This window comes from Parendozoicomonas haliclonae, from assembly GCF_900174585.1.
GTDB classification, from domain to species: Bacteria; Pseudomonadota; Gammaproteobacteria; order Pseudomonadales; family Endozoicomonadaceae; genus Sansalvadorimonas; species Sansalvadorimonas haliclonae.
The window spans coordinates 172287-229957 of record NZ_FWPT01000004.1; the positions used below are offsets into that span (position 1 = coordinate 172287).

General features: G+C 51.3%; 47 protein-coding genes (2 of these 47 cut by a window edge). 32 read left to right on the top strand and 15 right to left on the bottom strand.

Annotated elements, in window-relative coordinates; translation table 11 throughout:
- Positions 1-2446, top strand: partial view of a hypothetical protein gene (locus EHSB41UT_RS09950; RefSeq protein WP_133060462.1) — the 3' portion only. Its footprint begins 182 nt before the window's first position; only the last 2446 of its 2628 coding nucleotides appear in the window; its start codon lies beyond the left edge, outside the window; it ends in the stop codon at positions 2444-2446.
- A 65-nt stretch (positions 2447-2511) separates the two neighbouring features.
- Here the strand turns inward: EHSB41UT_RS09950 and cysQ are convergent, their stop codons facing one another.
- Positions 2512-3330, bottom strand: coding sequence for a 3'(2'),5'-bisphosphate nucleotidase CysQ (gene cysQ, locus EHSB41UT_RS09955; protein ID WP_087109312.1), 819 nt, complete (start codon positions 3328-3330; stop codon positions 2512-2514).
- A 46-nt stretch (positions 3331-3376) separates the two neighbouring features.
- Positions 3377-3955, bottom strand: a complete 579-nt coding sequence (gene nudE / locus EHSB41UT_RS09960) for an ADP compounds hydrolase NudE (RefSeq protein WP_087109314.1) — start codon at positions 3953-3955, stop codon at positions 3377-3379.
- 169 nt (positions 3956-4124) lie between these two features.
- On the opposite strand from nudE, the gene yrfG reads away from it, so the two are divergent.
- From yrfG to EHSB41UT_RS09975, 3 genes are all read left to right on the top strand, one after another.
- Positions 4125-4781: a GMP/IMP nucleotidase gene (yrfG, locus tag EHSB41UT_RS09965; RefSeq protein ID WP_087109316.1), complete on the top strand. Its 657-nt coding sequence runs from the start codon at positions 4125-4127 to the stop codon at positions 4779-4781.
- Between the two features lie 19 nt (positions 4782-4800).
- On the top strand, positions 4801-5223 hold the full coding sequence (hslR, locus tag EHSB41UT_RS09970) for a ribosome-associated heat shock protein Hsp15 (protein WP_087109318.1): 423 nt from the start codon (positions 4801-4803) through the stop codon (positions 5221-5223).
- A gap of 69 nt (positions 5224-5292) precedes the next feature.
- On the top strand, positions 5293-5733 hold the full coding sequence (locus EHSB41UT_RS09975; protein WP_087109320.1) for a potassium channel family protein: 441 nt from the start codon (positions 5293-5295) through the stop codon (positions 5731-5733).
- Here the strand turns inward: EHSB41UT_RS09975 and EHSB41UT_RS09980 are convergent.
- A complete protein-coding gene (locus tag EHSB41UT_RS09980) occupies positions 5718-6713 on the bottom strand; it encodes an alpha/beta fold hydrolase (RefSeq protein ID WP_087109322.1) in 996 nt (331 codons plus the stop codon). The genes EHSB41UT_RS09975 and EHSB41UT_RS09980 overlap by 16 nt on opposite strands.
- Before the next feature lie 77 nt (positions 6714-6790).
- On the bottom strand, positions 6791-7729 hold the full coding sequence (locus tag EHSB41UT_RS09985; RefSeq protein ID WP_087109324.1) for an alpha/beta fold hydrolase: 939 nt from the start codon (positions 7727-7729) through the stop codon (positions 6791-6793).
- A gap of 200 nt (positions 7730-7929) precedes the next feature.
- Here EHSB41UT_RS09985 and EHSB41UT_RS09990 point away from each other — a divergent pair, with 200 nt between their 5' ends.
- The 8 genes from EHSB41UT_RS09990 to EHSB41UT_RS10025 all read left to right on the top strand — a co-directional run bounded on the left by EHSB41UT_RS09990 (position 7930) and on the right by EHSB41UT_RS10025 (position 18615).
- A complete protein-coding gene (locus EHSB41UT_RS09990; protein WP_087109326.1) occupies positions 7930-9969 on the top strand; it encodes an LTA synthase family protein in 2040 nt (679 codons plus the stop codon).
- A 171-nt stretch (positions 9970-10140) separates the two neighbouring features.
- A complete protein-coding gene (hslO, locus tag EHSB41UT_RS09995) occupies positions 10141-11019 on the top strand; it encodes an Hsp33 family molecular chaperone HslO (RefSeq protein WP_087109328.1) in 879 nt (292 codons plus the stop codon).
- A gap of 161 nt (positions 11020-11180) precedes the next feature.
- On the top strand, positions 11181-12545 hold the full coding sequence (locus EHSB41UT_RS10000) for a hypothetical protein (protein ID WP_087109330.1): 1365 nt from the start codon (positions 11181-11183) through the stop codon (positions 12543-12545).
- A gap of 111 nt (positions 12546-12656) precedes the next feature.
- The gene (locus EHSB41UT_RS10005; protein WP_087109332.1) at positions 12657-15035 is read left to right on the top strand and encodes a Tex family protein; all 2379 of its coding nucleotides are present in this window, start codon (positions 12657-12659) and stop codon (positions 15033-15035) included.
- Positions 15036-15254: 219 nt separating this feature from the next.
- The gene (gene gshA / locus EHSB41UT_RS10010; protein ID WP_242667275.1) at positions 15255-16847 is read left to right on the top strand and encodes a glutamate--cysteine ligase; all 1593 of its coding nucleotides are present in this window, start codon (positions 15255-15257) and stop codon (positions 16845-16847) included.
- A gap of 108 nt (positions 16848-16955) precedes the next feature.
- The gene (locus EHSB41UT_RS10015; RefSeq protein WP_087109336.1) at positions 16956-17459 is read left to right on the top strand and encodes a disulfide bond formation protein B; all 504 of its coding nucleotides are present in this window, start codon (positions 16956-16958) and stop codon (positions 17457-17459) included.
- A gap of 78 nt (positions 17460-17537) precedes the next feature.
- Positions 17538-17885 (top strand): CidA/LrgA family protein, encoded by a 348-nt coding sequence (locus EHSB41UT_RS10020; RefSeq protein WP_087109338.1) that lies wholly within the window; start codon positions 17538-17540, stop codon positions 17883-17885.
- Positions 17878-18615: an LrgB family protein gene (locus EHSB41UT_RS10025; RefSeq protein ID WP_087109340.1), complete on the top strand. Its 738-nt coding sequence runs from the start codon at positions 17878-17880 to the stop codon at positions 18613-18615. The genes EHSB41UT_RS10020 and EHSB41UT_RS10025 overlap by 8 nt, the downstream gene beginning before the upstream one ends.
- On the opposite strand, the gene EHSB41UT_RS10030 is transcribed toward EHSB41UT_RS10025, so the two are convergent.
- The gene (locus EHSB41UT_RS10030) at positions 18586-18876 is read right to left on the bottom strand and encodes a hypothetical protein (RefSeq protein WP_133060463.1); all 291 of its coding nucleotides are present in this window, start codon (positions 18874-18876) and stop codon (positions 18586-18588) included. The genes EHSB41UT_RS10025 and EHSB41UT_RS10030 overlap by 30 nt on opposite strands.
- Positions 18877-19105: 229 nt before the next feature.
- On the opposite strand from EHSB41UT_RS10030, the gene zapB reads away from it, so the two are divergent.
- Positions 19106-19318 carry a cell division protein ZapB gene (gene zapB, locus EHSB41UT_RS10035; RefSeq protein ID WP_087109344.1) on the top strand — a complete coding sequence of 71 codons (213 nt, stop codon included), beginning with the start codon at positions 19106-19108 and terminating at the stop codon, positions 19316-19318.
- 70 nt (positions 19319-19388) lie between these two features.
- Here the strand turns inward: zapB and brnQ are convergent, their stop codons facing one another.
- Complete coding sequence (gene brnQ / locus EHSB41UT_RS10040; protein WP_087109346.1) at positions 19389-20705, bottom strand: branched-chain amino acid transport system II carrier protein; 1317 nt, start codon at positions 20703-20705, stop codon at positions 19389-19391.
- A gap of 235 nt (positions 20706-20940) precedes the next feature.
- On the opposite strand from brnQ, the gene EHSB41UT_RS10045 reads away from it, so the two are divergent.
- Positions 20941-21411, top strand: coding sequence for an Lrp/AsnC family transcriptional regulator (locus EHSB41UT_RS10045; RefSeq protein WP_087109348.1), 471 nt, complete (start codon positions 20941-20943; stop codon positions 21409-21411).
- A gap of 31 nt (positions 21412-21442) precedes the next feature.
- Here EHSB41UT_RS10045 and EHSB41UT_RS10050 read toward each other — a convergent pair whose 3' ends face one another.
- Positions 21443-23374 (bottom strand): ATP-binding cassette domain-containing protein, encoded by a 1932-nt coding sequence (locus EHSB41UT_RS10050; protein WP_087109350.1) that lies wholly within the window; start codon positions 23372-23374, stop codon positions 21443-21445.
- A 114-nt stretch (positions 23375-23488) separates the two neighbouring features.
- The gene (locus EHSB41UT_RS10055) at positions 23489-24466 is read right to left on the bottom strand and encodes a histone H1-like repetitive region-containing protein (RefSeq protein WP_087109352.1); all 978 of its coding nucleotides are present in this window, start codon (positions 24464-24466) and stop codon (positions 23489-23491) included.
- A gap of 742 nt (positions 24467-25208) precedes the next feature.
- Here EHSB41UT_RS10055 and bamJ point away from each other — a divergent pair.
- Positions 25209-25958 carry a BamJ family beta-barrel-assembly machinery protein gene (bamJ, locus tag EHSB41UT_RS10060; RefSeq protein WP_087109354.1) on the top strand — a complete coding sequence of 250 codons (750 nt, stop codon included), beginning with the start codon at positions 25209-25211 and terminating at the stop codon, positions 25956-25958.
- A 78-nt stretch (positions 25959-26036) separates the two neighbouring features.
- On the opposite strand, the gene rsd is transcribed toward bamJ, so the two are convergent.
- The 3 genes from rsd to aceE all read right to left on the bottom strand — a co-directional run bounded on the left by rsd (position 26037) and on the right by aceE (position 31236).
- Positions 26037-26522 (bottom strand): sigma D regulator, encoded by a 486-nt coding sequence (gene rsd, locus EHSB41UT_RS10065; RefSeq protein WP_341350348.1) that lies wholly within the window; start codon positions 26520-26522, stop codon positions 26037-26039.
- A gap of 361 nt (positions 26523-26883) precedes the next feature.
- Entirely contained in the window at positions 26884-28518 is a 1635-nt protein-coding gene (aceF, locus tag EHSB41UT_RS10070) for a dihydrolipoyllysine-residue acetyltransferase (protein WP_087109357.1), read from the bottom strand.
- 57 nt (positions 28519-28575) lie between these two features.
- Positions 28576-31236 carry a pyruvate dehydrogenase (acetyl-transferring), homodimeric type gene (gene aceE, locus EHSB41UT_RS10075; RefSeq protein WP_087109359.1) on the bottom strand — a complete coding sequence of 887 codons (2661 nt, stop codon included), beginning with the start codon at positions 31234-31236 and terminating at the stop codon, positions 28576-28578.
- Positions 31237-31554: 318 nt separating this feature from the next.
- Here aceE and glnE point away from each other — a divergent pair, with 318 nt between their 5' ends.
- The 9 genes from glnE to EHSB41UT_RS10120 all read left to right on the top strand — a co-directional run bounded on the left by glnE (position 31555) and on the right by EHSB41UT_RS10120 (position 43965).
- Positions 31555-34494, top strand: coding sequence for a bifunctional [glutamate--ammonia ligase]-adenylyl-L-tyrosine phosphorylase/[glutamate--ammonia-ligase] adenylyltransferase (glnE, locus tag EHSB41UT_RS10080; protein WP_087109361.1), 2940 nt, complete (start codon positions 31555-31557; stop codon positions 34492-34494).
- A 279-nt stretch (positions 34495-34773) separates the two neighbouring features.
- Positions 34774-35700 (top strand): branched-chain amino acid transaminase, encoded by a 927-nt coding sequence (locus EHSB41UT_RS10085; protein ID WP_087109363.1) that lies wholly within the window; start codon positions 34774-34776, stop codon positions 35698-35700.
- A 200-nt stretch (positions 35701-35900) separates the two neighbouring features.
- Positions 35901-36962 carry a lipopolysaccharide heptosyltransferase II gene (gene waaF, locus EHSB41UT_RS10090; protein WP_087109365.1) on the top strand — a complete coding sequence of 354 codons (1062 nt, stop codon included), beginning with the start codon at positions 35901-35903 and terminating at the stop codon, positions 36960-36962.
- Positions 36959-38020: a lipopolysaccharide heptosyltransferase I gene (waaC, locus tag EHSB41UT_RS10095; RefSeq protein WP_087109367.1), complete on the top strand. Its 1062-nt coding sequence runs from the start codon at positions 36959-36961 to the stop codon at positions 38018-38020. Before waaF ends, waaC begins: the two co-directional genes overlap by 4 nt.
- Entirely contained in the window at positions 38017-39162 is a 1146-nt protein-coding gene (locus EHSB41UT_RS10100; RefSeq protein WP_087109369.1) for a glycosyltransferase family 4 protein, read from the top strand. Before waaC ends, EHSB41UT_RS10100 begins: the two co-directional genes overlap by 4 nt.
- Positions 39159-39995, top strand: a complete 837-nt coding sequence (gene rfaP / locus EHSB41UT_RS10105) for a lipopolysaccharide core heptose(I) kinase RfaP (RefSeq protein WP_207626615.1) — start codon at positions 39159-39161, stop codon at positions 39993-39995. Before EHSB41UT_RS10100 ends, rfaP begins: the two co-directional genes overlap by 4 nt.
- A complete protein-coding gene (locus tag EHSB41UT_RS10110; protein WP_087109371.1) occupies positions 39995-40765 on the top strand; it encodes a lipopolysaccharide kinase InaA family protein in 771 nt (256 codons plus the stop codon). Before rfaP ends, EHSB41UT_RS10110 begins: the two co-directional genes overlap by 1 nt.
- Positions 40762-42213 (top strand): lipopolysaccharide kinase InaA family protein, encoded by a 1452-nt coding sequence (locus EHSB41UT_RS10115; RefSeq protein ID WP_087109373.1) that lies wholly within the window; start codon positions 40762-40764, stop codon positions 42211-42213. Before EHSB41UT_RS10110 ends, EHSB41UT_RS10115 begins: the two co-directional genes overlap by 4 nt.
- 9 nt (positions 42214-42222) lie before the next feature.
- Positions 42223-43965, top strand: a complete 1743-nt coding sequence (locus tag EHSB41UT_RS10120) for a carbamoyltransferase family protein (RefSeq protein ID WP_087109375.1) — start codon at positions 42223-42225, stop codon at positions 43963-43965.
- 70 nt (positions 43966-44035) lie between these two features.
- Here the strand turns inward: EHSB41UT_RS10120 and argH are convergent, their stop codons facing one another.
- A complete protein-coding gene (gene argH, locus EHSB41UT_RS10125) occupies positions 44036-45388 on the bottom strand; it encodes an argininosuccinate lyase (RefSeq protein WP_087109377.1) in 1353 nt (450 codons plus the stop codon).
- A 189-nt stretch (positions 45389-45577) separates the two neighbouring features.
- On the opposite strand from argH, the gene EHSB41UT_RS10130 reads away from it, so the two are divergent.
- Positions 45578-46582 (top strand): sensor histidine kinase, encoded by a 1005-nt coding sequence (locus EHSB41UT_RS10130; RefSeq protein WP_207626616.1) that lies wholly within the window; start codon positions 45578-45580, stop codon positions 46580-46582.
- Positions 46583-46625: 43 nt separating this feature from the next.
- Complete coding sequence (locus tag EHSB41UT_RS10135; protein WP_087109381.1) at positions 46626-47363, top strand: LytR/AlgR family response regulator transcription factor; 738 nt, start codon at positions 46626-46628, stop codon at positions 47361-47363.
- A gap of 55 nt (positions 47364-47418) precedes the next feature.
- Here the strand turns inward: EHSB41UT_RS10135 and EHSB41UT_RS10140 are convergent, their stop codons facing one another.
- The 3 genes from EHSB41UT_RS10140 to EHSB41UT_RS10150 form a co-directional block, all read right to left on the bottom strand.
- A complete protein-coding gene (locus tag EHSB41UT_RS10140) occupies positions 47419-48933 on the bottom strand; it encodes a SpoVR family protein (protein ID WP_087109383.1) in 1515 nt (504 codons plus the stop codon).
- The gene (locus tag EHSB41UT_RS10145; protein ID WP_087109385.1) at positions 48930-50216 is read right to left on the bottom strand and encodes a YeaH/YhbH family protein; all 1287 of its coding nucleotides are present in this window, start codon (positions 50214-50216) and stop codon (positions 48930-48932) included. Before EHSB41UT_RS10145 ends, EHSB41UT_RS10140 begins: the two co-directional genes overlap by 4 nt.
- 93 nt (positions 50217-50309) lie before the next feature.
- Positions 50310-52232, bottom strand: a complete 1923-nt coding sequence (locus tag EHSB41UT_RS10150) for a PrkA family serine protein kinase (RefSeq protein ID WP_087109386.1) — start codon at positions 52230-52232, stop codon at positions 50310-50312.
- A gap of 526 nt (positions 52233-52758) precedes the next feature.
- Here EHSB41UT_RS10150 and hemC point away from each other — a divergent pair.
- The 6 genes from hemC to trmB form a co-directional block, all read left to right on the top strand.
- A complete protein-coding gene (hemC, locus tag EHSB41UT_RS10155; RefSeq protein WP_087109388.1) occupies positions 52759-53745 on the top strand; it encodes a hydroxymethylbilane synthase in 987 nt (328 codons plus the stop codon).
- Positions 53742-54482 (top strand): uroporphyrinogen-III synthase, encoded by a 741-nt coding sequence (locus tag EHSB41UT_RS10160; protein WP_087109390.1) that lies wholly within the window; start codon positions 53742-53744, stop codon positions 54480-54482. The genes hemC and EHSB41UT_RS10160 overlap by 4 nt, the downstream gene beginning before the upstream one ends.
- A 43-nt stretch (positions 54483-54525) precedes the next feature.
- Entirely contained in the window at positions 54526-55800 is a 1275-nt protein-coding gene (locus EHSB41UT_RS10165; RefSeq protein ID WP_087109392.1) for a uroporphyrinogen-III C-methyltransferase, read from the top strand.
- Positions 55800-57020 carry a heme biosynthesis HemY N-terminal domain-containing protein gene (locus EHSB41UT_RS10170; protein ID WP_087109394.1) on the top strand — a complete coding sequence of 407 codons (1221 nt, stop codon included), beginning with the start codon at positions 55800-55802 and terminating at the stop codon, positions 57018-57020. Before EHSB41UT_RS10165 ends, EHSB41UT_RS10170 begins: the two co-directional genes overlap by 1 nt.
- A 21-nt stretch (positions 57021-57041) precedes the next feature.
- Positions 57042-57425 (top strand): DUF423 domain-containing protein, encoded by a 384-nt coding sequence (locus EHSB41UT_RS10175; protein ID WP_087109396.1) that lies wholly within the window; start codon positions 57042-57044, stop codon positions 57423-57425.
- Between the two features lie 86 nt (positions 57426-57511).
- On the top strand, positions 57512-57671 hold the 5' end (the start) of the coding sequence (gene trmB / locus EHSB41UT_RS10180) for a tRNA (guanosine(46)-N7)-methyltransferase TrmB (RefSeq protein ID WP_087109398.1). It continues 581 nt past the right edge of the window; only the first 160 of its 741 coding nucleotides appear in the window; the start codon lies at positions 57512-57514; its stop codon lies off the right edge, out of view.

A 57671-nucleotide genomic window follows, 5' to 3' on the forward strand; every position in this document is an offset into this window, starting at 1 on the left:
GTTTGCGATAACCGAGAGCGAAGACGATCAAGCCAGACAAGTTTCAATGCAGCTTTACGATGTCACCACATCAGGTAAAAGCACGCCTCTTGAGACTATGGTTCATTTAACGACTCCTGTCGAAAAAGATCATCGCTTGGTTCATGTTCGCAATAAGAAGACAAGTGCTCTGGTTCCCAATGTACAAAGCCTGAGAAAAGCGCTGGATCTATTAAATGGCAGCTCTTCAGAGGAGATTGAGAAGCTGACCTCAGACGAGGATTTTCAAACCGCTGTAGACGAAGCCTTTGTTTCTGTCCCCTCAGGTAGCCCCTTTGCCATTCTGCCAGAAGGATATCAGGCATCATCCAAGGATAAATCCAGCCGTAAAAAACTGCCGGCACTGGTTTATCCAACCTATGACGCTTCACAGACTGTCACTTCTGATAACAGAGCAAAGACGGTAGCTGCTGCGCCTCCAAAAGCAGAGAAAGGCGGCTCGGTACTGGTAAATACGACGACTTACAAAGAAGCGGGTAAGGACGCTGATGAGCACGCGTTTCACTTCTTCCACAATAAAAACAGCCCTGATTTGGGCTATGTCTCTAACCGGTTCACTCTTACCGCTTACCCATCCAAGCAGTTTGTGCTCCAGATTCGTTCACCTTCGCCGGAGCAAAGAGTTTTAAGTCTGCATACCATCAATCCTGGGAGAAACGTATGGGAAACCATTCGTAAGGGAGGAGATCCTGAGGATCATGAGGATATTTCCAGCTTCCCAGGTGAAGCCTCCTCTCCCGAGCAAAAGCTGGCATCACCTCTACATCTGCAGATAAAGCGTGATGGTTCAATGGCTCTCTATGATGATGACAACGAGAGTATTGCCACCAAGAAGGGTAAACGTCTGGAGCTGCCTGATACCAGTCAGCCATCGGATATTTTGGCCGGTATTGATACCCTTTCTGCAATCAACACCATGGTTCAACTCAAGTTGGATCACCTGACCAACGAGAAGACAGTACTTCTCTCTACCCAGACTGCAAATCTCTCTGCCACGACGGCAGAAAATCTCTTTAAAGATTCAGCAACTATTCATGACGCTGCCGAGTTTATTCAGCCTTATGAGATGCCATTTACCATTGGCTTCAAGGGAATTCTGGGTACTGACAACATAAATACCAAAGCACTGGTTACCTCAGGCCGTGCTGAAAACGGCTTCTACATTGGCCCCATCAAACTGAAAAACAATTTGGGTGTTTCGGATCAGTACATTTCATACATTCAACCACTTGGCAATGATGGCTATGCCTTTTCCTTGCTGCCCTATGAAGACAGTTTGTCTGACAGTGCCGCAAACTATGAGCAGGATCTCGTCTCACCGATTGTCAGCGCTCATGTATCTCGCTTTGAAAACAGTATTTCTCTGATAGTGCACAATAACGCCGGACAGGTTGTACACAGAGGGAACAAGGATCTCGATACCAAATGGGTTCCTGCAGAACATCGTGTCGTCCTTTACCCTCAACGCGGAAAGCAGAATTATCTCCCGGGCATCGGGACTTTACTGAATATCCTGCCGCAGTTCCTGACTGCGAATAGCCAGACACCGGTCACTATTGATGACCGTCATATGCAAGCGCTGCTTGAACCTGTGAAGCGTTCAGGTACCAGTGATGGTTACCTTTACTCCGGAGCCTATCGAAGCAGCGTGCCACGTAATTTGAAATACGTGCCTCATATACAGGAAGGTTTTGTTAAGCGTCAGGCCAACTGGGTAGCCAGAAAAGCAGGGCGCGCTGCTTATAAACCTGTTGATTACACAAGAAAGCATCCCTACAAAGTAGCCGGTGGTCTGGTTCTTCTGACCATTGCCGGGATAACTGGTTACTACTATTGGGATACACTAACAGGGACTTATGTGCTGGTTCAGGACTATGCCTCTGAAAGTGCAGCGTTTGCATCCAGACAGTTTAATCGTCTGTCCTTTGGTGCAGTCACCACAACTCCTACGACAGAAATAGTACCTCCATCTTCTGGACTGCCTTCTTCTGGTTTACCTTCCTCAGGTCTGCCATCAACAACTTCTGACTTACCTTCTTCAGGTCTACCATCAACTTCTGCATCCCCTGTTTCTGGGCTGCCATCATCTACAACTTCTGCATCCCCTCTCTCTGGGCTGCCATCATCCACAACTTCCGCATCCCCTCTCTCTGGGCTGCCATCATCCACAACTTCCGCATCCCCTCTTTCCGGGCTGACTTCATCCACAACTTCCGCATCCCCTCTTTCTGGGCTGCCTTCATCCACAACTTCCGCATCCCCTCTTTCCGGGCTGCCTTCATCGTCTTCGGTGACATCCGCTTCAGTGTCGTCATCTGCTGTGCAATCAAGCGGTTCTGCGTCACTCAGCGCAAGTCCCCTGTCAGCATCACCTCTGGTTACACCTCTCAACAGCATGAAACCCTAACGGGAGCGATTGCTGCCCATAAAAAAGGCTGGTTCAAAACCAGCCTTTTTTACTTTCCAACCCCTTCAGGTCAGTAGAGATTCCCACTCGGCATTCGGATCGCCCACCACATAAAAGTCCGGGTTAATCAGAGATTCCTTCTGGTTATAGGTAAGAGGCAACATCTGACCGTTCAGCACCTTGCCACCTGCACCTTCCACAATGGCTTGTCCGGCCGCAGTATCCCACTCACAGGTTGGGCCCCTGCGCGGATAAATATCCAGCGAGCCTTCGGCAACAAGACAGGTTTTCAGCGAGCTGCCTGCAACCGTCAGATGAACTTCTGAGAAGCGTTGTTCAAAACGTTCGATAAGATCAACCAGCTGATCTCTGCCATGGTTGCGGGTTACGGCCACGTTCAAAAGGCCTTCCGGTGCGCAGGGGCGAGTATTGATAACAACCGGCTCTTCCCCCACCTTTTGCCGCCATGATCCATGCAGAACCTTACCGCCATAGTAAAAAGCCTTGGCCACTGGGGCATAGATCACCCCCAGAATCGGCTGATTTTTATCCATCAGAGCGATATTGATGGTGAACTCATCCGTGCGGGCAATAAATTCCCGGGTGCCATCCAGTGGGTCCACTAGCCAGTACTGCGTCCAGGTTTCTCGCTCGGAGAGCGGAGGCAGTGTGCCTTCTTCTGAGAGCACGGGAATATCAAGCAGTGCTACAAGCCCCGCCTGAATAATAGCGTGCGCTTTATGATCAGCCTCTGTGACAGGTGAGTCATCTGATTTTTGTATAACCCCAAAGTCATCCTGAGAATACACAGTCAGGATGGCATCCCCCGCTGTGCGACAGAGATCTTTAAGACTGTCTACAAGAGTGCTGTAATCTGTCGTCATTCAGAGTCCCCCCTGATACCTGTTGCTTACTCTGGACACTATTTAATCAGCAATCTTGGCGATGCTGTCTTTTTTTACGGGCTGCCAGGATATCGCGCACCATATACAGTGCAGCCATTGCCCGGGCCTCGGAGAAATCTGGTCGGCCTATCAGTGTAGGCAAATCATCGAAAGAGAAAATATGAACACCCAATGGCTCAGGCTCATCTCCTTCCAGCCGTTCTTCGTACAGATCTTCTGCCAGAACAACCTGCATCTTATGCGTCATATAGTTTGGTGACAGGGTAAATTCGGCAATATGCTGCAGTTTACGGCCACCATAACCGGCTTCTTCTTTGAGCTCCCGGTTAGCGCCTTCCAGCAGCTCTTCACCCGCTTCAACCAGCCCCTTCGGGAGTGATAGCTGATAGTCTTCCGTGCCGGAGGCGTACTCTTCAATCATAACGAAACGATGGTCATCCAGCATAGGCACAACCATAACCGCCTGATGCCCGCCACCAAAACCGGCCAGGCGCTCGTATGTTCTTTCTACGCCATTGGAGAAACGTATTTTCTGCTGCTCTACCCGGAATAATGCGCTGCGGGCAACTTCCGTAGTTTCAAGAATTTCTGGCAGCTTTTTCATAATTTATTGGTTTCATCGCGTCTGTAACTGGAATTCATTATACGCCTCCAGCAATTTTCCGACATTGACTCTGGCACTCCTGTCCGGAAAAAGCATGCCCAAGGTCTGTTTAAGCATCTGAACATTTCGGTATGATCAGAACATCAATCTCTTTTCCCGGCGGAACACTATGCTTCCATGGTCTGATATCGATACCGTTATTTTTGATATGGACGGTACCCTGCTCGATCTGCATTTTGATTCTTACTTCTGGAAGCAGCTGGTGCCTGAGCGTTATGGCGCCAAGGTTGGCATTTCACCGGAACAGGCCTGGGAGGCTTTCCGCCCTAAGCTGGAGAAAGTCGCCGGCACTCTGGAATGGTACTGCTTTGATTACTGGGCCAAAGAGCTTGATCTCGACATCATGGCCATGAAGAGAGATATTACCCATAAGATTCGTTTTCGCCCGGCTGCTGAAGAGTTGCTGAAATCGCTTCGTGCCTCATCGAAGGATGTTGTTCTCGCGACCAACTCCAACCGTGATGGCCTGGAACTCAAGATGGAGTTCATTCCTTTCGCCCAATATTTTGATGCCCTCTACAGCGCCCATGATTTTGGCCTCCCCAAGGAAGAGCAGGCGTTCTGGCACAAGCTGGCCAGCGTGCACCCCTTCGACCCTGAGCGTACGCTGTTCGTCGATGACAACCTTGATGTGCTGCGTTCAGCCCAGACTTACGGTATAAAACATCTGCTTGCCATCGCTCAGCCAGACCTGAGCCGCCCGGTTATTGAGACCGGGGAATTTGCAGCGGCTGATGACTTCAACAAACTTCTCCCTGTGGAATAAATAAGTAATCCAGTACGGCATGAGTAAACGTAACGCCTCCGATTCTGACAACCAGAAAGTTCGTCTCGATAAATGGCTGTGGGCCGCCCGCTTTTATAAAACCCGCTCCCTTTGCAGAGATGCGATTGAAGGGGGAAAGGTGCACGTTAACGGTCAGCGTGCCAAACCCAGTAAAGATGCCCGGGTAGGGGATATTCTGGTGCTCCGACAGGGCTTTGATGAGAAGACCGTGGTTATCGAAGAGTTATCGGATGATCGCCGCGGCGCAGTCGAAGCACAGAAGCTTTACCGGGAAACCGAAGAGAGCCTGCAGAAACGTGAGCAGGAAGCTGCCCGCAGAAAAGCCTTCCGTGGTTCCAACCCTATGCTGGAACGTCGCCCGGATAAGAAGGAACGTCGGGATATCCATAAGCTGCGCCAGATGGATTACGATAACGACTGATACCCTTACGGATGAACGGAGTTCTACAATGGATGAGACTCCGCTCTAAGATTATCAAGGACTGATACTGTGCTTCTTCAAGCCATTATTTTTGGCGCATTTATGCTTGTGCTGTGCGTACTTATCCATTCAGGAGGTACGGCAGCGCTGGTTCGCTATTTCCGCTATGAATCCCGCTTCGCCAAACGCATTTTTGGTGATTTCACCGGTATTCTGGCTTTGAGTTGTATCGCAGTCTTCCTGTTATGCCTGCATATCCTTCAGGTTTTATTGTGGGCAGGTGTGTACTGGGGACTGATTAATAGTCCTGCTATTACATCCTTTGCTGATGCGTTCTATTTTTCCATTATCACCTACACAACTGTGGGTTATGGTGACATCGTGATCGCCGGGGAAGGGCGGCTGCTCAGCGGCATAGAGTCCATGATTGGTATTCTGATGTTTGGATGGAGCACTGCAATTCTGTTTATGGCCGTACAAAAGATCTGGTTTGATCAATCGTCTTCCTGATCATTACTCCCCTCAGGCGCTGGATAGAGATACGCCTGAATAAAATCATCCAATAGCTCGGCACTCTGCCGGGCATCCTCCAGCATGGGGCCATGACCGATTCCGGGCAGACGATGAACCGGGATATCTGCCCGATAACTTTCGATTACATCGGCTCCGGCAACATCCATGACCGCATCACGCTCGCCCCATATCACCTGGGTCGGCATGGTGATATCACTAAACAGGCCGGTGCTGTTGATCTTGCCACTTTGGAGATCCTCACGGGTTTCCAGCATCCCCTGTATAGCCCGATCGGTATACTCCTGATTACGCAGATATTCCCAGGCCAGCAACCGATAACCAAACCACACCATCCACGGCCAGGGTTGTTTCTCAACACCCATATTCATCACCCGGGAGAAGTCCGTCACATCTTTTGCCAGCAACTGGTTCTCGCCTGTCGTTACCAGTTCATGCATGAAAGGTGAGAGCTTCTTGATATCCGCAGGCACTTGCTCAATGCCCGCCGGTGCTATGGCCGTCAATGTCTGCACCTGTTCCGGTAATCCAGCAGCGTACCAGCCGGCAATAGAGGCCCCAACGGAATGGGCTGCAATATGGACTGACCCAAGATGAAGGCCAGAGCTGAATGCCTCAAGCCACTGGGTCATGCCCTCAAGCCGGTAATTGCGCTCCAGATCACGACAGCTCTGACCATGGCCTGGAAGGTCGGGAATAATCAGGCGGTAGTTACGCAGGTAGGGCGCCATCAACAGCCAGACCTCTTTACTGACACCAACACCATGAAGCATCAACAGAGTTGGGCCTTCCCCGCGTTCCAGATACCGGGTCAGACAGCCATCAGCCATAACCTCCCGGCTGTTAAAGCCATACATCCAGGCACCAAGATCCTGCCCCCGATCATAAATAGTGTGGGGAAGCTCGTTCAGAGCCGGCAAAAGGTAGGCCCATATCAGGAAGGCTGTAGCCGTAATCATCTGGCGCCCATTTATAGCTTGGAATTATTGGGCGCCAGTGTAGTACAGCCTGTTCGCGGTACTGCCAGAGAAGTGCTCTATACGCTCCCGGCAAACTGACGGAAGGCTGTAGCAACCTTCTTGGGAGCCTCCAGCATAGGAACATGGCCAATCCCGGGCAGGGTGACAGACTTCAGGTTCGGCATATATTTCGCCATCACTTCGATACTGGAAATATCGAGCACCCGATCTTCTTCTCCCCAGATCACTAAAGACGGGACGGTGATGGCAGCGAGTATTGCTTCAATCTGCTCAGGGTTACCCATTTCATCGCGGGATTTGAGCATATCGGCAAAGATGGTGTCATTGAGGGCTGCTCGGGCAATAGCTTTCCGCTCAAGCACGGCAGGAACTGGCCAGGGCATAAATGGTCGCTTACTCATTACAAAGCTCATAAGCACCTCGTAATCGCCCTTCTCCCGAGCAATCAGCGGGTTCTCACCCTTCTCCAGCAGCTGGAAGAACTCGCTCTGCACCGGGGATTCGATACCAGCATTATCCACCAGCATAAGCGTGTGCAGTGCATCTTGATGAGAAGCGGCAAACTGCAGGCCTATGGCTCCGCCCATGGAGTTGCCAATAAAGTGAACCTTGGCGATACCAAGCTGATCCAGCAAAGCCTTGATTCGGTCTGCTTGAGCGGGAATCTCAAAGTTCAGAGGATTGCCCTGATTATCTGATTCCTGACTGCTTTCACCATGGCCAGCCAGATCAACGGCCAGAATCTGGTATTGATCCCCCAACTGCCCGGCCAGATGAATCCAGTTGTCTTTATCTGCGCCAAAGCCATGCACCATGAGAATGGTTTCAGCCCCAGGCTTCCCACCCCGCAGAAGAGAGAAATTAATATTGCCAACGGATATCTGCTCCAGCTGCAGCCCGGCCCTTGAACGCTCCATCTTGATAGCTGCGTTATAAAACCCGTCCTGCATTTTCCAGAGGGCGGCCTGCAATCGGGAAGGTTGGTGAGAAGACATGGCACTCCCTTGTGATGGTTCAGTTACATAATTCAGCTGGTGTATAGAGAAACTGAACTATCTTATCAGCAATTTTTCAGGCGATGGTGGCAGGAACTTCTCGGACTTTCTGCTCTGCGGCCAGTATTTAAACCTATAACCAGAACTATTACTGGAAGCCGGTGTCGTATAACGATTATCTAGCAATTACACCTGACCGGATGAAACGATATTCCCTGAAATCAGACCTGATGTTTATGGTCTGCTCCTTCCTGAGCCTGATGGCTCTAAGTTCTCTTGCCCGACTGCTACTGTTCTACTGGAACAGCGAACTGGCCACTCACGCACCCGGCAGTGAAATCGCCATGGGCTTTTGGGTTGGTCTTCGGTTCGACTTGATAATCTGCTCTGCAACTATTCTTCCCATGGCTTTCGGCCTGCTGTTTCCCAGAGGCTTGTCTGCGCGCAGTTTCTGGGTCGCCTGGTTGATGATACTTTCAGGGATCATGATTCTCGTCGCATTGGTCGAACCGGTTTTCTACGATGAGTTTCATACCCGTCTGAACAGCATCGCCGTTCAATATCTGAATGAAGATCCGGCCACCGTAATAAGCATGATCATTAACGGTACGCCCTTCTTTACGCTCCTGATCGTCTGGGCTGTCTGTCTGGCCGTCATGTTCACGGTCTACACATGGCTGGATAAATGTTTTCGGGAACCGGAGTATGCATCGGGTGTAAAAGCCTGGTGGCCACGGGTGCCGGCCTTTATTGTCGTGATGTTTCTGCTGGCCGTTGGCTTTCGGGGCGGAACAATCCGCAGTGGTGCACCGTTACGCTGGGGAGATGCTGTTCACAGCCAGAGTCCCTTTGCCAACCATCTTGCCCTGAATGGCGTTTATACCTTTATCAAAGCTATCGAACGTTTGGGGGATAAGAAAGACTCCAACACAGTCTGGCTGACAGCCATGGAGAATCAGGCCGCACTGGATATCACCCGACAAATGATTCTGCAGCCGGAAGACAAGCTGCTGGATCCCAGGTCGCTTGCGCTTTACCGGGAAACCACTCCAAAAGAACGACTGCTGCCCGATAACGTCACCAACGTTGTCTATATCCTGATGGAAAGTTTTTCCTCGCGCTTTATTGGTGCCGAGGGAGATACAAATAATATTACGCCGTACTTTGATGCGCTGACTGAAGAAGGCTTGTTGTTCACCCGGGCTTTTTCAAACGGTACTCATACCCATCAAGGAATGTTCGCGACCTTCGCCTGTTTTCCCAACACACCGGGTAACGAGTACCTGATGCAGAGTGAAGAAGGGCATACCCATTTCAGCGGTTATCCTGCCGTTATGAGTGACTTGGGGTATGAGAGCAATGCCTATGTTTATAACGGCGCTTTCAACTGGGATAACCAGTTAGGCTTTTTTGGTAACCAGGGGATTACGCATTTTGTCGGCCGTGACGAGATGAAGAATCCCAAGTTTATTGATCCGACCTGGGGTGTTTCCGACGAAGACATGTTTAACCGGGCACTGGAAGAACTGGATGCCTTGAACAACAAAGGCAAACCCTTCTTTGCGATGCTGCAAAGCCTCTCCAACCATATGCCTTATGCCGTGCCGGAGCAGCTGGAGATTGAACCGGTAACTTCCATGGGCTCCCGCAATGAACGCATGACTGCCATGCGTTATTCCGACTGGGCACTCGGGGAGTTCTTTAAAGATGCCAAACAGAAGCCCTGGTACAACAACACATTATTTGTATTGGTTGGGGATCATGGTTTCAGCGTTAACGACATGGTGACGCCGGTTGATCTGCTTCGTCACCATGTTCCGGTGTTGATGATCGCTCCCGGACTGCGGGAAGCTGTTGGTGCGACCAATAATAAGGTGATGTCGCAACTTGATGTTGTTCCAACCGCGACCAGCCTGTTCGGCAAGCCGTTTGCTCAACACTGCTGGGGACGAAACATTCTGGCACTGCCAGAGAACGATCCTGGTTTTGCTATCGTCAAACCGTCCGGCAATGATCCTCTGGTGGCTTTCATCAAAGGGGATAAGGTTTTGGTCAAACAGCCGGAGCTGAACCCGGAACTCTTCCGCTACCAGCTGGGGCCACAGCCTTCAGCACAAGAGCTGAATGAGCCCTCGGTATTAGCAGATATGTATGAACAGCTCTCGGCCTTCCTACAAACCGCCATGCGTAGCCTGAACAATAAATCTGTTGGCGATAAACCGGGGCTGGAAGACCTTTAACCGTAACGGATTTCTTATCATCCCGGCCTGTAAAGATGCTTTCTATAAGGAGCCGGGATGGCCTGCCTTCCAATTTCTACAACGGTATACGCATTGCCTGCGCTGGAATTACGATTCAAACAGGTATAATAAAGGCCTTCTGTTTGAAAACTACAGGCATTGCCCAAACCCATGATGCAGACCGATGTCGCCCAGCGTTTTATTTTCGACAACACAGATATCCGCGGTGAACGTGTACAGCTGAACGCCAGCCTGCAGGAAGCTCTGGCTCCCCATGCTTACCCGCAGATGATCAAAGAGCTGCTGGGAGAGCTGGCTGCCGCGGCTGTCCTGTTAAGCACTACTCTGAAGTTTGAAGGTCGTATGACTCTTCAGGCTCGTTCTTCCGGCCCGGTTTCCCTGCTGATGGTCGAGTGTACCGACCAGCGCACCTTCCGCGGTATTGCCCGCTGGGATGACGAGCAACTGACCCCAACCACCACCGGCCTGCACGCACTGCTGCCAGATGGTCATCTGGTGATTACCATTGACCCGGTTAAAGGCGCTCGCTACCAGGGTCTGGTTGCCCTTGAAGGGGAAAACCTGGCTGAAAGCCTGAGCAGTTACTTTGCACAATCAGAGCAGCTGCCGACTCGCCTGTGGCTTAGCTGCGACGGCAATCAGGCCGGCGGATTCCTGCTCCAGGCTCTGCCTGCCAGCAAAGATGCTGATGCCAAAACCACTGCCGAAAGATGGCAGCATGTGACCTTCCTGGCAGACACTCTAAAGCAGGATGAACTGCAAAGTCTGCCAACGGTAGATCTGCTGCACCGTCTCTATCACGAAGAGGAAGATGTGCGTCTGTTTGATGCTCAGGAAGTGAAGTATGTGTGCAACTGTTCCCGCGAGCGTACCGGTAATGCTCTGGCAACTGTAGCACCGGCTGATCTGCGTGAGATGCTGGAAGAGCAGGGCCAGATCGATATGGACTGCCAGTTCTGCAACACCCGCTACACCTTTACTGAACAGGATGTTGCCTCATTGCTGGGTGAAGGCGAAACCCGTCATTAAGACCTTGGTCTTATGGCTGTCCTGTTCCCATGCTCGAACGCGGGAACAGGACTATTTCTCCTGCCACCTTGGTCGGAGCTCCCACCTAAGTCCCATTTCCGGCTTTCCGGTTCCCTCCTATGGTCATCATATAAGCAAAAAATATGATTGGGAGAGAAACTATGAACCGTATGAATCCGGCAGACAAACAAGCCATCAAACAACAGTTAAGCGACTGGATGCAGAGCCAATCTAACCCATCTGCATACAGCAAGGTGACGCACAATCATCGCACGGTGCAGCGCACAGCTCGTCCAACACCAGGATATATTCCCCGTGATTCGGAAACAGACTACAGAGCCATGCTCGATAACCAGCGACAGCGCAAGGTCTCTACCAGTTCCAGCTCTGGCAGCATCAGCAGTATGGACAGTGGCCGGGGAACCATGAGCAACTCCAGCAGCCTGGATTCTCTCTCGAGCCTGTCTTCTGACTCTACGGTTTCTGGTGCCAGTGGCGTCTCCAAAGTCAGTGATAAAAGCAGCAATGGTGACAATCCGGTGATGAAGCCCGGAGATCTGCTGATCTTTGAAAGCAGCAGTAACTGGGGTCAGGCGATGATCAAGCTTTCTGCTGGCGATGAGCCTCTGCCAATGGGGCACGTCTGCATGATGATCGGTCACAAAGAGGGTGCCGACCCAGCCAGCACAGATCCGGCCGACTTGCTTTTTGTCACGACAGACATCCGCGGTGTGGGCACCTTTACGCTGGAAGAGATTATGGAAACCTATCGGGAAGAATATTCCAGTGCCTGGATTCTGCCGATAAAGCATAAACTGAGTGATGATAAAGTTGCCCAGTTTAAACACAGTGCGGACCACCTGACCGAACACACGACCTTTTACAATATTCCCGGCGCCTTGATCGGCCTGACCAAAATGCTGGCTCATATTCAGCTGCCAACACCAGAGAACGCCAAGGCCAAAGGTAAATATTCATTCTGTTCACAGGCTGTTGCCCAGGTATTGAGTGATTCCGGTTTGCAACCTGCGGACTTGAAAAGCCATGAAGTCCCTACGGCCAGTCTGGCTTATATGATCGACAAGAGCGGTAACTTTATTTTCTCGAACCAGGCCCGGCATATTCATGACTATTATCCGGAGCGGTACTTCGATGATCATGATCCGGTGGAATTTGAAGCCCGACCAAGCCGTATCCTTGATCCGGCTAAACGTCTGGAAAAAACCTTTATGGTGGTCAGCCGCTCCAAGGAGATGCAGAACATTCTCCAGCGGGAATACAAGAAATTGTCTGACAAACCCAAGACCGCCCAGACTGAAGCCGAGAACCGTATGCAGCAGCTGGCCGGTATGAAGCGGGAGAACTGCCAGACCAAGAAACGGGATGACAGCAAGCCGCTGGTTGAGACGGTGGATCTCTACATCAATGGCCTGTGGGTGCCGGTACCAATCACCCAGTGTGTGGACCCATCCAAGCTCTACCAATCCCAGGAAGTGGCTCCCGGTGTCTTCGCCATCGCGGTATAAACACCCCACTTCTCTGATAAAAACCTGCCCGGAAACCGATGAAGGCTGGGAACTCAGCCCTTCATCGGTATAATCCCTGCTTTGCCCTATAAGACGCATAGAGAATAGTTGATGGAGAGCATCTTTCAGCGCATCGCCTCTGAACTGAATGTCAGGGAGCAGCAGGTGTCCGCGGCCGTGCAACTTCTCGATGAAGGAGCCACCGTACCGTTTATTGCCCGTTACCGGAAAGAAGTGACCAACGGGCTGGACGATACCCAGCTGCGTAACCTTGAAGAACGTCTGCGCTATCTGCGCGAGATGGAAGAGCGCCGTGATGCGATTCTGAAGAGCATTGCCGAGCAGGACAAGCTCACCCCGGAACTGGAAAAGGCCATCAACTCGGCCGACACCAAGACCCGCCTTGAAGACCTTTACCTTCCTTACAAGCCTAAGCGCCGCACCAAGGGCCAGATCGCTATCGAAGCGGGCCTGGAGCCACTGGCTGACGCGCTGTTCAATGACCCATCCCTGAACCCGGAAGCTGAAGCTGCCAAGTTTATTGATTCCGAGAAGGGCGTTGAAGACGTTAAAGCCGCTCTGGATGGCGCCAAGTACATCCTGATGGAACGCTTCAGTGAAGACGCTGACCTGATCGGTCGTCTGCGTGATTTCCTGTGGGAAGAAGGCATCCTGTCCAGCCGAGTCATGACCGGCAAGGAACAGGAAGCGGCCAAGTTCCGTGACTACTTTGAACATAACGAGCCACTGAAGACCACGCCATCCCACCGTGCACTGGCGATATTCCGTGGTCGTAACTCCGGCCTGCTGTCTGCCTCCGTAATTATTGAAGGTACTGAAGACCGCACCGTCACTCACCCTTGCGAGCTGACCATTGCCGAGCATTGGGGCATTGAGGACGAAGGTCGTGCTGCTGACAAGTGGCTGAAAGATACCGTTCGCTGGACCTGGCGTGTAAAGCTGCTGCCGCAGCTGGAAACCGAACTGATGGGCCGCATCCGTGAATCCGCGGAAGAAGAAGCCATCAAGGTGTTCTCCAAGAACCTGAGCGATTTGCTGCTGGCTGCCCCTGCCGGCCCTCGCGCCACCATCGGCCTCGACCCTGGTCTGCGTACCGGTGTTAAGGTTGCTGTTTGTGATGGCACCGGCAAGCTGGTTGATCACACCACCATCTTCCCGCACGTCCCTCACAACAAGTGGACAGAATCCCTCGGCACCATTGCCAAGTTGGTTCTCAAGCACAATGTGGAACTGATCGCGATCGGCAATGGTACAGCTTCCCGTGAAACCGACCGTTTTGCGGCAGAGGTGATCAAGCAGTTCCCGAAACTGAACCTGTCCAAGATCGTGGTGAGTGAAGCTGGCGCTTCTGTTTACTCTGCTTCTGAACTGGCGGCCAAGGAATTCCCGGATCTGGATGTCTCCTTCCGTGGCGCGGCATCCATTGCCCGTCGTCTGCAGGATCCACTGGCTGAACTGGTTAAGATCGAGCCTAAGGCTATCGGTGTTGGTCAGTACCAGCACGACGTGTCCCAGACTCACCTGGCCCGTTCTCTGGAATCGGTGGTGGAAGACTGTGTAAACGCCGTGGGTGTTGATGTGAACACTGCTTCCAGCGCACTGCTGACCCGTGTTTCCGGTCTGAACGCTACTATCGCCCAGAACATCGTCAGCTACCGCGACGAGAACGGTGCGTTTGCTAACCGTGAGCAGCTGAAGAAGGTTTCCCGCCTCGGCGACAAGACCTTTGAACAGTGTGCCGGCTTCCTGCGAATTATGAACGGCGACAACCCGCTGGACCGTTCTGCGGTTCACCCAGAAGCCTATCCTGTGGTTGAGAATATTGCTGCCAAGTTCACCCGCGATGTCCGTGGTCTGATTGGTGACACTCTGTTCCTGCGTGGCGTTAATGCGGCTGACTTCACTGATGAAACATTTGGCCTGCCAACTGTGACTGACATCATCAAGGAACTGGACAAGCCGGGCCGTGACCCTCGCCCTGAGTTCAAAACCGCCAAGTTCCAGGAAGGCGTTGAGGACATCAAAGACCTCAAGCTGAACATGGAACTGGAAGGTGTGATCAGCAATGTGACCAACTTTGGCGCGTTTGTGGATATCGGTGTTCACCAGGACGGTCTGGTTCACATCTCCGCACTGTCCAGCAAGTTCGTGAAGGATCCTCGCGAAGTGGTTAAGGCCGGTGACGTTGTGCGTGTGAAGGTTCTGGAAGTGGACGTCGAACGTCGTCGTATTGCTCTGACCATGCGTCTGTCTGACGATGCCAATGCGCAGCCTGCCGAGCAGAGCCAGCGTCCAGCCCGTAACGACAGAAACGGTGGCCGCAGCCAGGCCCCTCGTGGTGGCCAGAACGCAAGCTCCCGTGGCAATAATCGCCCTGCAGGCAACCAGAACCGTGGTGGCCAGAGCAAGGCTCCGGCAGGCGGCTCATTTGCTGATCTGTTTGCCAATGCCAAGAAACTGCGTAAGTAAACCAGACGTATAAAGTAGTTGTGCCATGTCACCTTAATCGGGGCATGGCACGTCCGTATTAGGGCAGTGATACTACAGGTGCCAGTTCTAATGTTAGCTCTTTGCGCTTGTCGACAGCCGATGTATAGTGCTTGGTTCCTGTGGTATTACTGACTGTTATGAGCACCGCCACATGGCTTCATGGCTGGCGTGCTGATACGACACCAGAAAGGTTATATCTTGTCTGCCAGATTCTCGCACCGTCTCCAGATTTTATCCGAGGGAGACAACAAGGCCTGCCTGCAGCAGATTCAGCATGGCATAGAGAAAGAGGGGCTGCGGGTAACACCCGATCTCCAGCTCTCACAGATCCAGCACCCGCGTGCGCTGGGCTCCACACTGACACATCCTTACATCACCACTGACTATTCCGAAGCGCTGCTGGAATTCATCACGCCGGTTTATCTGAACCCGGAAGATGCACTGAACTTCCTGAGCGAACTGCACACCGAAGCCCTGAACAAACTGCCAGAAGGTGAGTTTATCTGGGCCACCAGCATGCCGCCGGTTCTGCAGGGTGATGATCTGATTCCCATCGCCACCTATGGCGACTCCAATATCGGCCAGATGAAGTATGTTTACCGTCAGGGTCTGGCTCATCGCTATGGTAAAGCGATGCAGACTATTGCCGGTATTCATTACAACTTCTCTCTGCCAGAACAGTTCTGGGAAATTATCCGCAAAGCCGATGGTGACAGCAGTGATCTTTCTGCACAGGACTACCAATCTGCCAGTTACTTTGCGCTGATTCGCAACTTCCGCCGTTATGCCTGGCTGCTGAGCTATCTGTTCGGTTCATCCCCAGCGGTGGACGCCAGCTTCCTGGAAGGCAACGATCAGCACGGACTTGATCGTCTGGATGACCAGACCTGGTATCTGCCTTGGGCAACCTCCCTGCGTATGAGTGATCTGGGTTACACCAGTGATGCCCAATCCAGCCTGGCGATCTGCTACAACACGCTGGATAACTATGTCGAAAGCCTCTGGAGCGCCATTCATACTCCGTACCCGGACTATGAAAAAATTGGTGTGAAAGGCTCGGACGGTCAGTACCGTCAACTCAATACCAATCTTCTTCAGATCGAGAACGAGTACTACAGCACGATTCGTCCCAAGCGAGTGACGCAGTCCGGAGAGAAGCCGGTTGTCGCCCTGAAAGAGCGTGGTGTTGAGTACATTGAAGTACGCTGTCTCGACATCAACCCACTCATGCCTTTGGGTATTAATGCGGCTCAGGCCCGTTTTCTGGATACCTTCCTGCTGTTCTGTGCTCTGGAAGACAGTCCTGAAATCTCCGATGACGAATGCGACATTATCGCCAGCAACTTTGGCCTGAGTGTACGTGAGGGACGTAAGCCAGACCTTCAACTTCACGATGGCAGCCGCCCACGAGGGCTGACCGAATGGGGTGCTGAGCTGCTGGAACGTATGCAGCCGATTGCAGAGCTCCTCGATAACGTCAGCGGAACCTCTCTGTATCAGGAAAGTCTGAGCAGTGAAGGTAAGAAACTGAATGATGTGTCGCTGACACCATCGGCGATTATCCTGAAGGTTCTGGAAGGTGGACAGTCATTCCGTGGCTATTCCGCTCAACAGTCCCGGATACAGGATGACAAGCTGCGTTCCCAAAAGCTGGATTCGGAGCGTCAGGGCTATTTTGATGATATCGCAGAAAGATCTCTGCATGATCTGGCTGATAAGGAAATGTCTGACACTGTGGACTTTGCGACCTTTCTTCATGAATACTTTACTTCAGAAGAGATAAAGGCCTGAGCTGGAAAACAGACCTTATTGATACGCATGGTTGCTGCAGACTAATTACAGGCTGCCCGTTCATCTGATGAGCAGGGCAGTCAGACAAAGCAAATAACCAGGATCAACATGACGTTACCTACATCCCGACTCCTGTATTTACTGATCTTTCTTTCCTCCGCCGGCCTGATTGCCGGTGCCATGTTCTTTGAACATATTATGGAGCTTGAGCCCTGCCCACTGTGCATGAGCCAGCGCATTGCTGTGCTGGCACTTGGTCTGGTGGGCCTGATTGGTTGGATTCACAACCCGACGGGAAAAGGCAAACGTGTTTATGGTGGGTTTATTTTGCTGTTTGCTCTGATGGGCGCGGCGCTCGCCATCCGCCAGCTCTATATCCAGCATCTGCCGCCTGATGCCGTTCCCGCTTGCCTGCCAAGCCTGGAGTATCTCGTTGAAGTCATGCCCATTGTTGAGCTGATGTCGGTGATGCTCAGCGGGACGGGTGACTGCGCAGAAGTACAATGGGTATTCCTTGGCCTCAGTATTCCGGGTTGGACGCTGGTGTGCTTTATCGGCTACGCACTGCTTGGTATTCTCGAACTTGTACGTAAGCCTGCATCCAGCAACTGAGTGTTGTTAACCGGCAGGATGCTCTCCTGCCGGGTTTCGCCTATCCGGTAACCTGACAAAAACTTCAAAGTATTGGTTATGCGTGGCCTGTTTATTCTTCTGCTGTTTCAGACCTTCGGTGAGCTTGGTACACGCTTGCTGAACCTTCCTTTACCCGGCCCGGTTCTGGGAATGTTTTTGCTATTTGCCTATCTCGCGGTCAGAGGTTTTGTCCCGGAGAGTGTGGATAAAAGCAGCCAGTTTCTCATCCATTATCTTGGCTTGCTCCTTATTCCTGCGGCAACAGGTTTTGGCTATTACCTTGCTGATGCTGAAGACCAGATTATCCCGATTTTGGTAGCGGCAACGTTTGGAACCATTCTGACCATCATCATTGTCGCGCTGCTAATGGATAAGCTGATCGCTCAGGAGAACAACAATGAATAAACTCCTGAACGCCGACTTTACCGAACGACTGTCTTTTATAGCCGATAGCCCGCTTGTCGGAATCACATTAACTGTCGGTGCCTTTCTGCTGGGTCAGCGCATCTACGAGAAGTGTGGTCGCTTTCCTCTTTTGCATCCGATTCTGATCGCCGTATTAAGTATTACTGTCTTTCTGCAGCTGACCGGTGTTTCCTATGACAACTACAAAGACAATATGGCGATCTTCAGCCTTTTACTGGGTACCGCTACTGTTGCTCTGGCAGTTCCTCTTTATCAGCAGCTCCACTTGATACGCAGCCATGCAAAGGCTCTGCTGATCACCTTACTGGTTGGCTTTCTGCTTGCACCAGCCATAGCTTTGGCTTTTGCCTGGTTTACCGGAGCCAGTGCAACCACACTTTTATCTCTTGCAGCCAAGTCTGTCACCACGCCTATCGCCATGGCGGTCACTGAGAGTATTGGTGGCATCCCGCCTTTAGCGGCCGGAACTGTGATATTTGTTGGTATTGTCGGCGCACTTGTTGGCCCGGCGCTGATGGATCGTATGAATATTCACAACAAGGCTGTACGTGGCTTTACTCTTGGCCTGACATCCCATGCCGTTGGTACAGCACGAGCTTTTGAACTGGACCCTGTCACCGGTGCATTTTCCAGCCTGGGGTTGGCTTTGACTGGCGCCATAACCGCTCTGATTGTTCCGTTACTCTGGCACCTCTTCCAGACGTTCTAGCAGATCATCCGGCAGTTCCGACAAGTTGTAACTGGTCAGGTCGAGGGAATAACAGATATCCAGTACATACCGGGCAACGGCAAGGATTAGTTTTAGAAACTCCTGCTCAATATCAGACGACACAAATCGTATGGAGTAATGGGTCAGATAGTCGTCTACCGTCCAGCCTTCCATCGTAGTGATGCAAAAAGCACGCATGGCTTCATCAGAAACATTTTTCCGGGAAACAATCGATCCAAATGCCCCTGATACCCTATGCATTGTTTGTTACCACGACGCTTTACCGGCTTGATTATAGAAAGCGTTGCTCACTTCGCCCGATTGAAGACCATCGTCTTTTACTTACAAAAACATCTATTCGCCATCTAAACGTGTCTATTTATCCCGATTTTGGTTTAAACGTGTAACATACCGGTCTATTGTTATTTACTCGCAGCTACTTAAACTCCTAATATGAGCGGGTATATTTACTGATCATGAGATACAACTTATGTCCATCGAATCCTTAACCCAGCTCGAATCCAAAATCCAAAGCGCAATTGAAACTATCGGCATCTATCGTCTTGAAATCGACGAGCTGCGCGAAGCGAAAGAAAAGCTGGAAAAGGAAAACATTGAACTGCGTGGCGAACTGCAGTCCTGGTCTGAAAAGGTCGGCGCTCTGCTGGGGCGTCTGGACACAGTTCAGGAAGAAGACGTTTAATTCTTCCATCAAGAAAAAGGCTGCCAGATGGCAGCCTTTTTCGTATCAATGGGATCAAGATCCCAACAGATCAGGCTTCTGCAAGATTCTCTTTGCTGCCACCGGCAAGGGACAGCATAAACCCTGCAAGGCCCGGTGCCAGCCAGCCCAGACTGTCCGCATGCAACGGCAACCAGGACAGAACACCTTCAGAGATACCCGCAGCCCAGGTCACACCACTCGCTGCCAGACCATCAACAAGGCCAACAACAAACACTGGCAACAAAGTCATCATATAAGTCTTGATCGGTGACTTCAGGAAACCACGCACCAGTGCCAGCAGGATCAAAGCAATCGCAAACGGGTAGATGATCAGCAATGCAGGGATTGTGACTTCCAACAGCTGGGTCAGACCAACGTTGGCAATCAGGGCGCTCACCAGCGTACACAGGATCACCCAACCACGATAACCCAGCATCGGCAGCACTTCGCTGAAGTACTCACCACAGGCCGTCATCAGACCTACGGAAGTTGTCAGACAGGCCAGAGTGATGGAAATACCCAGAAGAACCGTACCCCAGGAGCCATACAGGCCTTCGATGTACGCGGTCAGAATATCTGCACCGTTTTCAGCACCAGGAATCACACTGTGGCTGGTCGCACCCAGGTAAGCCAGTGTCAGGTAAACCGCTGCCAGACCCACCGCCGCAATCACACCAGCAGTGATGGTGTAGCGGGTCATCTCATTTTTGTCAGTCACCCCACGCTGACGCAGCGCAGTGATAATTACGATACCAAAGGCAAGAGAGGCCAGGGTGTCCATAGTCTGGTAACCCTGCTGGAAGCCCCAGGAGAAGGCACTGTCCTTAATACCGGTTACGGTACCCAGCTCACCCAGAGGGAACAGGAAGACACCAGCTGCAATGGCTAGCAATACCAGTACCAGCATTGGAGTAATGATTTTGCCGATGTTATCGATCAGGCGGCCCGGAAACAGACATAGCAACAAGGTAACGCCAAAGAAAGCGATGCTATAAATCATCTGGCCGTATTCAGCATCCGGGAATGCGCCGGCGAAGCTCATTTCCCAGGCAACGATACCGGTCCGTGGGGCCGCAAACAGGGGGCCGATGGAGAGATAAAGCACCAGACCAACAACCATGGCCACCCAGGAAGGGAGATCACGGGTAAAGCTGCTCAGACCTCCACCCAAACGGGCAGTGGCAATGACACCCAGTAGCGGTAGGCCTACACCTGTTAACAGGAAGCCTAGAATGGCGACAACAAGATCAGGTCCGGCAACCTGTCCCAGGTAAGGTGGAAATATCATATTTCCTGCGCCCAAAAACAGCGCAAAGGTCATCAGACCTACTGCAGTTACATCTGCTGCTTTTATGGATGAAGACAAGGACTACCCCTTAAGCCGTATATATATGGACAATAGTAAATTATTAGAAACTGCCTCTGACGCATTGATTGGTTTATGCAGAGGCATAGATCACGGCGACACGCTAATTTTAAACCATATTTCTGAACAAAGATTGCAAACTACAGTCACCCGCGCGGTCGTTTAGCTATAAAATTCCAATCCTTAAGGATTTTTGAAATTTTGTTTTAACCCTCTGAATTTGCAGTAGAAATTCATGAAACTTGATCGCCACGACTTACGCATTCTGGATGAGCTTCAGAAGAACGCCCGGATCACTAACCAGGACCTTGCAGACAAGATCGGTTTATCGCCTTCACCTTGCCTGAGACGGGTTAAAGCGCTTGAAGAGAGCGGGATAATTATTGACCAGGTTTCTCGCCTCAACCCATCAGCTCTGGGGCTCAAACTCTGTGCCTTTGTGCATATCAGTCTGGACCGACATACCCCGGAACGCTTCGAGAGTTTTGAGCGACAGGTTCTTAATTATCCAGAAGTGATGGAGTGCCATCTGATTGCGGGGCAGTCTGCAGATTACATGTTGAAAGTCATCGTTCCGGATATGGAACACTACCATGAGTTCCTGATCACCAAAATTACGCCACTGGAGGGCGTAACGGGCGCTCACTCCAGTTTTGTTCTGAGAAACCCTGTGAATCGCACGGCTCTTCCGTTACCAATCCAGTAGAAAGCTCCCTGAGGAGCTTTCTACTGGGAAGTTAGTCTGCCAGATTGGTCAGGTTCTCTTCCGCCGTTTCCAGCTCTTCAGAAGCCAGCATCCATTGCTCTTCAACATCAGAGGCCTGTTTGCTGAGCTCTGCCTGCTTATCAAGCAGCTTTTTCAGCTGATCCCTGGCAGAGTCTTCATAGAGAGACATATCACCCAGCTGCTCTTCAATCTTGGCCAGTTCCTGCTGGAGCTTATCCAGCTGGTTCTCCAGCTTCTCTACAGCCTGACGGTAAGGGCGCAACTTTTGCCGCAGCTCGGCTTCCAGACGCTTTTTGGCTTTCTTGTCCTGAGCTGTCACGCGTAACTCTGAAGGAACCGTTCCCTCAAGCTCATTCGCCTTATTAACTTCTTCCCGCTTGATCTTTGCCAGCCAACTGGAATATTCGTCCAGATCGCCTTCATAGACATCGACCTTGCCATCGTGAACCAGATAGAGATCATTCACGGTGTATCGCAGCAAATGACGATCGTGGGACACCAGCACCATCGCACCATCAAACTCTTGCAGTGCCATGGTCAGAGCGTGGCGCATTTCAAGGTCCAGATGGTTGGTTGGTTCATCAAGCAACAGAAGGTTTGGTTTCTGCCAGGCAATCATTGCCAGAGCCAGACGCGCCTGCTCACCACCGGAGAAGGATCCGACCAGTTCATCAACCTTCTCGCCACGGAAGCCAAAAGACCCCAGAAAGTCTTTAATCTGCTGCTCACGAGCTTCCGGAGACATACGCTGAATATGAGTAGCCGGGGAGGCTTTCATATCCAGAGCTTCCAGTTGATGTTGGGCAAAGTAACCAATACGCAGGTGCTCGCCCCGCTGTTCCTCACCGGCAAGCTTCTGGAGTTCACCGGCCAGCGTTTTCACCAGCGTAGATTTACCAGCACCATTAGGTCCAAGCAGACCAATGCTGTCGCCTGGCTGAAGGCTGAGAGTTACCTTCTTCAGAATCTCGACGTCATAACCCAACCCGGCATCACGAACGGAGATCAGAGGGCTGGAAAGTTTGTCGGAGAGTGGAAACCTAAAGGTAAATGGAGAATCAATATGTGCCGGTGCCACAGACTCCATTCGAGCCAGCGCTTTAATGCGACTCTGGGCCTGACGCGCCTTGGTGGCTTTGGCACGGAAGCGTTCAATAAACTTGGTCAGGCGTTCCTGCTCACGCTGCTGACGTTCAAAAATGACCTGCTGCTGTGCCAGACGCTCTGAACGAATCCGCTCAAAGGCAGAGTAGTTGCCGCGATAAAGAGTAATCTCCTGCTTCTCGATATGGGCAATGTTCTCAACAATATTGTCGAGGAAGTCCCGGTCATGGGAAATCAGCAGCAGTGTGCCCGGATAACACTTTAACCATTCTTCCAGCCAGAGGATGGCATCCATATCCAGGTGGTTGGTCGGTTCGTCCAACAACAGCAGCTCAGAAGGGCACATCAGAGTGCGGGCGAGGTTCAAGCGCATACGCCAGCCACCGGAGAAGTCTTTCACGCTCCGGTTTATCTGGCCCTGATTAAACCCAAGGCCATGCATAAGCTGTTCGGCACGGGACCGGGCTGTATAGCCGTGATGAGCATCGAAGTCGGCATGCAGTCTGGCCAGTGCATTATCGTCGCCACTGGCTTCTGCTTCCGCAATGCCTCGCTCTATGCGACGAAGTTCATGGTCGCCGTCCAGCACATATTCGACTGCAGCCTGCTCAAGCGCCTCAACTTCCTGAGCCATGTGCGCAATGCGCCAGCCAGAGGGAATAGAGAAATCACCATTATCGGCATGAATGTTTCCCAGGATCAGGGCAAACAAAGTCGATTTACCGGAGCCATTTACTCCAGTCAGACCAATCTTTTGCCCGGGATGGATAACAAGGTTGCTGTCCGACAGCAAACGCTTGCCACCGCGTAAAATACTGACATTGCTTAATTTGATCATGGGGCGGATTTTAGGCTGATCAGTACTTCATTCCTACTGATAGAAAGAGGGAAGCTAAAAATAAATAACGGGGCTGAATAGCCCCGTTAGTGGTTTCATTCCGAAGGAATGATATTACTTACGCTTCTTCGCAGTCTTTCTTACGGCCTTGCGAGCAGCTGGCTTGCGCTTCACAGCAGCTTTCTTGGCAGTGGACTTGCGAACGGCTGGCTTACGCTTGGCAGCAGCCTTACGTACAGTCTTCTTGGCAGTCGACTTACGGGCAGCTGGCTTACGCTTGGCGGCAGCCTTGCGTACAGTCTTCTTGGCAGTTGACTTGCGAGCAGCTGGCTTACGCTTGGCAGCGGCCTTACGTACAGTCTTCTTGGCAGTTGACTTACGGGCAGCTGGCTTACGCTTGGCAGCAGCCTTGCGTACAGTCTTCTTGGCGGTCGACTTGCGAGCAGCTGGCTTACGCTTGGCTGCAGTCTTTCTTACAGTCTTCTTGGCAGTCGACTTGCGGGCGGTAGTCTTACGCTTCGCAGTAGTCTTCTTGGCTGCAGTCTTACGTGCAGTCGACTTGCGGGCGGTAGTCTTACGCTTGGCAGTGGTCTTCTTGGCCGCAGTCTTGCGGGCAGTGGACTTGCGGGCGGTAGTCTTCTTAGCTGCAGTCTTACGTGCAGTAGACTTGCGGGCAGTCGACTTACGAGCGGTAGTCTTACGCTTCGCAGTAGTCTTCTTGGCCGTAGTCTTACGGGCAGTGGACTTGCGAGCAGTCGTCTTACGCTTCGCAGTAGTCTTCTTGGCCGCAGTCTTGCGGGCAGTGGACTTGCGGGCGGTAGTCTTCTTGGCTGCAGTCTTACGTGCAGTAGACTTGCGGGCAGTCGACTTACGAGCGGTGGTTTTCTTGGCTGCAGTCTTACGGGCAGTGGACTTGCGAGCAGTAGTCTTACGCTTCACGGTAGTCTTTTTGGCCGTAGATTTGCGGGTGGTTTTACGAGCGGCTGTTTTCTTAGCCGTCTTCTTACGAGCAGGAGCCCGTTTTTTGGCTGCAGCACCGGCTTCCCGGCTTGCGGCCTCGGACTTGTCGAAGTCCTTTTCAACATTACTCATAGCTTTCTCCATTTAGCACTTGCAAGCGCGATACCTTCAGGCAGTGCCTTGCCGTCTGGTATCCAGATGCCATCGCGCTTATTCAGTACCTCGGAGCCCCGACATGAGCGATAGCGACTCTGGCCGATTTCAGCCATCCCTTCATGGACAGCCTACTTAAATCCTTTTACTGCTAAATTTTCCTGCTTTTCTCAGCCTTCATTTATAAGGCTGATTCAAAATCCTTTTTACTCAGCCAGCGTCAACCAAAACCAATGCTGAAAACTACAATATTTTATTTTTCGACTTATTAACTCCAAACTAAAACTGACAGCAATTCGTTACTACACATCCCACCACCTAACGAACAAACTGCTCTTCAAATCAACAACCAACACCCGTAAAAACTAATTCTAATAACTACATTTTTTTATACCTATTTCTCACATAGACCATAGACTAATCATTTACATAATTGCAAAAAAAATTCAATTAACGACACTGACACCTTCTTAACGAAAGAAGAAAACAACAAAACCAACATGCAATCAAACTCATTCACACAACAACAATTAAACAAAACAAGAAACGCCTGCATCACTCAATAACACTGTATTAATAGAGTTTTAATCGTAAATTTGTGTTTAAAACTGCCATTTTGTGCATATATATCACTCACGGATCTTGTCTTTGTCATAAAATTGAACAAGGATGGGCTGCTTAAGACAGCTTCTATGTATTTTTTCCTCAGAAAGGGAACGTAATGAAAGTCAAACTACTCGTCATAGCTCTTGTACTCTCTCTTGGAGCGCTCATTGCTGTACTCCTTAAACAGGAAGAAGCACCCACTCCAGCCGCCGAAGTAGCAACCAACACTGCCCCGGTAACAGACGCAGAAAAGCTGAGCTACAGCCTGGGTGCTCTGTTTGGTACGAGAATGGCAGAGGTATACAGCGATCTCGATACCAATATGGTTGTCGCTGGCATCAGTGATGCACTGGCAGATAAGAAGCTGGCTCTTTCTGAGCAACAGATGATGGAAATCATCCAGAAAGCACAGATGGAAGCTGCAGAGAAGCGCCAGAAAGAGATGATGGAGCAGGCTCAAAAGAACGCAGATAAAGGTGCAGCGTTCCTGAAGGAAAACGGTCAAAAATCTGACGTAGTCACCACTGACTCCGGCCTTCAGTACAAAGTCCTGTCAGAAGGTAAAGGCTCCAAGCCTGACGTTTCCAGCGAAGTCACCGTTAATTACGAAGGTAAACTGCTGGATGGCACCATCTTCGACAGCTCCTATGAGCGCGGTCAGCCTGCGACCTTCCGGGTTAATCAGGTTATCCAGGGCTGGACTGAAGCACTGCAAGGTATGCCGGAAGGTTCTGTCTGGGAACTCTACATCCCATCTGATCTGGCATACGGCCCTGGTGGTGCACCACAGGGCGGCATTGGTCCTAACGAGCTGTTGATCTTCAAGGTTGAACTGATCAAGGTGAATCAGAAAGCGGCTAACTAGCCGCGCCTGCTTCAAACCTGATCACAAAAAAGCCCTCACCGACAATGTCTGTGAGGGCTTTTACTATCTGGCTGTCTTTCAACCTACCGCATATTCCCCGGCTTCATCTTTATGGGAGTTGTGCAGCATGGCAATCAATTGATCTTCCAGTGAGAAACGCTCCTCCAAGGTCTCTCCAATCATTGAGAGTGTGGCCTGCAGTTCTGCGATATTCCCAAGCGTCTCACAGCTATCATTGAAATCCAGGCATGCACCTGTGTTTTTCTGAATAGCCTTGAACAGCTGCTGGGATGATGCCAAAGCATCCTTATCACCAAATTCAACAGCCTCCTGTTCAAGTTGCTCGTAGATTTCAAAATGTCCAGCAGATACATAATCAACAAGCAATTGGCAGAAATTACGCAATTTCTCTTGTAAAGGGCGTGAATCATCCCCCTGTGGATCAGCTCCGGTCATTGAACAATAAAGAACCAGCATGTTCTGTCGTTCATTTAACCAGCCGTCTATAAGGTCTGAAACTCCCCCCCACCTTTCTTTGGCTGACTTGCAACCCTCCAGCATCATCTTTCCCCTTTACTGTTAGCATCCAGATTTATACAGCCAGATCAGGAAAGACCGATCGAGGCTGATAACAATCGATCGGTTTTGTCTAGGGTACGGCAGCCAATATACGAACTTCAAGACTTAAAATTAAAATTTACTTCGGCATATTCAAAAAAAATAAAAACAACCCCAAACAATCGAATATTGATAATTATTAGAGATAAATAAAACAACAAAAATAATTATTTGATATTTGTATAAATAAAAAAATCGTCTACTCGCTATTAACGACAGGGGGTTTCTTTTATTTTCCGCTATCAAACATCACATAAAAAGAAAGGAGCCTTTCGACTCCTCTCCTTGTTTAGCCAACTCTTCTTTTTTACAGAAGCAATTTGCGAATATCTGCCAACAAAGTCGACAACAGCACTGCAAACTGTGCAGCTTCTGCACCATTAATTGCACGGTGGTCATAAGACAGCGACAGAGGAAGCATCAAACGAGGAACAAACTCGGAACCATTCCAGAATGGTTTCATGGAAGCCTTGGAGATTCCCAGAATCGCAACCTCAGGAGAGTTCACGATTGGAGTAAACGCTGTTCCACCAATAGAACCCAGGCTGGACAGTGTGAAGCAGCCGCCTTTCATTTCGGCAGGCTTCAGCTTTTTGTTACGAGCCTTGTCTGCCAGCTCAGCACATTCAGCCGCCAGCTCCCACAGACCTTTCTTATCCACATCCTTGAGTACAGGAACCACCAGCCCATCAGGAGTATCAACAGCAATACCAATGTTGACATAATTCTTCAGGATACGGTTCTGTCCGTCCGCAGAGAGTGACGCACAGAACTGTGGCATCTCTTTGAGAGCATAGGCCGCTGCTTTCAGCAGGAATGGCAGAGGTGTCAACTTCACGCCCTTCGCTTCAGCAACTGCCTTTTGCGCTTTACGGAAAGCTTCCAGCTCAGTGATATCTGCATCATCAAACTGAGTCACATGTGGAATGTTCAACCAGCTGCGCTGGAAGTTCTCAGCAGCTACCTTACGCAGCTTATTCAGAGGCTGAACTTCAATGTCCCCCCACTGACTGAAGTCCACTTCAGGGATCGCCGGGATTCCAGAGCCTGAAGTAACAGAAGCATTCGCAGCAACCGCTGGCTTGGACAACTGCTCTTTAACATAGCTCTGAACATCCTCTTTCAGGATGCGGCCTTTTGGTCCGGTACCTTTAACCAGAGTCAGATCGACACCAAACTCACGGGCGATCCGGCGCACGGCTGGGCCAGCATAAACAACACCAGCATTAACCGGTGCAGCTTGTGGCTGAGAAGCCTGAGCTGCTGGAACAACAGAAGCTGCGGCCTGAGGCTTTTGTTCTGCAGGTGCCGAAGCAACCGGTGCGGACTGTTCAGCTGGAGTCTGTGTTGGAGCAGGTGCAACGCCCTGAACTTCCAGAGTCACAACCAAATCACCTTCTCCCAACTCAGCACCCATAGCGGCGTTCACAGCCACTACCTTGCCTGCGTGGGTGGAAGGCACTTCCATTGTTGCTTTATCGGATTCCAGAGTGATCAGTGCATCATCAACCTGCACCTCATCACCAACAGCCACGGAAATCTCAACCACCGGCGCCTTATCACCACCGATATCAGGAACACGCACTTCAACTGTTTGAGTAGAAGAAGATTCAGCAGCAACTGCTGGTGCGGCTTCAACAACGGGTGCCGGCTGTTCTGCAGGTGCGTCTTCCACTGGTGCCAGAGCTGGCTCTGGTGATTCTGCGGCCTCTGTTTCAATCAGCAGCATATCCATGCCTTCGTTCAAGGTGTCACCCACCTTCACGAGTACATCAACAACCTTGCCGGCTTTCGGTGCCGGAATTTCCATGGTTGCCTTATCGGATTCCAGAGTCATGACCGTGTCTTCAGCAGAGACTACGTCACCCGGAGCCACATTGATCTCTACAACTTCGCCGCCGTCGCCGCCAAGATCAGGAACTTTGATTATTTCTTGTGCCATTCTCAATAGCCTTTCAGTCAACCCGGCTCCTGTGAGCCGGGTGGCGAACATTTGATATCAGCTGTACAGAGGAGACGCTTTCTCTGGGTCAATGCCCAGTTTTTCAGCAGCTTCTTTCAATACGGCCTTGTCCAGTTCTCCGTCCTTGACCAGGCCAGTGAGGGCAGCGAAAGCAACATAGTTGCGGTCAACTTCAAAGAACTTACGCAGATTCACGCGGGTGTCGGAGCGGCCATAACCGTCAGTACCCAGTACCACGAAGGTGTTCGGAACAAACTCACGAATCTGGTCGGCGTAGAGCTTCATATAGTCAGTAGCAACAATCACAGGACCTTTGGTACCGGTCAGTTTCTGTTCTACCCAGCTCTGACGAGGCGCAGCTTCCGGATTCATCATGTTCCAGCGAGCCGCTTCCAGACCATCACGACGCAGTTCGTTGAAGCTGGTTGCACTCCAGATATCGGATTCCACACCAAAGTCATTGCGAAGAATCTCAGCCGCAGCACGTACTTCTTCAAGAATAGTGCCACAACCCATCAGCTGAACACGTGGTGCTTCGTTCTTCTGACCTTCACTGAAGCGGTATAGACCTTTCAGGATACCTTCCACAACATCATCACCTTCCGGAATAGCAGGCTGAACGTAGTTCTCGTTCATGGTGGTGATGTAGTAGTAAACATTCTCCTGCTCGCCATACATGCGACGCAGACCGTCCTGAATAATAACCGCCAGCTCATAACCGTAAGTTGGGTCATAGCTGATGCAGTTCGGAACAGTGCTCGCCAGAATATGGCTGTGACCATCCTGATGCTGCAGACCTTCACCATTCAGAGTGGTTCGACCGGAGGTTGCGCCAATCATGAAGCCACGAGCCTGAATATCACCAGCAGCCCATGCAAGGTCACCCGTACGCTGGAAGCCGAACATGGAATAGAAGGCGTAGAACGGAATCATTGGGATGTTGTTGTTGCTGTATGAGGTCGCAGCAGCGATCCAGGCAGCATGAGCACCCGCTTCGTTAATACCTTCTTCCAGAATCTGACCAGTGATGGACTCTTTGTAGAACATCAGCTGATCGGAATCCTGCGGCTCGTACTTCTGGCCGTGAGCTGAGTAAATGCCCAGCTGGCGGAACATGCCTTCCATACCAAAGGTACGGGCTTCATCCGGGATAATCGGCACAATGTGCTTGCCCAGAGACTTGTCCTTCACCAGCACACCCAGAACCCGGTTAAAGGCCATGGTGGTAGAAATTTCACGCTCTCCACTGCCTTTCAGCACCGCATCAAACGCAGACAGCTCTGGAATAGTCAGCTGAACATCGGTATTACGGCGACGCTGTGGAATAAAGCCACCCAACCCTTCACGATGCTTGCGCATGTAAACCATTTCCGGGCTGTCAGCATCTGGCTTGAAGTAAGGCAGGCTTTCCAGATCATCATCCTTGATCGGCAGATCAAAACGATCACGGAACTGCTTAAGATCATCCAGTGGCAGCTTCTTGATACTGTGGGTGACGTTAGCCGCTTCGCCAGTTGCACCAGTACCGTAGCCTTTTACGGTCTTGGCCAGAATAACGGTCGGACGACCTTTGGTGTTCACCGCTTCATGATAAGCCGCGTAAACCTTGTAAGGATCGTGGCCACCACGGTTCAGACGCCAGATGTCGTCATCAGAGAGGTTTGCCACCATCTCTTTAGTTTCCGGATAGCGACCAAAGAAGTGCTCACGGGTCCAGGCACCACCTTTGTTCTTACAGTTCTGGTAGTCACCATCAACCGCTTCATCCATCAGCTGCTGCATGACACCGTCTTTATCCTGGGCAAACAGCTGATCCCAATGGCGGCCCCATACGACCTTGATCACGTTCCAGCCGGCACCACGGAAGACGCCTTCCAGCTCCTGAATAATTTTGCCGTTACCGCGAACCGGGCCATCAAGACGCTGCAGGTTACAGTTAACGACGAAGACCAGGTTGTCCAGATGCTCACGACCGGCAAGAGAGATTGCGCCAAGGGATTCCGGCTCATCCATCTCACCGTCACCCAGAAATGCCCAGACCTTACGATTCTGCTCTGGCATCATGCCGCGGTTAATCAGGTACTTCATAAAGTGAGCCTGATAGATCGCCTGCAGTGGGCCAAGGCCCATGGATACAGTCGGGAACTGCCAGAAGTCAGGCATCAGCCATGGGTGAGGGTAGGAAGAAAGACCTTTACCATCGACCTCAGAACGGAAGTTATCCATCTGATCTTCAGTGATACGACCTTCCAGATAAGCACGGGAATAAATACCCGGTGCTACGTGACCCTGGTAGTACACCAGATCACCGTCACGGTCGCTGTCAGGACCATGGAAGAAATAGTTGTAGCCAATGTCGTACAGCGTCGCACTGGAGGCGAAAGACGAGATATGGCCACCCAGATCCCCACCACGCTTGCTGGCACGCTGCACCATTGCCAGAGCATTCCAGCGCACCAGGGAACGTATACGACGCTCCATAAACAGGTCGCCAGGCATTTTGGCTTCTTTGGCAGAAGGGATGGTGTTTCTGTAAGGAGTCGTGATGGCGTAAGGCAGCTGTGTACCTTTACGGCTTGCGCGACGAGCAAGACGAGTCAACAGATAATGAACCCGCTCCTCACCTTCATTTTCCAGAACGGCTTCAAGCGCATCAAGCCATTCCTGTGTCTCGACTGGATCAGTGTCACGATGCATGTAGTTTGCCCCCGGTACCGAACGAAATCAGTATAGTTTGAGGATATTTAGCGGGATGCCGAATAGAGAACAAATCAATATGAGGACATCCTTGTAATTTTGTATGTAATTACACTACATAATAATGGCTTTTTGCAAGGTACACCCACCCAAACTCTGTAGTTTTGCTACACAAAGTTACATAAACAAACATGATGAAGCGTTTCTGCCTACTTAGTATTTAAACACCTCCCTTTATGTATGAACTAAGCAGGGTCTTTCTGTAAAATTGTCTTTATCCTGTCTCCCACCCAACAAAAAACAAGGGCCGTTCAGGTTATGGCAGCAAAGATTCCTGATCCTATCCGCTCTCTCCAGCAACAACGCCTTCAGTCGTTTAATGAGCTGCTTGTCAGTATGGAACTGGCACAGACTCTCTGGACGACAGAGATCCAGCAGCAATTCCAGACCTGCTGGACGGGAAGCGACTTCGTTTGGGATATCTGCCGAAAAAGCCCGGAGCTTGTTCTTGAGCTGATAGATGAAGGCATTCTCTTCCGTGCCTTCACCACTGAGATTTCCCAGGCTCTCTCACAGGCCCTCAGCATCTGCTCAACAGAAGCAGAGCTAATGACAGCCTTGCGCAAATTCCGGCAGAAGCATCAGCTGAGGATTATTTTTCGGGATCTCAATCGCCTGGCCCCAATGACAGAGACAACAGCTGACGTCTCGGCCATGGCGGATGCCTGTATAAAGCTGTCGTGTGACTGGCTCTACGACGACTGCTGCCAGCAAATGGGAACGCCCTATGGCGCGCAGCTGGGTGATGAACCAACACCCCAGAAAATGATTGTGCTGGGAATGGGCAAGCTGGGTGCCCATGAACTTAACCTGTCGTCCGATATCGATCTTATCTTTTGCTATCCCTACAAAGGGGAAACTCAGGGTGCACCAAGAACACTGACCAATCAGGAGTTCTTTATTCGCCTGGGGCAACGGCTGATCAAGGTACTGGACAGCAATACCGCCGATGGCTTTGTTTTCCGTGTTGATATGCGTCTGCGTCCCTACGGGCAGAGCGGGGCACTCGTCCTCAGCAGTACGGCAATGGAACAGTATTACCAGGATCAGGGAAGGGATTGGGAACGATACGCGCTGATCAAGGCCCGCTGGATTGCCGGTGAACCACAACCAGCCCAACAGCTGATGGAGGTTCTGCGCCCGTTTGTATACCGCCGCTATATCGATTTCGGGGCGATCGCCGCACTGCGAGATATGAAGCAGATGATCAAGCGGGAAGTCGCTCGCAAAAGCCTGCACAACAATATCAAGCTGGGCCACGGCGGCATTCGTGAAATTGAGTTTATTGTCCAAAGCTTCCAGTTAATCCACGGTGGCCGCGACAAACAGCTTCAGAACCGCTCACTGTTAAGTAACCTTGGTCATCTTGAAGCCAATGGCTACTTGCCTGCTGTTGTCTGTCAGGAGCTTAGAGAAGCCAATACCTTTCTCCGTAATACCGAGCACGCCTTGCAGGCAATGTCGGACAAGCAGACCCAGACCCTCCCCAACAATCCAGAGGAACAGCTAAGGCTGGCCTGGGTTATGGGTTTCGAGAGCTGGGAACTATTTCTTGAGCAGCTCAACTCTCATCGTGAAAAAGTGGAAACCCACTTCAATGCGATTGTTTCGGAGGACGATGATGAAGCCCCTGAGCAAGACGCTTCCGATACCGACTGGCAAGCGTTCTGGGGCCGGCAGATGGAATTGCCCGAGGAAGAAATATCACTGCTGGAACGACTCGGTTTCAAACAAACATCCGAGATTCACAGAAAGCTTATTAATCTGCGTGACGGAAAAATTTTAAAGACCGTACGCCGGCAAAGTGCTGATCGCATCAATCAGTTTATGCCGTTGTTGATCAAAAATGTTCTGCAGGACGAAAATCCGGATCAGGCTCTTATACGACTACTCACGATTGTCGAATCAGTTCTGCGCAGAACGGCCTATCTGGTGTTACTGATGGAGAACCATGCGGCCCTTAAGCATCTGGTTTCTCTCTGCTCACTCAGCCCATGGATTACAGAACAGATTGCCCGACACCCGGCACTGCTGGATGAATTCCTCAACATCAATAATCTTTATGCTCCACCGAAAAAGACAGAGCTTGAAGATGAGTTAAGACAACAGCTTGCTCATATCCCGGAAGATGATCTGGAAATGCAGATGGAGTCTCTGCGTTACTTCCGCATGGCTCACATTCTGAAGGTGGCGGCCGCACAGGTTGCCGGCAAGATGCCATTGATGAAAGAGAGCGATTATCTGACCTGGACGGCAGAAACCATTCTGTCTTCCGTTCTGGATATCTCCCGCCGTCAGCTTACCAGCCGCCATGGCCATCCGGGGAAAGACGATACCGGTGAACCTAGCTTCCTGATTGTGGGCTACGGCAAACTTGGAGGTATTGAACTCGGCCCAGGCTCCGATCTGGATCTGGTCTTTATTCATAATGGCAACTCCAACCAGATGACGGATGGAGAACGCAGCATTGATAACGGGATGTTCTTTACCCGTTTGGGCCAACGCATTGTTCATATGCTGTCGACCAATACAATTTCCGGTCAGCTCTATGAAGTGGATATGCGACTGCGGCCGTCTGGCAATTCAGGCCTTCTGGTGTCATCACTGAATGCCTTCGAGAAGTACCAGCACAACGAAGCATGGACCTGGGAACATCAGGCTCTGGTGCGTGCCCGGTGCATCAGTGGCGACCCTGCACTGATCAAGGCTTTTGAACAGGTTCGTGAAACGGTTCTGAGCATTGAACGAGATAACACCAGCCTGCAAAAAGATATTCGCGAGATGCGCCATAAAATGGCGACCAATCTCGGAACCAAGTCAACAAAAGGTGGAACACTGCCTGCGGCTTGGACAGAGCAAGATGAGTTTCATATCAAACACGATCATGGCGGCATCGTCGATATTGAGTTTATTGTTCAGTATGCGGTTCTGGCCTGGTCACATAAACATCCTGTTCTGACCCGGTGGACTGACAACATTCGGATTCTGGAAGATCTGGAAACTGAAAAGCTGCTTTCCATCGAGGATGTTGCAACCCTGACGGAAGCTTATAAGACCTACCGTCAAACACTGCATCGTCATTCCATGCAGAAGAAAGGAAGCTCGGTCAGCGGTGATCAGCTGCATGAGCATAGAACGAAGGTTATAACGATCTGGAACCAGTTACTGAAAGATTCTGTTCCATTACCTGCCTCTTGAAAATGAATCACGATCTGGCAAGGGAATATGGTGCAATCTTTCTGTGTAGTGCAATAATAGGGGGCAGTAGCCATAAGCTGCTGGGTTGTTGATAGTTTTTTCATCTATAACACATCTTTGCCCGAACACACTCTGGCAGGTCTATCAACCAACCAGCCTGTTTCTTTACAGGCCGAGTGATCTTGTGAATCGAACCCGATACAGAGAGCGCTCGGAGATAAGAATGTGATAACGAATAAAACAGCAAAAGAAGAAACACAGAGATAGACAGGAGAAGCTATGTCTTTCGCCGATCGTGATGGTGTTATCTGGTTAGATGGCGAACTGATTCCTTGGCGCGAAGCCCAGACCCATGTGCTGACTCACACGCTCCACTACGGCATGGGTGTTTTTGAAGGCGTGCGCGCATATGAAACAGACAATGGCGCCCAGATTTTCCGACTGCAGGAACACACTGATCGTCTGTTCCGCAGTGCCCATATTCTGGGCATGAAAATTCCTTTTACCAAAGAACAGATTAACGAAGCCCAGAAACAGGTCGTTCGTGAGAACAATCTGTCCTCCGCCTATCTGCGCCCCATGTGCTTTTACGGTTCCGAAGGCATGGGTCTGCGGGCAGACAACCTGAAAGTTCACTGCATGGTAGCCGCCTGGGAGTGGCCATCCTACATGGCGCCAGAAGCCAAAGAGCAGGGCATCAAGATTCGCACCTCCTCCTACACCCGCCACCATGTGAATATCACCATGTGTAAGGCGAAGGCCAACGGCAACTACATGAACTCCATGCTGGCCCTGCGGGAAGCGCTGGATAGCGGTTGCGAAGAAGCTTTGCTGCTGGATAACGAAGGTTATGTAGCGGAAGGCAGCGGCGAGAATATCTTTATCCTGAAAGACGATGGCATTCTCTATACCCCGGAGCTGACTTCCTGTCTGGAAGGTATCACCCGTGACACCATCTTCCGCTTCGCCAGCGAGCTGGGTATTGAAGTCCGTGAGAAGCGCATCACCCGTGATGAGGTATATGTGGCCGAAGAAGCGTTCTTTACCGGTACCGCCGCAGAAGTTCTGCCCATTCGCGAACACGATGGTCGCATTATCGGTTCCGGCAAGCGTGGCCCAGTGACAGCCAAGATGCAGTCCATGTACTTTGATCAGGTTTCCGGCAAGCGGGAACAGTGGCCAGAGTGGCTGTCGCCGGTGAAATAATAAGGGTTTCACTAATAAAAATTCGGCATTCAGCACACGTTCTTCCTGTTTCAGGGGGAACGTCGCTCATTAAAGAGGCGTATAATAATCGCCTCTTTTTCGTTTTGGCCTGAGCAACACTCTGATCTGGTCTGAAAAACACAGATAATAGGCCAAACAACCGCGGGTAGCTTAGCCCGAAAAACAGTTAAGGGAGCCAAGTGAAGTATCTGATTGTCGGCCCATCTTGGGTTGGGGACATGGTCATGGCCCAGACCCTGTTTATTGAAATCAAAAAGCAGGATCCGGAGGCTGTCATTGATGTGCTGGCACCGGCCTGGAGCGCCCCCTTGCTTGCCAGAATGCCGGAGGTTCGCCGTGGGCTGGATATGCCCCTCGGCCATGGCAAGCTGGAACTGGGTATGCGTCGCACCCTCGGCAAGTCCCTTATCAGCGAAGGTTATGATCAGGCCATCGTTCTGCCTAACTCCCTGAAATCGGCTCTGGTTCCCTTCTGGGCTGATATTCCCAAACGCACTGGCTGGAAGGGGGAGATGCGCTATGGCCTTCTCAACGATATTCGTTCACTGAATAAAGAACACTATCCGCTGATGATCGAGCGGTTTATCGCTTTGGCTCATCCGAAGAACAGCGCGCTGCCTTCACCGCTCCCAAGCCCGGCACTGATTGCCGACACTGAGAACCGTGACGCGGCACGTAACAAGTTTAACCTGACGGCCAGCAAACCCATTCTGGCCCTCTGCCCGGGTGCAGAGTTTGGCCCTGCCAAGCGCTGGCCGGAACGCCACTATGCGGCTGTTGCCGAGAAGAAACTTGCTGAAGGCTGGCAGGTCTGGCTGTTTGGCTCAGAAAAAGATCGGCCGGGTAACGATGATATTGCCGGGCAACTCTCTACAGAGCATGCCGATTCAGTACACAATCTTGCCGGCAAAACCTCTCTGGCGGAAGCCATAGATCTCTTGTCCTGCGCCGATGCCGTGGTCAGCAACGACTCTGGACTGATGCATATAGCCGCAGCGCTAGGTCGCAACCTTGTGGTGGTTTATGGCTCAACATCGCCTGGTTTTACCCCACCACTGAACGACAATCACCGCATTCTTCGTTTAGGTCTGGATTGCAGCCCCTGCTTTAAACGGGAATGTCCGCTGGGCCACCTGAACTGCCTGAACCAGCTGGAACCTCAGTTGGCTCTGGATGCACTGGAGGAGCTGACCGGCTCAAATGTCAGCCTGCAGCTGTCACAAAAGGATGTTGAAGAATGAGCCAGTGGCAGAATAAAGCACCACGGGTGCTGATCGTCAAAACCAGCTCACTGGGCGATGTCATCCATACTCTGCCAGCGCTCACTGATGCCGCCAAAGCGATTCCAGGCATCACCTTTGACTGGATTGTGGAAGAGAGCTTCTCAGAAATTCCGTCCTGGCATCCAAACGTCACCAATATTATTCCTGTGGCCATACGACGCTGGCGCAAGAGTATTTTCAAAACTCTACGCAGCGGGGAGTGGTCAGAGTTTCGCAGTCGTTTAAAGCAAAGCGATTACGATCTGGTCATCGATGCTCAGGGTTTGCTGAAAAGCGCCATCCTGACTAAGGGTCTGAAAGCACCTGTTTACGGGCTGGATAAAGACTCTGCCAGAGAACCGCTGGCGGCTCGCTTTTATTCCCATCCTCAGGCTATTGCCAAAGGACAGCATGCCGTTGAACGGGTTCGTCAACTGTTTGCCAAAGCCTTGGGGTATGAACTCCCGGCGGGTAAAGGCCACTTTGCACTGGAAGCAGAACTGTTTGCCGATGCACGTAACCTGCGGCCACCGTGCTCTTATCTTGTGTTTGTTCATGGCACGACATGGGACGATAAACACTGGCCGGAAAGCTATTGGATAGAACTGGCAAAAAAAGCGACCAAGGCTGGCTATGTCGTTTGTCTGCCCTGGGGTAACGACAAAGAGAAGGCGAGAGCAGAACGTATCGCTGCAGAGAACTCCCGCGTTCTGGTTCTGCCTAAGCTCAACCTGCGGGAGGTTGCGTCTGTACTGGCCGGCGCAACCAAGGTTGTGGCGGTCGATACCGGACTGGGACATCTCACTGCAGCATTGGAAGTTCCAGCTGTCTCATTGTATGGCCCAACCAGTCCGGTTCTCGTTGGCGCTTATGGCGATAATCAGCAGCACCTGACACTGGATGACTGCGACCCGACCATCAGTGCACCAGGAATCACTCCCGCTATTTTTGCACCTATAACACCTGATATCGTTTGGAATGCACTGGCGCTTGAATCAGTCGCTGACAACACGGAACAGGAAAAGAGTGTTGAATGAAGTTTGCGTTTATTCTCTATAAATACTTCCCCTTTGGCGGGCTACAGCGCGACTTTCTGCGTATAGCCAAAGCCTGTCAGGATATGGGACATACCATTGTTGTTTACACCATGGGCTGGGATGGTGAGTGTCCGGAAGGCTTTGAGATTCACACCCACAAGCCATCCGCCATGAGTGCCCCGAAGCGTAACACCCGCTTTCAACATTGGGTTCAGCAACAGATTGAAGCGAATCCTGTCGATATCGTCGTTGGCTTTAATAAGATGCCGGGGTTGGATGTTTACTATGCGGCAGATACTTGCTTTGAACACAAGGCACGCCATCTGCGGAAAAGCTGGTACAAGTACACGCCACGCTACCGACACTTTTCCTTTAACGAAGATGCTGTTTTTAACGCCAACAACCATACAGTTTCATTGCTAATCTCAGCCAATGAGAAGGTGTTGTTCCAGAAGTATTACCAGACACAGGAAGAACGCCTTCACCTGCTGCCACCAGGCATATCCCGTGACCGTCGCCGCCCGGAAAACGCTGATGAGATTCGTGCAGAGTTTCGTACCGAATTTGGCATCAAAGACGACGAGCATCTGGTACTGATGGTTGGCTCCGGTTTTAAAACCAAGGGCGTTGACCGTGCACTGCAGGCACTGAAAGGGCTGTCTCTAGCTGTACGCGCCAAAACCAAACTGTTTATTGTGGGACAGGATGATCCGCGCCTGTTCCGGGCACAGGCACAAAGCCTCGGAATCAACAGTCAGGTGACATTCTTCAGCGGTCGGGATGATATACCCCGTTTCCTGGTTGGCGCCGATATGCTGATTCATCCGGCTTACAACGAAAACACAGGCACCGTTCTTCTGGAGGCGCTTGTAGCAGGTCTTCCGGTTCTGTGTACCGAAGTGTGTGGCTACGCCCATTACATAACTGATGCTCAGGCCGGCGATGTGGTACCGTCTCCTTTTCACCAGGAAGACCTGAATCGTCGTCTTGAAACCATGCTGACGTCCAATAATCAGAAGCAGTGGCAGGCTAATGCTCTGTCGTTTGCTGATACCGCAGATATTTACAGCATGCCGGAACGGGCAGCCGCCATTATCGAGCAAACCGCCGAATCCCTTACACAGTCCGGAGTAACACGTTGAGCAGCACTTCTCCTGAACTGTACCTGCGGGAAGACTTCCAGAAAGCCTGGGCGGGTTCTGATCCCTTTGAAAAGGTGGAGCAGCTGGATGGAGAAGTATTCCGTCAGCTGGAAGCCCGTAAAACCCTGCGTTTTGAACAGGATGACAAAAGCTTCTTTGTCAAAATCCACCGGGGTGTGGGCTGGTATGAAATCATTGAAAACCTGATCCGCCTACGCAAACCAGTTCTGGGGGCGGAGAACGAATATCTGGCTATCAAGAAGCTCGAACAACTGGGCGTGGATACCATGACAGCTGTCGCCTATGGCAACAAGGGTAGTAACCCGGCCAAGCAACAGTCGTTTATCGTGACGGAAGATCTGATCAACACCATCAGCCTTGAGGATTTCTGCCATCGCTGGCAGCGGCATCCTCCGTCCTTCCGCCTGAAGAAGAACCTGATTACCAAACTGGCAGAAGTCAGTCGTTTACTGCACCAGAATGGCGTAAACCACCGAGATTACTATATCTGTCATTTCCTGCTGGCGATCCCTGATGGTGTTGAAAATGTTGACCCGGATAACTTCAAGGTTTCCCTGATCGATCTGCACCGCACCCAGATTCGAGCCAAAACTCCGGAGCGGTGGGTACGCAAGGACATTGCCGGTCTCTACTTCTCTGCGCTGGAAGCCAACTTTGGACTAAGCCGTAACGACATCTACCGCTTTATTCGCGTTTACACCGGCCTGCCTCTTCGACAGGCGTTCAAAGACTACCACTGGCTTTGGAAAGGTCTGGAGGAAAAGGCTCAGAAGCTGCTCGACCGTATGCAGCGGAAGTTGGGAGCCCAGTAATGCTCAGCTTGATAAAAAGAATTCGCTGGACGGTAAAACCAGCCTGGCGCGGAACTGCCATCGGTGAAACCTTTGCCACTCTGGAGAATGTGTTCGCCTTGCCAATGACGGAAGGTGCCGTCACCCAGGACTCTGAAAGTGTCGTGTTTCGCTTTCAACAGGATGGAAACACTTTTTATGTGAAGCGTTTCCACGGCACCAAAGGCTTGCGCAGCTGGCTGGGACAAAGCCGCCTGCGTGGTGAATGGAATAACCTGAAACTCTTTGCCGAACTGGGTATTCCTGCCGCCAAACTCGCGGCTTACGGCGAAGAACGTATTCTGACCCGTGCCGGACGCGGTGCACTGATTACCGAAGCGCTGGAAAACACCGAAGATTTGGCACGCCTTGCGTATCACAAGGACGCTCGTCTTAAAGACCCTCAATGGATTAAAGCGGTGCTGGCACAGGTTGCCGACTACGCCCGCAAAATGCATGACTACCGTTTTGCCCATAACGACTTCAAGTGGCGCAATATTCTGGTTGATGACAACCTGACCGAACCAAAGGTTTACTTGATCGATTGCCCGACCGGGCAACGCTGGTTTGGTCCGTTCCTGAAGTATCGCATCATCAAGGACCTTGCCTGCCTGGATAAGCTCGGCAAATATAATTTATCCAGAACCCAGCGCCTGCGCTTCTTTAAAATGTATCGGGGCAAAGACCAGCTTGATGCCAGTGACAAAGAGATGATCCGCCGTATCGTTAGCTTTTTTGAGGGGCGGGAATGAATCCTGTGACTATGACGACCCTCGACTCTGCCACACTGCAATCCCTGACAGAAGCGCCTAAAACACCGTTCCAGCTGGCAACGGAAGAAGGCTCTCTGGAGTGTCTGGATGTTTTGCGCTTTCTGCCCGGAAAGCGACTGGTTCTTCGTGCCCGTTTTGGTGGCGAAGTGGTTATCGCCAAGTGCTTTTTTGGCTCTATGGCTAACCGGGATATGAAGCGAGAACTGCGTGGCATTGAAGGCTTTGTTCGGGCAGAAGTTCCAACACCTGAACTGATTGGCAGCAGTGCAAACCAGCATTTCCATCTGGTTTTAACACGGGAACTCTCTCCCGTTATCAGTTTTGATACTTTCTGGTCTGGTCAGCTTTCTGATGATGAACGTCGCACCTGGCTGGAAAAAATCAGCGGGATTATCGGCGCACTTCATAACGTTGGTGTGCAGCAGAAAGATATCCATCTCGATAATTTGTTGCTGCAAGACGATGAGATTTATCTGATTGATGGTGGCGGCGCCGAAGTTGTAAACAATGCCCTGCCACCCAAAGAGGCCGTGGAGAATCTGGCGCTGTTTCAGGCGGTTCTATTCCCCCGTTATGACCGTTTTATTGAAAACGTCTGGAATGCTTATTGTGAAGCCGCACCGGAGCTGGCTGATGGCACTAGCCTCGAAAGCTTCTCCCTGCTGGTACAACAGCAACGAAAATGGCGGGAACGGTTTGTTCAGAAAGCCCTGAGAAACTGCACCCAATTCCGGGTGGAGAAGAGCTGGACTCACTTCCTCTCAGTCGAGAGAAGTCTTGATACACCGGCTCTGCTGGAGGTGCTGGCTGATCCTGAGCAAGCCATGGCGGCTGGCAAGGTTATCAAGCAGGGCCGTACCAACACTCTGGTTGTTGTTGAACTTAGCAACGGTGAGAAGGTTCTGATCAAGCGCTTTAAAAGCACCAAAGGTTTTCTGCATCAATCACTGCGCATGCTGCGAGCGTCCCGGGCGCGCGGCTGCTGGCTGAATGGCTTTCTGTTACAGATGCTTGGCGTCCGCACACCACAGCCTTATGCGATGCTTGAAAAGCGTTTTGGCCCTCTGACAACCTGCAGCTACATCATTAACAGTTACCAGCCTGCACCGAATGCCTATGACTGGTTTGCCCAGTCGCCACTGCCGGATGGCTATCATCCAGTTGCTAATGAAATTGGTAATATACTGACGACACTGCAACGGTCACTGGTTTATCATGGTGACCTGAAGGGTAATAACTTTCTGGTTCAGGATGGTTCAGCGTCATTAATTGACCTCGACTCCATGACATCCTACAAAAACCCTTCTAAATTCAAGCGCGCGAATCAGCAGGATATTAATCGATTCGCTCGGAACTGGACTGACTTGCCGCTCGCGGCAGAAGTGTTTAGCCCAATCATTAATAAATTGAAAAACGATCGGGATTAATAAGTTTCAATGGTCATTCTTGGTTTGTCTGGGGCGATCAGTCACGACCCCTCTGCAGCTCTGTATATCGATGGCAAGCTGGTAGCTGCCATCGAGGAAGAACGCATTATTCGCGACAAGCACGCGAAAGGAAAAATGCCTCTTGAGTCCACAAAGTTCGTGCTGGAGCAGGCGGGAATCAAACCCAAGGATGTCGACATTGTTGCTGTGCCAATGGCACCTATCAGTCTTTCATCCGGGGCACGCTGGCACTATGCCAAACGCTACTGGTATGCGCCGGATCGTGCCCTTGATGCACTCCTGAACGGTAACCGCCGTTATCGTCGTTACGTGAAAAATATTCGTTCCATGCTCGAAAGCCTTGGCTTTGAGTGGGGACAGTTTGAATTTGAGCCGGTCGAACATCACCTCGCCCATGCTTCCAGCACTTATCATCTGAGTGGCTTCAAAGAGAAGACCGCCATTATGGGCGTTGATGGTAAGGGCGAATATGCGACCACGTTCTTCGGTTATGGCGAGAACGGCAAGATTCACAAGATCAAAGAGTTTTACGATCCGGATTCTTTAGGCGGACTGTATGGTGCTATCACCGAGTATCTCGGCTTCGATATGCTCGATGGCGAATACAAGGTTATGGGTATGGCGCCTTATGGCGATGCCAGTAAATACGACCTCAGCCGTTTGATCGAATTTGATGGTAAAGACTTTCAGATTAATACCAAGCTGGCCAACGTCATCGGTTTGCGTCGTTACAAAGAAGGCAAGAAAGGCTTCTTCTTCACACCGGAACTGGTGAAGTGGCTCGGACCTCGCCGCAAAGGTGATGTCGCCGATGATCCTTATATTCATTACGCGGCATCTATTCAGGCGATCTTTGAAGAAGTCACTCTTGGTCTGATGGATCACTACCTTGGCGATATCATCAAAGAAACCGGGAAGATTGCCTTCGCTGGCGGCGGCGCCCTGAACGTTAAGCTCAACCAAAAAATTATTGCCCGCCCGGAGGTCAAAGAGCTCTTTGTTCAGCCAGCCTCTGGAGACTCCGGTACCGCAATTGGTGCAGCTTCCTATGTCGCCAATATGCGCGGCCAGGAAGTTGAGCCTATGCGCCATGTCTATCTTGGCCCTTCCTTTACCAATGAGCAGGTGGTTGAAGCCTGTGAGCAGCACCCGGACAAGCCCAAGTTCAAAACCATTTCCGATGTTCCCCAGAATATCGCCAGGGTCCTTCATGAAGGTAATCCTGTCGCCTGGTTCCAGGGACGCATGGAGTTTGGTCCTCGGGCCTTGGGTGGACGAAGCATTGTTGGCTGCCCGAACCATCCAGGAATTGCTGATCGTATCAATGAACAGATCAAGTTCCGTGAACGCTGGCGTCCATTCTGTCCAAGCATGCTCTCACGCACTGCCAAAGAAATGTTCAAGGTCGATCATCCGGCTCCTTTCATGACTTTCACTTTTGAGGTTAAGGATGAGTGGAAGACGCGTGTTCCAGAAGTCGTTCATGAGGATGGTACATCCCGAGCGCAGGCTCTTGAGCCGGGTTTGAATGATCGTTACTACGCGCTGATGGAAGAGATGGAGAAGCTGACCGGCAATGGCGTGGTGTTGAACACCTCGCTGAATCGTCGTGGTGAACCTGTTGTTTGCACACCAACTGATGCGTTGAATATGTTCTTTGGCTCGGACCTTCAGTATCTGATTATGGAAGATGTTCTGGTGGTGAAAGAAGACTTCCCTGAGTTTGTCTGATTATTTAGCCAATCCAGATAAGTAAAAGGAGGCACATGCCTCCTTTTACTTGCGTTCAATAAAGCATTATTCAGGCTTTCTCACCCGTTCCGCCAATATGGGCACGGGCAGCAATACAACCTTCCAAAGACAGGGCATCCTGCACACCATCTTCGATCACATCAGAAAACTGCTTGAGTTCATCCAGAGACATCTCGGACAAATCCTTACCACTATTCAGACCATAAGCCACGGCCTTGCCAACAATCTCATGGGCTTCACGGAAGGCTACGCCTTTTTTCACCAGATAGTCGGCAAGGTCTGTGGCTGTTGCGAAACCCTTTTTGGTTGCCGCACGCATATTCTCAGGCTTGGAACGAATATGCGGCACCATATCGGCAAAGGCACGCAGGCAATCCTTAACCGTATCGACGGTATCAAACAGCGGCTCTTTGTCTTCCTGATTATCTTTGTTGTAAGCCAGCGGCTGGCCTTTCATCAGCGTCAACAGACTGACCAGATGACCGTTCACCCGACCGGTTTTGCCACGCACCAGTTCTGGCACATCCGGGTTTTTCTTTTGTGGCATGATGGAAGAACCAGTGCAGAAACGGTCTGGCATCTCAATAAAGTCAAACTGCTGGGACGTCCACAGCACCAGCTCTTCTGACATTCGGGACAGGTGGGTCAGAATCAGGGCCGATGCAGAACAGAACTCGATAGCAAAGTCCCGATCACTCACAGCATCCAGCGAGTTTGCGGTTGGTGCATCAAAACCAAGTTCCCGGGCAGTAAACTCACGATCAATCGGAAAGGTCGTTCCTGCCAAAGCTGCTGAACCGAGTGGGCTTTGATTCATACGTTTGCGACAGTCTTCCATGCGGCCGGAATCCCGTACCAGCATTTCACGCCATGCACGCAGATGATGACCAAAGGTAATCGGCTGGGCGACTTGAAGGTGAGTAAAACCAGGCATAATGGTTTTGCATTCTTTATCAGCCAGCTCTTCAAGGCCACTTTGCAGTCTGTTCAGCTCTGACAGAATCAGATCAATCTCATCCCGCAGCCAGAGACGAATATCTGTTGCCACCTGATCGTTGCGAGAACGGCCGGTATGAAGCTTCTTTCCGGCAATACCAATCTTGTCGGTCAATCGTGCTTCGATATTCATATGAATATCTTCGAGGGCAATCGACCACTCGAACTCACCGCGCTCAATTTCCTGCTCTATCTCTGCCAGACCATTCAGAATGCTATCCAACTCTTCTGTAGTCAGGATGCCGGCTTTATTGAGCATTTTGGCATGAGCTTTTGAGCCCATAATATCGTGATGATAAAGACGCTTGTCGAAATCAATCGAGGCTGTAAAGCGAGCAACAAACTCATCAACAGGCTCACTGAAACGTCCGCCCCATTGCTGGTTGGTCTTGTCTTTATCACTCATACCTGTGCCCGCCGGAGTTGTTTTGTTTTTCACGATTATACATACGGCATCATTCCTTCGCTGCCGTAATCAGGGTATAACAGGTTGATAAATTCTAATTACACATGAGCAAAACTGAGCATGAAGCTTACGAGCGAAAAAACGGATGATTTTTTCCTCCCGAACTTTTGTTCGTCGCGCGCAGTGTTTTTGCTGGTAATTGTTGCCGAGCTGTTTGTGCTCGTTCTTGTTCTAGCCTGGACCGGCGCAGGTGTATTTGACTGGAACCGGCTGGCTTTAACCTCACTGTTCGTTCAATGGATTGTGCTGTCCAGTGCGGCGGTTATCTGTACCCTAAGACCTCTTCTTTATAAAGCCGGTACCGCAACGGCAGCCATTGCCAGTCTGGCCGTCACACTCTCCATGACTTCACTGTTTACGCTGTTATCGAGCTGGGTGCTTGGTAATCTGGATTCAGGAATTCAGGAACCCAATTTCTGGCAAGGCCCCTGGGGCAATCTGCTGCGTAATAACCTGATCGCTCTAATTATCAGCACAATCGTACTGCGCTACTTCTATTTGCAGAACGAGCTTTCCCGGCAACAGCAGGCAGAACTGAACTCCCGTATTCAATCTCTACAGTCTCGTATTCAGCCGCACTTTCTGTTTAACAGCATGAATACCATTGCCAGCCTGATTGCTACCCGACCGGAGGTAGCAGAGCAGGTTGTGGAAGATTTATCCGATCTGTTTCGCGCCAGCCTCGATAAAGCTTCCATTCTTATTTCTGTCGATGAAGAGCTGGAACTGGCTCGCCAGTATATGAATATTGAGTCCCTTCGCTTTGGGGAACGGATTGAGACGGTTTGGGATCTTCCGAGCCTACCTATCGAAGCCAATATTCCCAGACTCTGTCTGCAACCGGTGCTTGAAAATGCTGTTTACCACGGTATCCAGCCGGTTCCCGAGGGCGGAACGATAACCATAACCGTCAAGCAGGAGGATGAGTCTATTGAGTTTGTCGTCTGCAATACCTTACCTGAGTCTGCGAACACAGAAACCAGCGAAAAAGGTAACCAGATTGCCCAAAAGAATATCGCCGACAGACTGAACGCCATCTATGGCGAGGATGCCTATTTGCAAACCAGTACCTTCCAGCGAGAGGGAAGGAGATGGTATAAGACAGTTATTCACTGCCCGCTCAAACAGCCATAAGCGGATACATAACACCAAGCTGCCAAAGAGCACCAACAATAATATGAAAGTGCTGATTTGTGATGATGAACCTTTAGCCCGGGAACGTACACGCGTGATGCTGGAGCGCATTGATGGCGTAACGCCATTGGATGCGGAAGCGGGTGATGGAGCGAGAGCGCTAGAGTTGATTGAGCAGTTTTCTCCCGATGCTGTATTACTGGATATTCGCATGCCGGGTATGGATGGGCTTGAGTGTGCCAACCGCATTGCCCAAATGGATACACCGCCGGCCGTGATTTTCTGTACAGCCTATAACGATCATGCACTGGAAGCCTTCAAGGCGCAGGCGATTGATTATCTGCTGAAGCCTATACGACAGAACAATCTTGAAGACGCCCTGCTGCGCACCCAAAAGCTGACCCAGTCACAGCTCACAGCTCTTCACGCCAAACAGGCAGAAGACGACTCCAGCTCCCACATCTCAGCACGGACACATAAAGGCATCGAGCTGATTCCAGTGGACGATATCACTATGTTTCAGGCTGACCAGAAGTATGTCACTGTCTGCTACAACAAGGGTGAAGTTCTGATAGATGAGCCACTGAAAAGCCTTCAAGAGCGGCTAGGCGAATCCTTTGTTCGGATTCATCGCAATGCCCTGGTTTCACATCGTGCCATACAGGCCATGCAGAAAAACGACCAGGGTTCCTACGAGCTGCGCCTGAAAAATCTGGATGAACCGGTCACAGTCAGCCGTCGCCATGTGTCGGCCGTTAAGCGACTACTTTCTCAGCGATAAATAAAAAGGCCGGAGAGATCCGGCCTAATCAGAGAGAGATCATTAGAGTATCAGATCAATGGTTTGCACCCTCCTCCGCTGTTTCATCAGGCCGAAATGTTTCAATCACAATATCATCACTGACGGATTCGAGTTTCACCTCAAAGCCCCATAACCGCTCGATATGCCCCATGATTTCTCTGGCGCTGTTCTTATCCAGCGGGCAGTTGTTGTGGCGGTAATGACGCAACGTTAACGAACGGTCTCCTCGGGTATCCACGCTATACACCTGAATATTCGGTTCGATATTGCCGATATTGTACTGAGCCGCCAGATTTTGCCGCAGCTGCCGGTAGCCTTCGTCATTATGAATTGCGCCCACTTCCAGAAAGTCATTCTTCTCATCATTACTGATGGTGAAGAAACGCATATCCCGCATCACCTTGGGGGACATGTACTGCAGGATAAAGCTCTCATCCTTGAAATTACGCATGGCGTGATCAAGAACAGGCACCCAGTTGTCGCATCCGGCAAAGTCCGGGAACCAACGCTCATCTTCTTCCGTTGGCGCCATACAGATACGCTTAATATCGGTGAAGATGTTGTAACCCAGCGTATAAGGGTTGATGCCGCTGTAACGTGGATCATCAAACTCCGGCTGGAACACGACATTGGTATGGGACTGCAGGAACTCCAGCATAGTGCCATCGTTGATCTTGCCGCGATTGTGCAGTTCGTTCATCAACGTGTAATGCCAGAAGGTTGCCCAGCCCTCGTTCATCACCTTGGTCTGGCGCTGTGGATAGAAGTACTGCGCCAGCTTCCGAACGATGCGAATCAACTCACGCTGCCAGGTTTCCAGCAGTGGCGCATTCTTCTCGATAAAGTAGAGAATGTTCTCTTCCGGATCTTTCGGGAAACGGTCGACTGCTTTTTTCTCTTTGCGGAACTTCAGCGGAATCGTGGTCCAGATATCATTCAGCGTGCGCTGAATATACTCTTCCCGATCCTTCTGGCGGTCGCGTTCTTCTTCGGCAGAAATTGGCACCGGACGTTTGTAGCGGTTGACGCCCTGACTCTGTAGAGAATGAGCGGCATCCAGTACTTCCTCAACCGCATCAATACCGTACTTCTCTTCACATTGAGCAATGTAGTTCTTGGCGAACAGCAGATAGTCGATGATCGAATCCGCGTCCGTCCATTCCCTGAACAGGTAATTGCCCTTAAAGAAGGAGTTATGACCATAACAGGCGTGGGCAATCACCAGCGTCTGCATAGTCATACTGTTCTCTTCCATCAGGTAAGAGATACAGGGGTTGGAGTTGATAACAATCTCGTAGGCCAGCCCCATATGCCCGCGCTGGTAACTGCCCTGGCTGGACAGGAACTGCTTGCCAAACGACCAGTGGTTATACATCAGCGGCATGCCGACCGACGCATAAGCATCCAGCATCTGCTCGGAGTTAATCACCTCAATCTGGTTGGGGTAGATATCCAGCCCATATTCTTCAGCGATCAGGGCGATCTCTTTATCAATGGTCTCGATCAGCTCGAAGTTCCACTCCGAGCCGGTGAAGATGGGTGCACTCATGCTGACACCTCCTTCTTCTCAAACAACTCCCTGAACACGGGATAGATATCCGCCGGCGTCTGAATATGCGCCATGGCGAAGTAGTTCTCGAAACGGTCTTCCAGAGCCTTGTATTCGTACCAGAGGTTCTGGTGATTGCGCTCGGTAATCTCTACATAGGCAAAGTAAGAGACCATCGGCATCAGGCTTTCAGAGATTATCTGCGAGCATTTCGGCGTATCGGATTCCCAGTTATCACCGTCCGATGCCTGGGCGATATAAATGTTGTAATCCTTGGGGTTATAACGCTCTTCGATCACATCGCGGGTCAGCGCCAGCGCAGATGACACAACCGTTCCGCCAGTTTCACGGGCATAGAAGAAGTCGTGTTCATCACACTCTTTCGCTTCCGCATGGTGACGGATAAAGACGACTTCCACCTTCTCGTAGTTCCGTTGCAGGAACATGTAGAGCAGAAAGAAGAAACGCTTGGCCATCTCCTTGATCGCCCGGGTCATGGAGCCAGAGACGTCCATCACACAGAACATCACTGCGTTACTGGACGGCATGGGTACCTTGATCATGTTGTTGAACTTGAGATCAAAGTCATCGATAAACGGCAGCTTTTTGATCTTCTCATTCAGCTCACGGATACGAGCTTTGATCTCTTCAGCACGCTGCAGATCCGTATCTTCAGGGCTGACTTCCATCTCCCGCAGTTCGCGTTTCAGGGCACGAATCTCTTTCCGTTCCTTACCAGACAATGCGATCCGGCGAGCATGGGCGCCCCGCAGGGAACGAACAATATTCAGACGATCCGGTGAACCGGCATTGGTAAAGCCGCCACGACGATAGGCATACTCTGTCGTCGCCTTCAGCTCCTTGCGCACCATGTTGGGCAATTCAAGATCGTCGAACAGGTATTCCAGAAACTCATCGCGATTGATCTGGAAAACAAAATCATCAACGCCTTCACCACTGTCGGAGGCGTCTCCTTCACCGGAGCCCTGGCCGGCTTTGCCACCTTTGGGCTTTGGAAACCGGTCACCGGAAATAAACTCTTTGTTACCCGGATGGGTACGCTCCATCACACCGCCTTCACCATGATGGAAGAACGGCTCGGAGAGCGTTTTTTTGGAAATTTTAATTTCTTCGCCGCTGTCCACATCGGTGATACTGCGGCGGTTCACCGCGTCGTTTACAGCTTTGCGGATCTGGGTACGGTAGCGGCGCATAAAGCGTTCCCGGTTAACCGTACTCTTGCCTTTACTGTTACGACGGCGGTCTATGACTATGCTGCTCATAAACGCCTCCAGTTTTGTGTCTGGCCAGCTTTTCTGGGCGGAGAGCAGCCTGAGAGCGTCAGGCTGCCACCGCAATACACATCACTGTTGCGCTTACTGGGACTTGCGAACCCGGATGTACCATTCGCACAGCAGACGAACCTGCTTCTCGGTGTAACCGTGCTTCATCATCCGCTCCACAAAGTCGTGGTGCTTCTTCTTCTCCTCCTTACTGGATTTGGTGTTGAAGCTGATAACCGGCAGCAGGTCTTCGGTATTGGAGAACATCTTCTTCTCAATCACCGCCCGCATCTTTTCATAGCTCAACCAGCTTGGGTTGCGGCCTTCGTTGCTGGCCCGTGCCCGCAGCACAAAGTTGACCACTTCATTACGGAAGTCTTTCGGATTGGCGATACCGGCCGGCTTCTCGATCTTCTCCAGTTCATCGTTCAGGGTTGAACGATCAAGGATGTGACCGGTGTCCGGATCGCGGTATTCCTGATCCTGAATCCAGAAGTCCGCATAGGTGATGTAACGGTCAAAGATGTTCTGGCCGTACTCGGAGTAGGACTCCAGGTAAGCGGTCTGGATCTCTTTACCCAAGAACTCGACATACTTGGGTGCCAGATACTCTTTGATGTTCCGCATGTAGCGGTCCTGAATCTCCTGCTGGAACTGCTGCTGTTCAATCTCACGTTCAAGGACGTACAACAGGTGTACAGGGTTGGCTGCCACTTCAGCCGGATCAAAGTTGAAGACCTTTGACAGGGTCTTGAACGCGAAACGGGTAGACAGACCTTCCATACCTTCATCAACACCGGCCGCGTCCTTGTACTCCTGCAGAGACTTGGCGTGCGGATCGGTATCCTTCAGGTTTTCACCATCGTAAATACGCATCTTGGAGTATGGGTTGGAGTTTTCCGGCTCCTTGATACGGGACAGCGTAGTGAACTGGGCCAGCATCCGCAGGGTATCCGGCGCGCAAGGCGCTTTCTTGAGCGAGCTGTGTTCCAGCAGTTTTTCGTAGATATGAATCTCTTCACTGACACGTGTGCAGTAAGGCACCTTAACGATATTCACACGGTCAATGAACGCTTCGTTGGTCTTGTTGTTACGGAAAGTCTGCCATTCGGACTCGTTGGAGTGCGCCAGCAGGATGCCTTCAAATGGGATCGCGCCGAGACCTTCCGTACTGTTGTAGTTACCTTCCTGCGTAGCGGTCAGTAACGGGTGTAATACCTTGATGGGCGCCTTGAACATCTCGACGAATTCCATGAGGCCCTGATTGGCACGACACAAGGCTCCGGAGAAGCTGTAAGCGTCTGGATCGTCCTGTGAATATTCTTCAAGTTGTCGTATATCGACCTTGCCCACGAGGCTGGAAATATCCTGGTTGTTTTCATCGCCTGGCTCCGTTTTGGCTACTGCAATCTGGTTAAGGATGCTCGGATAGAGCTTCACAACACGGAACTTGGAAATGTCACCGCCGTACTCATGCAACCGTTTCACCGCCCACGGTGACATGATGTGCCGCATGTAACGCTTGGGAATACCATACTCTTCGGTGAGGATGTCGCCATCTTCAGCCACATCAAAGAGGCCAAGAGGGGATTCAAAAACCGGTGATCCCTTGATCGCATAGAATGGAATCTTCTGCATCAACGCCTTGAGACGTTCTGCCAGGGAAGATTTACCGCCGCCCACAGGACCCAGTAAATACAGAATCTGTTTCTTCTCTTCCAACCCTTGGGATGCATGGCGGAAATACGACACGATCTGCTCAATCGCTTCTTCCATGCCATAGAATTCACTGAACGCAGGGTAACGCTTGATAATCTTGTTGGAGAAGATGCGGCTCAGACGAGGATCACGAGAGGTATCAACCATTTCCGGTTCACCAATCGCCATCAGCATACGTTCTGCAGCTGTCGCATAAACAGTAGGATCTTGCTTACACAGGTCGAGGTATTCCTGAAGACTCATCTCTTCCTGTTGAGTGGAGTCGTAGCGGCTCTGATAATGCTGAAACAAGGACATAAAACCACCTTTATCGTTATTGATCTCTCAGGTTCTGACAGGGTCTTCATCCTCGAAGGGGGTGTTCTTCGTATTATTCTCCTATGTCCCTCAGCCACCCTTTCAGACCATTTGCTCACAGACAGAATGCTGCGGGCTTGCAAGTCTGAACATGGCAGGCAGTTGTTTTTTTTATTTCGGCAATGCCCTATCCAGATACGTGTATATCCACATTACGACGATCAAAATGAAATAAACAGACTGTTTTACTCAGATTTTTTATGCGATAGTGGTTGGGATAGATAAGAACAAAAACTCTCTTTTCCTGTAGTTAATATCGGGCTTATTTCTGTGCCTGAAAATCCCATACCAGCTCTCTGAATCCTGACCTCAACATAAGCAAAAACCCCTACCACCTTTGATCTGGGTAGCGGAATTTTCCCCATGAACAACGTATGATTGGGCGCACATAAATATTCCGTTACGGCGGCTGATTGAGAACAGTCACGTGCCGTACAGGACATTGCGATAGAGAGTGCCAACGAAAATGACAGTATCGGCCCAGCAGGCAACCCCCGTAACCACGCTGAGAATTGCCACCCGCCAGAGCGCACTCGCCCTGTGGCAGGCTGAACACGTGAAAGCCCGACTGGAAGCGCTGTATCCAGACCTCACAGTTGAGCTGGTGAAGATGGTCAGCCGGGGCGATGTTCTGCTGGATTCACCACTGGCCAAGATCGGTGGCAAGGGTCTGTTCGTTAAAGAGCTGGAACACGCTTTGCTGGAAGGCCGTGCCGATATTGCCGTGCACTCCATGAAGGACGTTCCGATGCATTTCCCGGAAGGTCTGGGCCTGCCGGTCATCTGCGAGCGGGAAGACCCTCGGGATGCCTTTGTTTCCAACACCTACGGCTCTCTGGATGATCTTCCCCACGGGGCGATTGTCGGCACCTCCAGTCTGCGCCGCCAGTGTCAGATTCTGGCTCGCCGTCCGGATCTGACCATTAACTTCCTGCGCGGCAATGTGAATACTCGCCTCGCCAAGCTGGATGCCGGTGAGTATGACGCCATCATTCTTGCGGCAGCTGGGTTGATCCGTCTGGAGTTCCGCGACCGTATCCGCCACTTCCTGGATACCGAAGTCAGTCTGCCAGCCGGTGGTCAAGGCGCCGTGGGGATTGAGTGCCGGATGGCCGATCAGGCGATTATTGATCTGATCAAGCCTCTGCATCACGACGAAACCGCTACCTGTGTACTGGCTGAGCGAGCCATGAACCGAACCCTGAATGGCGGCTGTCAGGTACCTATCGCCAGCTTTGCTACTCTGGACGGCGACACTCTGCATCTGCGTGGGCTGGTTGGCCAGCCGGATGCCAGTGAGATCCTTCGCACCGAACAAACTGTGCCCGCCAGCGAATGTGAGAAGGCCGGCATTGATGCTGCAGAACACCTGCTGGCCCAGGGTGCAGGTGAGATTCTTGCGGCTCTGCCTCATTCCGTGGCAGCCAATGCTGACACACCGGATCAGCAATGACGAAAACGCTCAACGGCTTGCGGGTGCTGGTCACCCGCCCTCAGCCTCAGGCTGATCGCCTCGCGGCCTATCTGGAAGGGCTGGGAGCCAAGACCGCAATCCTCCCGATGATTGCCATCCAATCCTGCAAGCCTGAAACACTTCCTGCAAATATTGATCTCACAGAATATTCCAAGGTTATTGTGATCAGCGTGCCTGCAGTCGAGCAGTTTTTCGCGCTGAAACCAGCAAATAGCATGACGCCTGCATGGGTAACGCCCGGTCAGGGAACAGCAGACGCTCTTAAGGAATATGGCATTACTGCTCATTGCCCGGATGAAGAATTTACCAGCGAAGCTATGTTGAATCTGGAGCCACTCCAACAGGTTTCCGGTCAGAAAATTCTGCTGATAAAAGGGGAAGGTGGCCGCGACACACTCGCGGAAACACTGACCGACCGCGGAGCTGATGTATCATCCTTGATTGTTTACCAGCGTATTTGCCCGGATTACCCGGCGGGTATGCTTGACCGGACAGTGGAAGAGCAGCAGATTAGTGCTATTGTCGCCACAAGTGGTCAGATCGTCATAAATCTACTGGAATGCAGCTCAAAGCCAGAGCTGTTACGCGATATACCGTTACTGGTTCCAAGCCCTCGAGTAGCCTCTCTGGCTATGGAAAATGGCTTCAAAAAAGTCATCACAACTCCGGGAGCGGGTGATTCAGATATTGCGACTGCACTCCTGCAGCTCTTATGATGAATCCTGGATGATCAACAATCAGACGAATGAGTAGGTCAGGGTGAACGACAACACGCCAGAGCAAACGTCTCCAGTCCCTGCGGAACAATCTTCCTCCGCAGCGACCTCCAAGGAACCGGAAAAAAAGACCAAGGCCGCTCCCGCTCCTGCACCAAAAGCTTCGGTCAGCAAAACCGCTGTGCTTTCGCTGGTACTTTCTGCTGCAAGCCTTGCAGCATTGGGAGGCGCTGGCTGGTACGGATACAAAACCGTATGGCCTGTTCTCTCCCAGGGCACTCTGGCTAACCAGAGTTGGGTCGATTCCCAGCTGGCCAGCAACTCTCGCACTATCACCACCCAGGTCGCCAACAGAGAAGCGCAGATTTCTCAACAGATTGGTGAAGTTGGCGCGCAGTCCGGTCGCCTTGTCACCCGGATAGACAATCTGGACCGACGCTTGAATCGCCTTCAGGGCGCAGATCGTAATGACTGGCTGCTGGCAGAGGCTGAGTACCTGATGCGTCTGGCCAATCAGCGCATCCTGACCATGCACGATTTGAAGAGCGCACAGACCTTGCTGGCGCAGGCTGATGAGCTGCTTATTGCTGTTGATGAATACGGCTTGTTCAATGTTCGTCAGGCTCTCGCAGAAGATATGGCTTCCATCCGTGGTACGGCTGATGTGGATATCACCGGCGCATGGATGGAGCTGAATGCCATTGCCAACCAGATTGATCAGTTGCCGCTTATCTCTGACACTTTTGCCTCTGACGCTATGGCATTAAAACCTGCAGCCGCTCCTTCTGAACCAGTCTCATCTGATACTGCATCACCAGCTTCAGAAACTCCGGCACAGGCACCACAGGGTATCTGGCAGCAGGTTGTTGTAATCGCACAAGGCTGGGGAGAGAGTCTGGTTGAGCTGGCTGATGAAGTCACCACCACATTTGCCGGACAGTTCCATATCCGCCAGTCTTCTGCGGAAGATTCTCCGGCATTGATGACACCTGAGCAGGAGGTTTTCCTGCGCCAGAATTTGCGTTTAATGATTGAGCAGGCACAGGTTGCACTGTTGCAGGGCCGTACCGCTATTTATCAGGCCAGCCTTGTTGAAGTTCAGCAGTGGCTGGACAGTCACTTTATCAACAACAGCCAGAAGATGGTGGCGATCAAGGATGCGCTCACCAGACTGTCTTCTGTTCCGGTTGAACAGCCAGTACCGGATATCAGCCGTTCTCTGGTCGCCCTTAAAGGCTATGTGAACGATAAGGTGAAGCAGAAACTGCCTGTTGAAAGCGTGAAAGCCAGCGAGACTCAAACCGGCGGGGAGCAATAATGAAACGATTGCTTATTCGCTCTCTGCTGTTTCTGGCCATAATCGTTGGCTGCTTTCTGGCAGCGCGATACTTCTTCCTAGACAGCGGTTATGTGCTGATTGCCTACAACGGCTACACCATTGAGAGCAGTCTCTGGGCCATGCTGCTGGCACTCTTTATTGCTTTTGTAGGCTTTAAAATTTTGTTTGCTGTACTGCGAACTGTGGCCAGCGGAACCGGCGTATTGTTGCCAATGACCGCCCGAGCCCGTCGTCGCAGAGCACAGCGGATGTCCAACCGTGGGCTTATTCAGTTCGCCAATGGTCACTGGAAAAGAGCGCAAAGGCTTCTGGGTCAGGCTGGTGATGCTGGCTCTGTTCCCCTGTTGAATTATCTTCTGGCAGCCCGCGCAGCCAGTTCTGACAACGACCTTGATGCCTACAAGGAGTTCCTGCGGAAAGCAGATAAAGCCACACCAAGGGCTTTTCTGGCTATTGGAATTACCCAGGCTGAAATCCAGCTTTCCCATAAGCAGCTGGAGCAGGCTCTGGCGACTCTTAGTTCGCTACGCAAGAAGGCACCAAAACACCCTTACGTGCTGAAGCTGCTCAAACAGGCTTATGAGCAACTCTCGGATTGGCAGGCATTGGCCGACCTTCTGCCAACTCTGCGCAAACAGAAAGTCTTCAATAACAGTGAGCTGGAACACCTTGAGCAACAGGTTTACAACGAGCTGTTTGAGCAGGCCTGGAACAAAGGCCGTAACCTTCCGGACGCGCAGCGTACCAAACCTGCTGATGATATCTGGGCGTCACTGAGCAAAGCTCAGCGACGCAATGAAGATTTGGTTCTCAGTTACGCCAACTGTCTACACAAACTGAATGCTCAGGAGGAGGCGGAAGCCTTTATCCGTCGTCAGTTGCCTTCGCTCTACAATCAGGAGCTGATCCGCATTTATGGACAGTTAAAAGCCAGTGACAGCAGCCGCCAGTTGCTGGCGGGGGAAAAGCTGCTGGCTGAACGCCCGAATGATCCTGAGCTGCTGCTGGCACTTGGACGCATCAGTTCCAGAGCGCAGCTGTGGGGTAAATCCCGCGAGTATCTGGAAACCAGCCTGAAGCTACGCCACAGTGCCGCGACCTATAACGAGCTTGGACAGCTTCTTGCCCATCTTGGTGAGCACGAGAAGAGCTCGGGTTACTTCCAGCAGGGGTTGGCACTGGCCGCAGAAAGAACATAACAAGGCAAGAGAAAAGCAAAGATGTACCTGACCCTGACCACCGTATTTGGATTTCTGGCTGTTGCATTGGGCGCATTCGGCGCCCATGCGCTGGACGGTGTTCTGACAGCCTATCAGCAGGATATCTGGCAGAAGGCTGTGAATTACCAGATGTTCCATACCGTCGCGCTGGGTCTGGTCTGTGTATTAATGGCTCGCAGTCAAAGCAAGTCTCTGTTGTTTGCAGCTCGTTTCTTTAGCGCAGGCACCATCCTGTTTTCCGGCAGCCTCTATATTCTGGCACTCACCGGCATCAGCAAGCTGGGGATGGTTACCCCATTCGGTGGCGTTGCATTTCTGGCAGGCTGGGCCATGCTATTTGCTTACTCGTTTAAACATCAGACTGCCCAGAACCAGCAAGGCTAAGCGGTAACCCGCCTGACTGCTGGTACTGATCTGATATCCCCGTATAATGCGCGCCCCGTCGCGCATATTTTTTAGCACTCCAATTTATGACTGAAACCAAGACTCTCGACGAGAACCAGCTGCCTGATAACACTGATCAGGAGCAGGATTCCGCTCACCATCGCAAGATCAAAAGCTTTGTGCTGCGTGCCGGGCGCATGACTACAGGTCAGCAGAAAGGCTGGGACGTTATCTTCCCCAAGCAGG

Excerpts from the sequence above, each read along its gene's own strand:
- cysQ (WP_087109312.1), bottom strand. The coding sequence starts at position 3,330 with ATGACGACAGATTACAGCACTCTTGTAGACAGTCTTAAAGATCTCTGT.
- nudE (WP_087109314.1), bottom strand. The coding sequence starts at position 3,955 with ATGAAAAAGCTGCCAGAAATTCTTGAAACTACGGAAGTTGCCCGCAGC.
- yrfG (WP_087109316.1), top strand. The coding sequence starts at position 4,125 with ATGCTTCCATGGTCTGATATCGATACCGTTATTTTTGATATGGACGGT.
- hslR (WP_087109318.1), top strand. The coding sequence starts at position 4,801 with ATGAGTAAACGTAACGCCTCCGATTCTGACAACCAGAAAGTTCGTCTC.
- EHSB41UT_RS09980 (WP_087109322.1), bottom strand. The coding sequence starts at position 6,713 with ATGATTACGGCTACAGCCTTCCTGATATGGGCCTACCTTTTGCCGGCT.
- EHSB41UT_RS09985 (WP_087109324.1), bottom strand. The coding sequence starts at position 7,729 with ATGTCTTCTCACCAACCTTCCCGATTGCAGGCCGCCCTCTGGAAAATG.
- EHSB41UT_RS09990 (WP_087109326.1), top strand. The coding sequence starts at position 7,930 with ATGAAACGATATTCCCTGAAATCAGACCTGATGTTTATGGTCTGCTCC.
- hslO (WP_087109328.1), top strand. The coding sequence starts at position 10,141 with ATGATGCAGACCGATGTCGCCCAGCGTTTTATTTTCGACAACACAGAT.
- EHSB41UT_RS10000 (WP_087109330.1), top strand. The coding sequence starts at position 11,181 with ATGAACCGTATGAATCCGGCAGACAAACAAGCCATCAAACAACAGTTA.
- EHSB41UT_RS10005 (WP_087109332.1), top strand. The coding sequence starts at position 12,657 with ATGGAGAGCATCTTTCAGCGCATCGCCTCTGAACTGAATGTCAGGGAG.
- EHSB41UT_RS10015 (WP_087109336.1), top strand. The coding sequence starts at position 16,956 with ATGACGTTACCTACATCCCGACTCCTGTATTTACTGATCTTTCTTTCC.
- EHSB41UT_RS10020 (WP_087109338.1), top strand. The coding sequence starts at position 17,538 with ATGCGTGGCCTGTTTATTCTTCTGCTGTTTCAGACCTTCGGTGAGCTT.
- EHSB41UT_RS10025 (WP_087109340.1), top strand. The coding sequence starts at position 17,878 with ATGAATAAACTCCTGAACGCCGACTTTACCGAACGACTGTCTTTTATA.
- EHSB41UT_RS10030 (WP_133060463.1), bottom strand. The coding sequence starts at position 18,876 with ATGCATAGGGTATCAGGGGCATTTGGATCGATTGTTTCCCGGAAAAAT.
- zapB (WP_087109344.1), top strand. The coding sequence starts at position 19,106 with ATGTCCATCGAATCCTTAACCCAGCTCGAATCCAAAATCCAAAGCGCA.
- EHSB41UT_RS10045 (WP_087109348.1), top strand. The coding sequence starts at position 20,941 with ATGAAACTTGATCGCCACGACTTACGCATTCTGGATGAGCTTCAGAAG.
- EHSB41UT_RS10050 (WP_087109350.1), bottom strand. The coding sequence starts at position 23,374 with ATGATCAAATTAAGCAATGTCAGTATTTTACGCGGTGGCAAGCGTTTG.
- EHSB41UT_RS10055 (WP_087109352.1), bottom strand. The coding sequence starts at position 24,466 with ATGAGTAATGTTGAAAAGGACTTCGACAAGTCCGAGGCCGCAAGCCGG.
- bamJ (WP_087109354.1), top strand. The coding sequence starts at position 25,209 with ATGAAAGTCAAACTACTCGTCATAGCTCTTGTACTCTCTCTTGGAGCG.
- rsd (WP_341350348.1), bottom strand. The coding sequence starts at position 26,522 with ATGATGCTGGAGGGTTGCAAGTCAGCCAAAGAAAGGTGGGGGGGAGTT.
- aceF (WP_087109357.1), bottom strand. The coding sequence starts at position 28,518 with ATGGCACAAGAAATAATCAAAGTTCCTGATCTTGGCGGCGACGGCGGC.
- aceE (WP_087109359.1), bottom strand. The coding sequence starts at position 31,236 with ATGCATCGTGACACTGATCCAGTCGAGACACAGGAATGGCTTGATGCG.
- glnE (WP_087109361.1), top strand. The coding sequence starts at position 31,555 with ATGGCAGCAAAGATTCCTGATCCTATCCGCTCTCTCCAGCAACAACGC.
- EHSB41UT_RS10085 (WP_087109363.1), top strand. The coding sequence starts at position 34,774 with ATGTCTTTCGCCGATCGTGATGGTGTTATCTGGTTAGATGGCGAACTG.
- waaC (WP_087109367.1), top strand. The coding sequence starts at position 36,959 with ATGAGCCAGTGGCAGAATAAAGCACCACGGGTGCTGATCGTCAAAACC.
- EHSB41UT_RS10100 (WP_087109369.1), top strand. The coding sequence starts at position 38,017 with ATGAAGTTTGCGTTTATTCTCTATAAATACTTCCCCTTTGGCGGGCTA.
- EHSB41UT_RS10110 (WP_087109371.1), top strand. The coding sequence starts at position 39,995 with ATGCTCAGCTTGATAAAAAGAATTCGCTGGACGGTAAAACCAGCCTGG.
- EHSB41UT_RS10115 (WP_087109373.1), top strand. The coding sequence starts at position 40,762 with ATGAATCCTGTGACTATGACGACCCTCGACTCTGCCACACTGCAATCC.
- EHSB41UT_RS10120 (WP_087109375.1), top strand. The coding sequence starts at position 42,223 with ATGGTCATTCTTGGTTTGTCTGGGGCGATCAGTCACGACCCCTCTGCA.
- argH (WP_087109377.1), bottom strand. The coding sequence starts at position 45,388 with ATGAGTGATAAAGACAAGACCAACCAGCAATGGGGCGGACGTTTCAGT.
- EHSB41UT_RS10135 (WP_087109381.1), top strand. The coding sequence starts at position 46,626 with ATGAAAGTGCTGATTTGTGATGATGAACCTTTAGCCCGGGAACGTACA.
- EHSB41UT_RS10140 (WP_087109383.1), bottom strand. The coding sequence starts at position 48,933 with ATGAGTGCACCCATCTTCACCGGCTCGGAGTGGAACTTCGAGCTGATC.
- EHSB41UT_RS10145 (WP_087109385.1), bottom strand. The coding sequence starts at position 50,216 with ATGAGCAGCATAGTCATAGACCGCCGTCGTAACAGTAAAGGCAAGAGT.
- EHSB41UT_RS10150 (WP_087109386.1), bottom strand. The coding sequence starts at position 52,232 with ATGTCCTTGTTTCAGCATTATCAGAGCCGCTACGACTCCACTCAACAG.
- hemC (WP_087109388.1), top strand. The coding sequence starts at position 52,759 with ATGACAGTATCGGCCCAGCAGGCAACCCCCGTAACCACGCTGAGAATT.
- EHSB41UT_RS10160 (WP_087109390.1), top strand. The coding sequence starts at position 53,742 with ATGACGAAAACGCTCAACGGCTTGCGGGTGCTGGTCACCCGCCCTCAG.
- EHSB41UT_RS10170 (WP_087109394.1), top strand. The coding sequence starts at position 55,800 with ATGAAACGATTGCTTATTCGCTCTCTGCTGTTTCTGGCCATAATCGTT.
- EHSB41UT_RS10175 (WP_087109396.1), top strand. The coding sequence starts at position 57,042 with ATGTACCTGACCCTGACCACCGTATTTGGATTTCTGGCTGTTGCATTG.